The organism is Nesterenkonia sp. NBAIMH1 (assembly GCF_007922635.1).
In the GTDB taxonomy this organism is placed as follows: Bacteria; Actinomycetota; Actinomycetes; order Actinomycetales; family Micrococcaceae; genus Nesterenkonia; species Nesterenkonia pannonica.
In genome coordinates this window covers 1-57,671 of the sequence record NZ_CP042335.1, presented here as the reverse complement: position 1 = coordinate 57,671, position 57,671 = coordinate 1, and the positions used below count along the sequence as shown (strand labels likewise).

Genomic DNA, 57,671 nt, shown 5'->3' with positions numbered 1-57,671 from the left:
AATTGCCCGGGTGCGGGCCGAGCTGGCCTATCCGATCATGATCACCCCCTTCGCCCAGTTCGTAGGAACCCAGGCGGCTATGAATGTGGCCAGCGGTGAGCGGTACAAGATGGTCCCCAACGAGATCAAGAAGTACGCGCTGGGCTACTACGGCAAGCTGCTCACCGATATCGATCCCGAGATCCACCGGAAGATCGTGGAGAACGGCGCCTCGGACATTCCCCTCGAGCCTTCGGAGCCTCAGCCGATGCTCGATGCGATCGCTGGCCGCTTCCCGGAAGAGTCCACAGATCTGCATCTGCTGCGGGCGATGTTTGCGGGAAGCCAGGTCGACGACATGAAGGCCGCTGTGGCCGAGGGTCGCAGCGGCGAACAGGCTCCAATGCCGCTTCTGGACCTGGTGGAGACCCTGAACGAAAGCGCCAAACCCGGAGTGAATCGCCTCGCTGCCGGGGACTTGAAAATAACGATCCTCAAAGGAGAGAACCACGCATGACTCTGGAAAAGCCTGACATCAAAGAGCTGAAGGCGCTCGTGGAGTGGATGAACACCGCCTCTGACGTGCGCGAACTGTCCGTCAAGTACGGCGACGTCGAGCTCTTCGTCTCACGCAACGAGAACAGCGGCCATGGGTCTGCGCCCGATGCCCAGGCCGCGGCCCCATCAGCACCGGCGGCGAGCTCGACGGCCAACCAGGCCCCTCCCGCTGCCGCACCCACGGAGGATGCTGGGCCGGCCTCCGCCCCACCGGCACCGGCGTCGACCGAGCGAGGTGCGGACGAGGTGACGGTCACAGCACCCATGGTCGGCACGTTCTATGAGGCTCCGAGCCCAGGAGCTGAGCCGTTCGTGAAGGTCGGCGATCGAGTGTCCGCTGATTCGGTGCTGTGCATCCTTGAAGTCATGAAGCTGATGAACAACGTGGAAGCCGGGGTCGAGGGAGTCGTTTCGGAGATCCTCGTGGAGAACAACCAGGCGGTCGAGTTCGGTCAGCCCCTGGTGGTGATCACGCGTGACTCATAAGCAGCTCAGCAGCGTACTGATCGCAAATCGCGGGGAGATCGCCCTGCGCATCGTTCGGGCCTGTCAGGAGCTCGGCGTGACCAGCGTCGTTGCATACTCCGAAGCCGATCGGGACACGCTTGCCGTGAAGCTCGCGGACAAGGCCGTCTGCATCGGGCCCGCCAGCTCGGCGAAGAGCTATCAGGACCCCCGTGCCATCATCAGTGCGGCGCTGGCCTACAAAGTCGATGCCATCCACCCCGGATACGGCTTTCTGTCCGAGAAGCCGGATTTCGTCGAAATGTGCGAGGCCGAGGGTGTGGGCTTTGTGGGACCTGCCGCAAGCATCATCCGCAGCATGGGCGACAAGATCGAAGCCAAGAAGATTGCCCGCAGGGCAGGCGTCCCTGTTGTTCCGGGCTCCGACGGTGCCATCGATGACTATGATCAGGCCGTAGCGGTCGCCCGGGACGTCGGGTATCCGCTCCTGATCAAGGCGTCCGCCGGAGGCGGCGGACGAGGCATGCGCGTTGTCGAGTCTGCTGAGACGCTCGAGAGCGATCTCGCTCAGATCATGTCGGAGGCGGAGACTGCCTTCGGGGATCGTTCCGTCTATCTCGAGCGGTACCTCACTGATATCCGTCACATCGAGATTCAGGTGATGTCGGACGGTGATTCGACGGTTCATTTCGGCGAGCGTGACTGCACCGCGCAGCGGCGCAATCAGAAGCTGGTGGAGGAGGCCCCTTCCCCGGTCCTTGATCCGCAGCTGAGGGAGCAGCTGGCAGCGGCCTCGGTGGCCCTGTGCCGGGAGGTCGCCTACAGGAACGCGGGAACAGTTGAGTTCGTCTTCGACAACATAGAGCGCCAATTTTATTTCATCGAAATGAATACGCGGATCCAGGTCGAGCACCCCGTTTCGGAGATGGTCTCCGGCATCGATCTCATCAAGCTTCAGCTGGAGATCGCTGCAGGAAACCCGCTGCCGTTCGCCCAGGAGGACATCAGCATCCGAGGCCATGCCATCGAATGCCGCATCAATGCTGAGGATCCTGCTGAAGGCTTCAGGCCCAGCCCTGGACGGATTGAGACCTTCCGGGCGCCCGGCGGCTTCGGGGTTCGTCTGGATTCGCATGTGGAGAGCGGGTACACGATTCCCCCCTTCTACGATTCGATGATCGGGAAGCTGATCGTGTGGGGAAACGACCGCGACGAAGCGATATCTCGGGCGCTTCGGGCCCTGAACGAGATGCACGTCGAAGGCATTACGACCACCGCAGCTCTGCACGCTGCGATCCTCGACAGTGAGGTCTTCCGCAGCGGCAGGTTCAATACGGCATTTGTGGCTGACTTCCTCAGCAGCGAATAGAGAAAGCTCGCTGGGACGAATGCTCTGAGGCAACGACAAGCAGTTCGACGACGATGAAGGAGGAGCGCTCCAGATGACTGAGGCGTTTGTGTTCGACGGTGTGCGCACCCCCTTCGGCAAGATGGGCGGGGCCCTGTCGGGGGTGCGTCCGGATGACCTCGCGGAGCTGGTGATCAGCACTCTGGTCAGCCGCGCGCCCGGCATCAGCGCCGGAACGTCCGGAGAAGTCGTCGGCGAGGTGATCTTCGGCAACGCCAACGGCGCAGGCGAGGAGAACCGCAATGTCGCTCGCATGGCCTGGCTGTTGGCCGGGGGTTCGATGTCGGTTCCGGCCAGTACGGTGAATCGTCTGTGCGGCTCCTCCCTCGACGCAGCGATCCAAGCGGCCCGCCAGGTGAAGCTCGACGAGAGTGAGGCTGTGCTGGTGGGGGGTGTGGAGTCGATGTCTCGGGCGCCGTGGGTGCTGCCGAAGACGGAGAGGCCCTTCCCCATGAAGAACCTTGAGCTGACCAACACTTCCTTGGGCTGGCGTCTCATCAACTCTCGAATGCCTGCGGAGTGGACGGTCTCGTTGGGTGAGGCCACCGAGCAGCTTCGGGAGAAGTACGGGATCGTCCGAGAGGACATGGACGAGTTCGCAGCGGCGTCTCACCGGCTGGCAGCTCAGGCTTGGGAGGACGGGCACTATGACGAGCTCACCGTTCAGGTCCCTGGTGCTGACCTGACCCAGGACGAGACGATCCGCTCGGATACCACGCCGGAGGCGCTGGCCGGGCTGAAGACCGTCTTCCGCAAGGAGGACGGCACGGTGACGGCCGGAAACGCCTCTCCCATGAATGACGGCGCCTCGGCTGCGTGGATCGGATCGGAGGCCGGCGGTGAGAAGCTGGGCCTGAAGCCAAAGGCTCGCATCGCCGGCTGGGGCGCGGCTGCCAATGAGCCCCAGTACTTCGGCTATGCGCCTGTCGAGGCCTCGAACAGGGCTCTCGAGCATGCTGGCATCACCTGGGCGGACGTCGAGGCGGTAGACCTCAACGAGGCGTTCGCCGCGCAGTCGCTGGCCTGCATCAGGGCCTGGGACATCGACCCCACCATCGTCAACGCGTGGGGCGGCGCCATCGCTGTGGGCCACCCGCTGGGCGCTTCCGGCGTGCGCTGCCTGTCTACCCTGGCTGCCCGGATGCAGCACACCGGAGCGCGTTGGGGGGTAGCCACTCTCTGCATCGGTGTGGGGCAGGGATTGGCCATAGTCCTCGAGAACACCAACTGACAATTCGGGAGTGCGTGACACCTATGACAATGAGAATTGCTGCCTCACCGACTGAGGCTGTGGCTGGAGTCGGTGATGGGGCGACGGTGCTTTTGGGCGGGTTCGGCAATGCTGGGCAGGCTCATGAGCTGATTGATGCGCTGCTGGACTCTGGCGCTGAGGAGTTGACGGTGGTGAGCAACAATGCCGGTCAGGGTGATGCGGGGTTGGCGCTGCTGATCAAGGAGTCTCGGGTGGGGAAGATCATCTGTTCGTTTCCGCGGCAGTCGGATTCGTGGCATTTCGATGAGGCCTACCGGGCTGGTCGGATTGAGCTGGAGCTTGTTCCCCAGGGCAATCTGGCGGAGCGGCTGCGCGCAGCGGGTGCGGGCATCGGGGCCTTCTTCACCCCGAGCGGCTATGGGACCACGTTGGCGCAGGGCAAGGAGACGCGCCGGATCGACGGTGTGAACTACGTGCTGGAGCACCCGCTCCGGGGGGACCTGGCGCTGATCAAGGCTTTTGCGGCCGATGAGCGCGGAAACCTCACCTACCGCAAGACCGCCAGAAATTTCGGTCCTGTGATGGCCGCAGCTGCTGAGCATACGGTGGTCCAGGTGGAGAAGGTGCTTCCCGCCGGGTCGCTGAATCCTGAGAACGTCATTACTCCCGGTATCTATGTGGACACTGTGGTGGAGGTGCCCACCGCGTCCGGTGAGGCCGCGAGCAAGGAAGGAAGACTCCAAGGATGATCACCGCACGATATGACGAGAAGCTCTCACGGCAGCAGTTGGCTGAGTTGGTGGCGGCTGATATTCCGGCGGGTTCGTATGTGAATCTGGGGATCGGCCAGCCCACGACGGTGTCGGACTATCTGACGCCGGAGCAGGGGGTGACTCTGCATACTGAGAATGGGATGTTGGGGATGGGTCCGGCGGCGCAGGGGGATGAGGTCGATGGTGATCTGATCAATGCGGGAAAGATCCCGGTCACTGAGCTGCCCGGGACCAGCTATTTCCATCATGCTGATTCCTTCGCGATGATGCGTGGGGGGCATTTGGATGTGTGCGTGCTGGGTGCTTTTCAGGTCTCTGCTGGTGGGGATCTGGCCAATTGGTCCACCGGTGCTGCGGATGCGATTCCTGCGGTGGGCGGTGCGATGGATCTGGCGATAGGGGCTAAGGATGTGTTTGTGATGATGAGCCTCTTCGCCAAGGACGGCACGGCGAAGATTGTTCCGCAGCTGGGGTATCCGGCTACGGGGCTGGGGTGTGTGAGTCGGGTCTATACCGATCATGGGGTCTTCCACATCGAAGAGGCTGGGGTCAGGCTGCGCCAGGCCTACGGTCTCAGCGCCGAGGAGATCCAGCAGCGTCTGGACTTCGAGCTGCTCACCGACTGACCCCCTCCCCGAACAGACCCACATCCCGTCCGGAGTGCGGTCTGTCGTGCCGCGCCGTCGTCAGCCATCGGGGGTGGTGGGCATGTGGCTGGTGGACCCGCGCACCACGAGCTCGGGAGTGAAGCGTTCCTGCTGAATGGGGGCTGCGTTGTCGCCTATCCGATTCAGAAGAATCTTCAGAGCCACTTCAGCCATCTCGTCGATCGGCTGCCGGACCGTGGTGAGGTTCAGCGCTTTCCAAGCTGACATAGGGATATCGTCGTAGCCGGCGACCCATAGGTCCTCAGGGACTCTGAGGCCGTGCTCAAGCGCCGCATCGATCACGCCGAAGGCCACCACGTCTGTGGTGCAGAAGACCGCCTGCGGAGGGTCTTGTCTGAGGAGAGCCCTGCCGGCTTCCAAGCCTGCGTCGTGGGTGAATGGAGTTTCGGGCTGGTGGGCCTCCGTCAGTGGGAATCCAGCTTCGGCGAAGCGCTGCGTGAAGCCCTCGCGCCTCTCGCGGCCTGTGCTGGCCCACGATCCTCCGCCGACGACGGCCGCGTCGGTTCTGCCATGAGCAAGGAAGTAGTCGGCCACTGCCGCGCCTCCTGCAAGGTTGTCTCCGGTGACTCGGTCACTGGTGACGCCCTCGAGGCTGCGGTTCACCAGGACGACCGGCAGCCCCATCTCCAGGGCCGCTCGAAGCGACTGCGATTCCCGCGTGGCTGTGGTGAAGACAAGACCGTCGATGAGTTTGGACCGTATCGCCTCAATGGCTGCCTGTTCGCTGTTGTCGCCGTCTGAGACCCAGAAGCTGACTCGCAGTCCGGCCTGCGTGATCTCGCGGCTGAGTGCGTACATCATGACGGGATACCAGGGGTTGGTGAACTCGCCGGCAACCACCCCGATGGCTCCTGAGCGCTGCGTGCGCATCGCTCGTGCCTGGGCGTTGGGCACGTAGCCGAACGTCGCCATCGCCTCTTCGACGCGCCTTCTGCTCTCATCGCTGACACGCGTGGAGCCCTGCACGACTCGGGACACCGTGGCCTGAGAAACTCCCGCGACTTGCGCGATCTCCTTGCCGGTTAGCATCAACACCTTTCCTGCGCGCCTTACCCGCGCGTTCTGCATATACGTTCTCATATGCACGGGGCGCGCGCTGGCTGTGAGGAGGCATCCTTCTTCCACCGAGTCATGCATCAGCCAGTCGGGCACTCCGAGAGGCTCACATGCACGCGCCCAGCGACATCGGCCATGGCGGGGCTTCCTAGCCTGAGGCCATGGAGCGCATCAGTGATCTGCCGCGGGAGCCCGGTGATGGCATCGGGGTCGAGTATGACGACGAGCTGGACCGCCTCAGCACTCGGCGTGATCGGCTGCGGGCTGAGAGGGCAGAGGCCCATCAGGCCCCGGCACGTGTACGGCTTCGGCTGGGTGCGGTGCTGGTGGTGCTGTCGGGAATCCTCACGTGGTTCGCGGTCGCGTGGCTGTCCGCCCCGTCGGGGGCGGATGCCTCAGCCGAGGAGCTCCCTGACCCGCCTGAAGCCCAGCACCCCTCCGAGCATGAGGCTGACCGAGTCTCGGCGAACGAAGAGGCCCAGGACGATGTCGTCGTGCACGTCAGCGGGGCCGTGAAGAAGCCCCAGGTCGTGGAGCTTCCGCCCGGCGCCCGCGTGATGGACGCGGTGGACTCCGCCGGCGGCATGACCGAAGAGGCTGCTGCAGCCGGGGTCAATCTCGCAGCGGTGGCCGAGGACGGCAGCCACGTGTGGATCCCCACCGAGGCAGAGCTGGAGGAGGGCGGCGCCCCGCCTGCCGCGGCCGCGCCGGCGGTGACGGGAGACAGCGGCGGACCGATCAACCTCAACACCGCTGATGCGGCAACGCTTGAGGAGCTGACGGGCATCGGTCCGGCCCTGGCCGAACGGATCATCTCCCACCGCGAAAGCACCGGGGCGTTCGAGTCACTGGAGGATATCGGCCGCGTGAGCGGCATCGGGCCGGCGATTCTGGAGAATATCGCCGATGACGTCACCTGGTGACGCCGCGGCCGCGCCATCTTTGAAGGAGGGAAGAGCTGCGCGCGCGAGCTTGGACCTGCGCCTGCTGCCCGCAGCTGTCGTCGCATTCGCCGCCGCCTTGGCGGCGGTGCATCTCCCTGCCGCAGGGGCCTGGCAGCTGGCCGGGCTCGCTGCAGGGACGGGCGGAGCAGCGGCTGTCCTGGCGTTCAGCCTGGGGCAGGGCCGGGGCCGTGCCTTCGGCGTCCAATGGATGTTCTGCGCAGTGCTGGCGGCAGCGGTGTGCGCCCAGGCGGCTGCGATCATCGGAGTGCATGAGGAGTCCGGCTGGGATGCAGCGGTTCAGGATCGCGCGGAGATGGACGCGGTTCTGAGGATCACTGAAGACGTCAGGCCCCTTGCGGATCCGGGCTGGGGCGGTCAGCAGCGCATATTGGTGCGCGCAGTGGTGGACCGTGCTCAGCTGCCCGGTCAGGACGCCTTCACAGAGGTCAATGCCGAGACTGTGCTGATCAGTCAGGTTCCCTTCGGGGCTCATCCGAGTTGGATGTTCGAGGCCGGACAGAGATACGGCGGGACGGTGCGGACGGCGCCCACCGACGCCGGGGAGAGGGCCACAGCCCTGATCTTTCCCGAGTGGGATGGTCTGGACCGCCTGCCGGAGGATCGGTGGTCGCGCTTCACCGGGGTGTTCAATGACCTGCGTTCGGCGACGAAGGATGCCTCGGCTGGAACGGTGGGGGACGCCGCCGGGCTGCTGCCGGGCGTCATACTGGGAGATCGCACCGCGATGGACGAGGAGCTTGCGGAGGCGATGTACACCTCGGGGCTGTCGCATATGACGGTGGTGTCAGGGACGCACTGCTCGCTGATAGTGGGTGCGCTGCTGGGGCTGATTCGCCTGTGCCGGATGCCCAGGTGGTGCTCACCGGTGCTGATCGTGGTGGGCCTGGTCCTCTTTGTGCTGCTGGTGCAGCCTGCGCCGAGTGTGATCCGCGCAGCGGTCATGGGCAGCATCGGTGCGATGGCGGTCTTCGCCGGAAGGGGGAGGGCCTCGTCTGCGCTGCTGTGCTTGTGCGTGGTGGCGCTGCTGCTCTATGACCCGTACTTCAGCACGGAGCCTGCATTCCAGCTCAGCGTCACCGCCACAGCTGGGATTGTGCTGACGGGGCAGCCGATGAAGGAGATCTTCGAGCAGCGTATGCCGGTCATCCTCGCCGGGCCCTTGGCCCTGGCGGCGTCCTCGCAGCTCTTCGTGACCCCTGTGCTTCTGCCGATCGCAGCCGGGGTGAACACCTACAGCATCCCGGCCAACATTGCTGCTGGTCCGCTGCTGCCCTTTGTCACTGTTCCGGGGACGCTGGCAGCCGTGCTGTCCACGGCCGTGCCGTGGCTGAGTCATGCGCTGCTGTGGCTTGCGGGGTTCCCGGCCGCGGGCATTGCGGTGATCGGCCGCACTGCTGCGGGCCTGCCGCAGGCATTGGCCCCCTGGCCTGAAGGCCCGGTGGGCCTGGGTTTGGTGCTGGTGTACCTCTCCGGCTCCGTGGTGCTCTCGCGTCTGCTCATCGGCAGGAGAGCACCACGGAGGTGGGAGAAGGTGGCCCTGGCTGTGGTGGCCGGGGCAGTGGCTGCGGTGATCAGCCCTGGGTGACGGGGAGCTTCAGCTCGTCGCCGACGAAGATGAGGTTAGGGTCCTCGACCTGGTCGGTGTTGGCGCCCCACAGGTCGGTCCAGTCCACACCGAGCTCGTCGGCGATGTCGGCCAGTGTGTCGCCTGACTGAATGGTGTAGGTCTCGTCCGAGACCTCAACGTCAGTGTTCGGCTCAGCGGAGTATGCCGCGGAGTAGCCGTTGGACTGGGTCTCTGGCTCAGGCTGCGGCTCCGGCTGAGGCTGTGTCTCGGGCTGCGGCTCCGGCTCGGGCTGCGGCTGGGGCTCGGGCTGCGGCTCCTGCTGCTGAGGAGCGGACTGCTGCTCCTGCTGCTGGGGAGCCTGCTGCTGGCTCTGGCCGCCACCGTTGGAGGAGTCGCCGTTGTCGGAGGGAGCTGGGCTGCCGCCGCCGCCGCTGGGGGAGCCGGAGAGGCCGAGGCTGGCGGAGCATGCGGGCCACTGGCCCCATCCGGCCTGGGCCTGAAGCTCGGTGGCCACGGCGATCTGCTGCGCACGGCTGGCCTGGTGGGGGTACTCGGCGTACTGCTGGCCGCCCATGGAGTCCCAGGTCTGCTTCATGAACTGGAGGCCGCCGTAGAAGCCGTTGCCGGTGTTGATGGACCAGTTTCCGCCGGACTCGCACTCAGCGAGGCGGTCCCAGTCGCTCTGGGCGTTGGCCACGGGCGCCTGGGCCACGATTGCTCCGCCGGAGATGGCGGCTGCGGCAATGCCTCCGCCGATGACCCTCTTGAATGTGGAGTGCTGAGAAGTCTGCATAGTTGTTCTTTGTTTCCTTCAACGAGTGAACGGGATGGGAAGGCCTGGGTCACACCCAGGTCACGAGTTGTTCGGAGACCATTCAAATGTCTCAATTCGATTGCGTCAAACCACCCACGATGCGATAAAAGTGGACAAGAAGCCCGGAATCACGGGGATGGAGGGCTGTTATCAACCTGTTATCTTGTTTTATGTGAGAAAACTGTGAATCTCACAAGGGTGTGCCGCTGCGCTGCCATTCGTTCCACATGTGCTTAAGGTCCCAGGCCTCTTCGGCCTGCAGGGAGACTCCTCGGGCGCCGGTGCGGCGGATGCGTCCGCGGATGATCATCAGGCGGGTGCCGAACAGCAGGGGGCCGGCCGCTTCCTGCGCGTCCTCGAAGAACGTGGTGTCGGCACAGCCTGTGCCGTCGTCGAGGCTGATGAATACCGTTCGCTTCCCCGAGCGCATCGGCGGGGTCTGGGTGGCCACTCGGATTCCGGCGACGAGCACCTCTGTGTTGTTGCGGGTATGCCGCAGCTCTGCGGCGGCGGTGACGCCGAGCTCCTGCAGCATGGGCCGGTAGGTCTCGATGACGTGTTCGCTGATCTCTGAGGAGAGCTCCTGGAGCTCATCTGCGGTGCGTTCTCCGGCGGTGGGGTCGGGCACGGAGGCGTCCATGAGGGCCGCCTCCTCGAAGAGCTGGGGCTGGGAGGGGTCATGCGGGGCTGCGCTGCTTCTGCGGGGGGCGGCTGTCAGCTGCCGCACGTAGGTGATGATGCTGCCGCGGGTGCTGGTGTGGTCTTCGGCGCTGAGGCTGTCGAATGCGCCGAGCTTCGCCAGCCGCATCATCAGGGCTCGGGAGGGGCGAGCCTGCTGATAGACCTCGTAGATGGAGGTGAAGGGGCGGTGTTCGATGATGCGGGTGATCTCGGCGTCGCTGATGCCGCGGATGTCGCGGAGGCCGAGCCGGATGCCTTTCTCCTCGGCGGTGATCCGCTCGGTGCGGTATCCGGCGTCTGAGGCGTTGATGTCGATGCCCAGCAGGGGGATGAGCATGCGGCGAGCTTCGGCCATCAGAAGCCGACGGGGGTACATGCCGGGGTCGTGCTCGAAGATGGCGGTGAGGAACTCCACCGGATAGTGGGTCTTCAGCCAGGCGGACTGGTAGGTGGGCAGGGCGAATGCTGCGCCGTGAGCTTTGCAGAACCCGAAGCTGCCGAAGCTGCGCAGAGCCTTCCAGAGCCTGTCGATGTCGGCGTCGCTGAAGATGCGGTTGTTGTCCTCGTCGGTGTTCTGGGCGGTGCGCTCCCTGAACTCGCCTTCGATCTGCTCGGCGTCCTTCTCCATCCGGCGGCGCAGCTCGTCGGCCTCAGCCAGGGAGATGCGCATGGTGTCGGCGAGGATCCGCAGCACATGCTCGTGGTAGAGCACCACCCCGTAGGAGTCCTGCAGGAAGGGCGCGAAGCGCGGGTGGAGGTAGTCGATCCCGCGGAAGCCGTGCTTGCGCTCCACGAAGGGGGTGACCATGTCTGCCTTCATCGGACCCGGTCGGAACAGGGAGATGTCGGCGATGAGGTCCTCGTAGCGGTCCGGCTGCAGCTTGCCGATGAGCTCCCGCTGGCCGGGGGATTCGATCTGGAACATCCCCAGGGTGTGGGTGGTGCGGATCGCCGCGAAGGTGGCCTCATCGTCCTTGGGCAGTGAGTCCAGGTCGATGCGGCCCTCGGGGGAGATGTAGGGGGCATCTGGAGCCAGGCCGCCCTCCACGACGGCTGCCGGGCCGTTGATGCGTTGGATCTCGTCGACCGCGTAGGCAAGGGTCGACTGCATCCGTACCCCGAGGACGTCGAGCTTCAGCAGCCCCATGTCATCGATGTCGTCCTTGTCGAACTGGCTCATCGGCAGCCCGATGCCGGAGGGCTGGGTGGGTGTGGTGGAGAGCAGCCCCTCGTCGCCGAGGATCACTCCGCAGGAGTGCATGGAGATGTGTCGGGGCAGTCGGTCGAGGCGTTCGGTGAGGTCCACCAGCAGGTCCACCTGGGGTTCTGCGGAGACCAGCTCGGCGATGTCGCGCAGCTCAGGCTTGGAGTCCAGGACCTGCCGGAATTCGCGGGCGTTGAACCGCCAGAGGCTCTCGGCGATCTGGTCGATGCGATGCTCCTCCATGCCCAGGGCCAGGCCTGCGTCACGGGCCGCGCCGCGGGCGCGGTAGCGGTTCTGCATGGAGAGCAGGGTGACCCGATCGTGGCCGTAGCGTTCGAAGATCGCGTGGTAGACCTCGTGCCTGCGGGCGGATTCGATGTCGACGTCGATGTCCGGCAGGGTGCTGCGCTTGCTGCCCAGGAACCGTTCGAACAGCAGGTCATGCTCCACCGGGTCCACGTTGGAGATGCGCAGCAGGTAGGTCACCAGGCTTCCGGCGCCGGAGCCTCGGGCCTGGGCGCGCACCCCCATGTCGCGGATCATGTCGACCGTGTCTGCGACGGCCAGGAAGTAGGTGCTGAAGCCGAAGGCGCCGATGGTGCCCAGCTCCATGTCGAGGCGTTCGTTGAGGTCCGTGAGCTCCTGGCCGGCGGCGTGCGGGTAGCGTTCGGCGAGCGCGGATCGGCATCGGCGGGCCAGCACGTCGGCGGGGTCGTCCGCGATGCCGAGGATCTCCAGCTCGGGGACCTTGGGGTGGCGCCACCGCAGGTCGGTCTCGGGGTCCAGCTGGCATGTCTGGGCGAGGCGCTCGGTGGCGGAGAGCATGTCCACGGCCTGCTCTCGGCGCAGGCCGGCGTGCTCAGCCAGGGCGAAGGCAAGCTGGTGCATCGTCTCGGGCGGCTTCAGCCATGCCTGCCCGTTGGGCTGGGGGGCGAAGCTTCCCAGGGGCAGCAGGTGCGCGGCGGCGTCGAGCACGTCGCCGGTGAGGGCGTCGTCGGGCTGCAGGTAGCGCACCGCGTTGGTCAGCACTGCCGGGATTCCGCAGGTGTGGGCCAGGCTCAGCATGTCCGCGGCGTGCTGCATGCTTGCCGACTGGCCGGGCTGGGTGCTGTGGCAGACGACCTCTACGGCCACGCCTCCGGGCAGCAGGTCGCACCATTGGCTGAGCAGCTTCTGCGCGGCGGGCATGTCTGCGGCCAGGACGGCGTGGCCCACATCGGAGTGGGGTCCCAGCAGCACGGTGCCGGTGGGGCCTGAGTCGTCCTGCAGGAAGACCGCGGGTCGGCGCTTGTCGATGAATGCTTCACGGTGGGCGGAGCCGTGGCGGGCGGAGGTGCGGCGTCGGGCTCCGCGTTTGGGTGCGTGGGCGGAGGAGACCAGTCGGGCCAGTCCGGCCCAGCCGGCGCCGCCGTTGCGGCCGTGGGCCAGGATTGTCACTTCGGTGGGCGCAGCCTCTGCGGCGCCCTTGCGGGGCTTCTCGCGCACCTGGAGGCTGACTCCCACGATGGGGGCCAGGCCCGCTTCGATGCAGGCCCGGATGTGGCGGACGGACCCGTAGAGGCCGTCCCTGTCGGTGATGGCGGCTGCGGGGGCGCCATGGTCCGCCGCGGCCTGGACCAGCTCTTCGGGCCGGGCGGTGCCGTGGTGTGCGGAGAACACGCTGCAGGCGTGCAGGTGGGTGAAGCGCACGGTATCCGAAGGCACCTCCTGTTCGAACATACTTTCGAATAGAGTGTAAGTCCTGCGGGGAAGGTTCGAACAGGCGGGCCTGCGCCCTGCGCTTAGGGTGGTGTCCATGAGCGCCGCCCCCGCCTACGATCCGCGCACTGCGCGCAGCGTCCCGGAGACTCTCGACGCCTCCCAGCAGCTGGAGCGCTCGCCGGACTTCCGTGCGGATCTGGAGCGGATCCGGTTCTCCCCGTACTTCTCCCGTCTCTCGGCGGTCACTCAGGTGATTTCGCAGACGGGGGCGGGCATGGCCATCCACAATCGGCTCACCCACTCGCTGAAGGTGGCCGCAGTGGCCCGGGCGATCGCGGTGGGCCTGTCGGCGGAGGGCGGACGCGCCGGTGAGCTGCTGGAGTCGCTGGGGGGCTGCAACCCGGCGGTGGTCCAGGCCGCGGCCTGCGCCCATGATGTGGGGCACCCGCCCTTCGGCCATTTGGGGGAGTTGGCGCTGGACCGCCTGGCTCGCGGACATTTCGGCCTGGCTGAGGGCTTCGAGGGCAACGCCCAGTCCTTCCGAATCCTGACGCGACTGGATGAGTACGACCGTGACGGGGCGGGGCTGAACCTCACCGCGGCAGTGCGCTCGGCAGTGCTGAAGTACCCGTGGATACGTGCTGAGGGGTTCGGGCGTCCGGGCGGCCCGCAGACGCCGCAGGGCCTGTCCCCGGATCCCAACGGCGCTGGTGCCAGAAAGTTCGCCGTCTACACGCTGGATCTGCACAGCATGCGTCAGGCCCGGGCGGCCTACCCGGGCATCGGGGAGCTTCAGCAGACGGTGGAGTGCTCGGTGATGGACACCGCCGATGACATCGCCTACTCGCTGCATGACCTGGATGACTTCTACCGGGCCGGTCTGCTGAACCAGACGGCGATCTCGGCGGAGTTCAGTGCGTGGAAGGAAACGCGCGCGGAGCTCTCCGCGGCCTCGGAGGGTCAGCTGCGGCGCGTCTCGCACACCCCGGGACGGGGTCTGGAGCTGCTGTGGCGGCAGCTGCACCGCAAGGACCCGTGGATCGCCGACGGGGATGCCTTCCTCGCCGCGGTCGAAAGGGTCTCCGAAGATGTGGTGGAGGGGCTGCTGATGTCGCCCTTCGACGGCTCGCGGGAGGCGGAGCGGTCGCTGGCGACGTTCACCGCTGAGTGGATCACCCACCTGCAGAGCTCGGTGGAGCTGCACGCTGAGCCCAATGTCCGCTCAGGCCATGTGAACCTGAACCAGCAGGCCTGGCACGAGGTGGCGGTGCTGAAGTTCCTCCATCAGCGCTTCATCCTCGGGCGGGCTGACCTGACCGTCTACCAACGCGGCCAGGCCCGCCTGATCGAACGCCTGGTGCTGGGCTTCTCGGCATGGCTGGAGGATGAGGACGACGCCTCACGCGCTCCCCGCCGTCTGCTGGATCTGGTGGAGCTGGCTGCTCAGGACATGCTCACCCTGCGCCGGGAGTCCCCGGAGCTGCTCGACGCGGTCGATGAGCCCAGCCTGCTGCGCAAGGCCCAGGGCCGCGGCATCATCGACTATGTGGCCTCGCTGACGGACGCGCAGGCCACCTCGTTGGACGGCCTGCTGGCGGGCACCTCCGAACGCCTCTGGGACGCAGGGCAGGGCCTGTAGCTCACACTCTATGCAGAGACTGCGGGCTGCCGGCCAGGCGTCGCTTCAGAGCCCCCACTGCGGCCCGTCCTGCCCGGTTGGCGCCCACGGTGGACTGGGAGGGTCCGAAGCCGATCAGGTGGATGCGCGGATCGGCACGGACTTCGGTGCCGCGCACAGCGATTCCTCCCTGCTCGTTGGTCAGGTTCAGCGGTGCCAGGTGCTCCAGCGACGGCCGGAATCCGGTGGCCCACAGGATGGTGTCCACGGTGGTGAGCGTGCCGTCGGCCTCCCGCACACCGTGGGGCTCGATGCCGGTGAACATGGGTCGCCGGTCCAGGGCCCCGCGTGCGGCGGCCTCGCGGGCCTCGGCAGACCAGACCAGGCCGGTGTAGGAGACGATGCTCTGGGTCGGCAGGCCCGCCTCCGCAGCGGCGGTGACCCTCTCGATAGTCTCCCGGCCCTCCACCTCCGGGCGGAATCCCTCCTCCCGGAAGACGGGCTCGCGCCGGGTGTACCAGAACGTGGTGGCATGGCGGGAGATCTCCGTGAGCAGCTGCACAGCAGAGATCCCGCCGCCGACCACGGCGACTCGATGCCCGGCGTGCTCCTCGGCGGAGACATAGTCCCGGGTGTGCATCTGTCGGCCGGCGAAGCTCTCGGTGCCGGGATACTGGGGCAGCACCGGGTTGTTCCATGTCCCGGTGGCGTTGATCACCGCCCGGGTGACCCAGACACCGGCATCGGCGTGCACCCGCAGCCGGCCCTCAGCCGCCTCCTCGACGCGACTGACCCTCACCGGCCGCCGGATGGGCAGCTTCCGATCGTCCTCAAAGTCAGCGAAGTATCGAGGAACCGCACTGCGGCTGGGCTCAGCATCGTCCAAAGGCGGAGTGGGGAAGCCGGGAAGGCCGAAGATCCCATTGACGGTCCCCATGCGCAGCGACTCCCACCGGTGCTGCCACGCCCCGCCCGGGGCGTCCTCGGCATCCAGCACCACGAAATCCAGATCAGTGCGCTGCAGATGATGCCCCGCAGACAGCCCAGCCTGCCCCGCACCGATCACCACCACATCAACGTGCTCGATGCGGCCCGCACCGGAGGGCTCACCCACGCAGGATCTTCTCCATAGCCTTGCCCTTGGCCAGCTCATCAATCAGCTTGTCCAGCCGTCGGATCTCCCGCATCGTCTCCTCCGGAACCTCCTGGACCTTCACCCCGCACACCGAACCAGTGATCAGAGAGCGGTTCGGGTTCAGCTCAGGCGCCTGCCCGAGAAATGCTTCGAAGCTGGTCCCCGCCGCCAGCTGCTCGGCCAGCTGCTCAGGCGAATAGCCGGTGAGCCAGCAGATGATCTGATCCACCTCAGCCTGTGTCCGATTCTTGCGCTCGGCCTTGGTCACATAATGCGGGTAGACCTTGCCGAAGGGCATCTCATACACCGGGTGCTTCGTCATACTCATCAGGCTACCGAGCGCTTCCGCGAATGAGCTGAGAAAGAGCCCCGTCCAGCTCGCCCAGGGCCTCCAGATCATACGTCGAGGTCGAGGCCATGATCTCGGCGGCCCCCGTGCGCTCCGCCAGGGCCTCCAGCTGAGGCCCCACCGCGCTCGCCGGTCCGGCCACCGCCTGGCGGAGCCCCTCCTCGACGCGCTCAGCTGTCCTCCGGCTCCATGATTGGGCCCGAATGGTCTCTGGGGCCTCCAGCGGCCCGAACTCGCCCGTCTCTCGGGACCGGGCCATAGCCCAGATCTCCGGCAGCGCAAGCTCCTGAGCCTCTTCGGCGGTGTCTGCGACATAGATGTCCAGGGAGATGATCACCTCAGGCTTGGCAGCCTGCGCGCGTGGACGGAACGTCCGGCGGTAGTCGCGCAGCATGTCGGTGAGTTCTTCGGTGTGCAGAACGGGCCCTCCCACCACGACGGGCAGGCCCAGCTCCGCGGCGAGGCTGATGCCCTTCCCAGTGGCGAGCAGGAACATCGGCGGCGGCTCACCCACCGTGGGCTGGGCGGTGACCTCAGCGGTGCCCTGGAGGTACGCGCTGAGCTCACGCAGATCGTTCGTGAAATCCTCCGCCTCCCCGGACTCCTGACGCAGCGCACGCCGCACCGGGGGAGTGAACCCGAGGGATCATCCCAGGCCCAGGTCGATGCGCCCAGGATGGAGGCTCTCCAGCATGAGGAACTGCTCCGCGACGACGAGGGGCTGGTGGTGGGGAAGCATCACCCCGCCGGACCCCAGCCGAATGCGGGAGGTCTTGGACGCCGCAGCTGCGAGCACCACAGCCGGCGCCCCCGATGCCACCCCGGGCACCGCATGGTGCTCGGCAGCCCAGAGCCGGTGATAGCCGAGCGCCTCGGCCCGCACGGCCCGCTCCACGGTGTGGTGCAGGGCATCCGCGGGGGCACGGCCGAGCCGGGTCCGCGACCGGTCAAGAAGAGAAAGCCTCACGCGCACCGCAACCCGAACGGGCGCCCAGATGTTCCGAGGACGCCGCGCTCTGAGGGACCTCGGTGATCGGCCCGGGTGTGGGTATGGTTCGAGAGTGCTCATTGCAACGGACCTGGATGGGACGCTCGTCCCGAACGGCAGCGCGCGCATGGGCGGCTACACCGCCGAGGTGCTGCGCCGCGCCGACGCCGCCGGCATCCACGTCGTCTTCGTCACCGGCCGGCCGCTGCGCTGGATGAGCGAGATGTGGCCCCATGTCGGAGCGCACGGCAAGGCCGTGGTCTCCAACGGCGCGATCCTCTACGACGCCCACGAGCGCAGGACGCTGGCAGTCGACGGCATCGAGCCTGGGCTGGGGCTGGAGCTGGTCGAAGCTATCACCCAGGCGGCCCCTGAGACCGTCTTCGCCATCGAATGCGTCGACGGAATCCGGCTGGACCCCCACTTCGTGTACGAGCGCCCAAGCTCCACCCCTCCGACCCGGGGCGCCTTTTCCGAGATCTGGGACGCCCCGGCGGTGAAGCTGCTGGCACGCAACCCAGGTCTGGGCGATGAGAGATTCCGTGAGCTGGTGAAGGACGCAGTGGGGAACCGGGGAGTCCCGACCTGGTCAGGGCCCGGGCTGGTGGAGATCAGCGCCCATGGGATTACCAAGGCGAGCGCGCTCGCCGGGCTCTGTGCGGATCTTGCCGTGTCGCGCGGAGATGTGGTCGCGTTCGGGGACATGCCCAACGATCTCCCGATGCTGCGCTGGGCCGGGACCTCCTACGCGATGGCTGACGCGGACGCCTCAGTCCGAGCCGAAGCGGACCATGTGGCGCCGTCCTGCAGTGAGGAAGGCGTGGCGCAGGTGATCGAGTCGCTTCTGGGCGGCGGGGATGCGACCGCCTCACCGACGGTCCCTGACCACTGAACATCAATAAACCCCTAAGGCTTGATGTGGCGCCTTCAAGCGCCTAGCCTTTACCTATGTTTGTTGTGACGGCAGATCAGCACCGCAGCCGCAGCACTGGCGACCGAGTGCCGACGCTCCTCAAAGGGCTCACTCCCTGGTTCAGCAGCCACCAGGACGCCATCGCACTGCCCATGGAGCGAACCGTCGGCGACGAAGTGCAGATCCTCCTCACCCATGCAGAACCCGCCCTGGACCTCGCCCTGCACCTGATGCGCCGAGCCGACTGGGCCGTAGGCGTAGGCGCCGGACCCGTCGAGACGCCCCTGGGGCCCAGCGCTCGCCAGAGCAGCGGCCAGGCGTTCTTCCACGCCCGGGAGGCCGTGGAGCGGGCCAGGGGCCGGGGGGAGCCGGTGCCGCTGGTGATCATGGGGGAGCAGGCTGAGGCAGCGGGCGAGGCGACGGCTGTAGTGCAGCTGCTGGGGGCGATCCTGCGCCGCCGCTCAGCCGAGGGATGGGAGGTGGCTGATGGTCAGGCTGCCGGCAAGCGGCAGAACCAGATCGCCGAGGAGCTGGGCATCAGCCCCCAGGCTGTGGGTCAGCGCATGAGGGCAGCCCTCGTTCAGGAGGAGCAGAGGGTGAGGCCCGTGGCCGCCCGCCTCATGAGCGTCTGCGTCGGCGGGTCGTAGAGCATGTCATGCGCTTCGGCGAGGATGGAGGAGTGGACATTCTGATCTCTGTCTCCGTCACTTTGGTCGCTCTGGCCCTTTCCTCGGCCGCTGGCATTGCGGTGGTGGGCGGACTGCTGCGCTGGGTGGAGCCTGCAGGGTCAGGCCCTGGGGTGCTGCGCGGTGGCACATGGATCGGTGTGCTGGAGCGTCTGGCCATCACCGGGTCTGTGCTGGCGGGGCACCCGGAGGCCGTCGCGGTGGTGCTGGCCGTGAAGGGTCTGGGCCGCTACCCCGAGCTGCGCGCGGCCAGGGCAGAGCACCGGGCCAAGGCCACTGAACGGTTCATCATCGGCACGCTCGCCAGCTACATCTGGGCGGGGCTGCTGGGCGTGCTCGGCCTGTACGCCCTCGATCAGCTCTGACCAGTATCGGCCGGCGTTCAGGTGAGAGTGATGGGCTGTGCGCCGTTCACCGTCCAGACGAAGGAGCACCCGTGACACTGGTATCTGCCTATGTAGCTGAGTCCGCCGAATCACCCCTGACCCTGGGGACCATCGAGCGCAGAGAGCCCGGCCCGCACGATGTGCAGATCGACATCCACTGGTCCGGCATCTGCCACTCGGACATCCACACCGCCCGCGGCGAGTGGGGCCCAGCACCGTACCCACTTGCCGTCGGCCACGAGATCGCCGGTGTCGTCACAGCCGTGGGCGAAAAGGTGAGCCGTCACCAGGTCGGCGACCGTGTGGGCGTGGGCTGCATGGTCAACTCCTGCCGTGACTGCGAAGCCTGCCAGGCGGGGTTCGAGCAGCACTGCGCCAACGGAATGGTCGGCACCTACGGCGCTGAGGACCATGACGGCACCATCACCCAGGGCGGCTACTCGGGGAGCATCGTCGTCACGGAGGACTTCGTGCTGACCATTCCCGGGTCCCTGCCGTTCGAGGAGACTGCGCCCCTGCTGTGCGCCGGCATCACGACCTACTCCCCGCTGAAGCACTGGGGTGCCGGGCCGGGCAAGAAGGTGGCCGTGGTCGGTATGGGCGGCCTGGGCCATATGGCGGTGAAGATCGCCCACGCCATGGGCGCTGAGGTGACGGTGCTGTCGCAGACGCTGAGCAAGAAGGAGGACGGCCTGCGCCTGGGCGCCTCCGATTACCGGGCGACGAGCGACGAGTCCACCTTCACGGACCTCCGCAACCAGTTCGACCTGATCCTCAACACAGTCTCCGCCAGCGTGGACCTCAACGCGTTCCTGAGCATGCTCCGCTTCGACGGTGCCCTGGTCAATGTGGGTGTGCCCGATCAGCCCCTGAGCATCGACACCGGCACGCTCTTCACGAACCGCCGGGCGATGGCCGGCTCCATGATCGGCGGCATCGCTGAGACCCAGGAGATGCTGGACTTCTGCGCCGAGCACAGCATCACACCCGAAGTGGAGATCATCGATGCTTCGCAGGTCAACGAGGCCTGGGAGAACGTGCTGGCCTCAAAGGTCCGATACCGCTACGTCATCGACATTTCGACGCTTCCGGAACCAGCAGAGGTCTGAGGAGCGGCCCGGGGGTGCGGCAGCGTCATCGTTGACTACAGTGTTCCCGTGACTGCGAACAACACTTCTTCTGCGAGCAACACCTCTGACAAGACTCCCGGGGGCGACTGGTCCGGGCGGCTGGTATGGATCGACTGCGAGATGACGGGACTTGTCCCTGAGCGGGACGTCCTCCTCGAGGTCGCTGCGCTGGTCACCGACTCAGAGCTCAACATCCTGGGGGAGGGCGTCCAAGTAGTCATCAAGCCGGAGTCGGGCGCGCTGGATGCCATGGGTTCCTTCGTGCGGCGGATGCACACAGACTCGGGCCTGTTGGATGAGCTGGAGTCGGGAGTGAGTCTGGACGAGGCCGAGTCGAGGGTCCTGAAATACGTGAAGGACTGGGTGCCCGAGGCGAACGCGGCCCCATTGGCCGGCAACTCGGTTCACGCCGATAAGGCGTTCCTGCGCCTCGGCATGCCGCAGCTGATGGAGCATCTGCACTACCGGATCATTGATGTGTCCACTATCAAGGAACTGGGCAGCCGCTGGTATCCGGAGCAGTATGAGGGCCGCCCGGCGAAGACGGGCAACCACCGCGCGTTGGGTGACATTCAGGACTCCATTGATGAGCTGAAGTACTACCGGGAATCTATGTTCCGACAGGACTAGTCCGTCCGGGAAAGACCGCCGGATCCGCATCAGCGCGCCGATGTGCCGGATCGGCGTCCAAGTTGTATGATGTATTGGTTGCTTTCGGAGGGAACACCTTCAAAGAAGCATATGGTGGGTGTAGCTCAGCTGGTAGAGCATCGCGTTGTGGTCGCGAGGGTCGCGGGTTCAAGCCCCGTCACTCACCCCGAACGAACGAGGTTCGAACGTTCGTCCAAGGAAACGCCCTTGGATGAGGTTCGGGCCTCGTTCTCGTTGGGGCCGCTTCGCCGCGGCCGCGACAGGCATCAAGGTCCGTTTGGTGACCGCGCACTCCGGCATTGCGTGAACCGCGCTGGTCGCACGCAACTCCAGCTTCTTCGGCCGGGTCAATCTGTCGGCCCCGCTCCCGGTGAGCAGACGCCTCTTACCCTGCGGGACGGGACAGGTGCGGCGAGCCGGGATAGAGTGTGACTCAAATCACATTCATGGAGGGGTCATGTCCGAGTATCCAGTCCAGCCAACCGAGAAGCTCTCCCTGTGGCAGCGGTTCAAACGGTGGCCGCTCATTGCCCGGGTGGCAACACTGGGCTGCGGCGGGCTCGTGGTGCTCGTCGGGGGCCTCATAGCCCTCGGAACGATGATTCTGATCATTGACCCGGACGGTATGGAGGAGATCCGGGCGGAGCAGGAGCAGGAGCGCGAAGAGCAGGAAGCTCTTGATCGCGCCGCGCAGGAAGCGGAGGAGGAGGCTCAGCGGGAGGCGGCGGAGGCCGAAGCAGAGGAAGAGGCCCGGCAGCAGGCTGAAGACGAGGCAGAGGCAGAGCGTGAGGCAGAGGAGGAGGCCGAGCGCCAGGCTGAGGAAGAGGCGGAACTGGCGGCCGAGGAGGAAGCCGAGCGTGAAGCCGAGGTCCAGCGGGAGCGCGAGGAGCAGGAAGCTCTCGAAGCCGAGCAGCAGGCGGAGCAGGAAGCCGCAGATGCAGAGACCTCCGGGCAGAGGAACGCCAGAGGTTCAGCCGAGTCCTACCTCGCGTTCATGGGCTTCTCACGGTCAGGCCTGATCGAACAGCTCGAATTCGAGGGCTACAGCCGAGAAGATGCAGAGTATGCCGTCGATGCGGTGGACCCTGATTGGAACGAACAGGCTGTGCGGTCTGCCGAGTCCTACCTGGAATTCATGTCCTTCTCACAGCAGGGGCTGATCGATCAGCTCATCTTCGAAGGGTTCACCCCTGAGCAGGCTCAGTACGGCGCCGACGCAGCGTACTGATCAGCGCTCCCGGTCCATGCCGCGCCGTGATCCTGAACTACGCTGTCGGGCACGGGAAGGAGCCGTCCACTGTGCCTGAGGGAGATACCGTCTACCGCCACGCAGCCCAGCTGCGCGAAGCCCTAGCCGGACGCGTCCTCGAATCCACCGACTTCCGGGTGCCCCGCTACGCCACCGTCGACCTCAGTGGGCACACCGTCGACGAAGTGATCTCACGGGGAAAGCACCTCATCATCCGCGTCGGGGACACCACCATCCAGTCCCACCTGAAGATGGAAGGGCTCTGGCACACCTACACCAGCACCGGCCAGCAAGCCCCGCGGTGGCGGCGGCCCGCCCACACCGCCCGCTGCGTGCTCACCACCGCAGAGACCCAAGCCGTCGGCTTCTCCCTCGGCGAGCTCCGCGTCCTCACCCGCGAGCAGGAGGACGACCTGCTCTCCGGGCTCGGCCCCGACCTCCTCGGCCCCGACTGGAACCACGACGAAGCTCGCCGCCGCATGCTGGAAGAGCCCCAACGCAGCATCGGGGTTGCTCTCCTCGACCAGCGCAACCTCGCCGGCGTCGGCAACGTGTTCCGCAGCGAAATCTGCTTCCTCGCCCGGCTCAGCCCCCTCACACCCGTCGCCGAAGTCCCCGACCTCGACCGCATCATCGAGCTCTCCCACCGGCTGCTCACCGTCAACAAGCTCCGGCCCCGACGCGCCACCACCGGCGACGCCGTCTCCTCCATCAACTACTGGGTCTACGGACGCGCGAAGAAGACCTGCCTGCGCTGCGGCACACGGATCCAACGCTCCGAACTCGGCGAGGAGGAGCTCCGGGAGCGCGCCATCGAAGACCGCTCCATCTACGTCTGCTCGCACTGCCAACCCGCCTGGATCCCCGCCTGACAGAGTCAGCGTGCGTGAACACTCCACAGGCGGGACCTCGAACACAAGAGCTTCGGCTGGACCCCCGGTAGGATATGGACAATGACGAGCCCGACGTCCGAACGCGCCCCGTACGTGCTCTCGGGCACCCGGGGACCGCTCGTCGAAGGGCTCATCGGCTCCCTGCTCATCCTCCTCGGATCATTCGGGGTCGGCTGGCTCATCACCGCGTCGCCCATTGCACGCATGGACTGGGTCATCAGGCTGCGCACCGAATCCGACGGCGTCATCCTCTCCACGGTGATCCTCACTCTCGGATGCTGGATCATGTTCCGAGCCTGGCTCCGGCTCGGCAAAGCCCTGGGCGAAGCCACACTGCACCAGCAGCAGGACGACGTCGCCACGCAGAACCACCCCGCTGACGGCAGAAGCAAAGTCCAGTGGCCGCCGGGGGCCCTGAAGACCGTCAACATCGCAGTGGCCCTCTGGAGCCTGCCGCAGCTGATCGTCGTGCCGATCTTCTCCCGGGACGTCTTCGCCTACCTCAACCAAGGCCGCCTCGTCCTCGCCGGGCAGGATCCCTACGTCTCCGGGGTCTCAACCCTCGAGAACTGGTTCCACCTCGGCACCGACCCCCTCTGGGCAGAAGACGAAACCCCCTACGGCCCCCTCTTCCTCTGGATCGAAGCCGCCGTGATGCGCATCGCCGGGGACGCCCCAGACCTCGCGATCCTCCTCTTCCGACTCGCCTGCGTCGGCGGCGTCGTGCTCGTCATGATCTACCTGCCAAAGCTGGCCGTGCTGCACGGAGTCGACGGCGCGCGTGCCCAATGGATCGCGATGGCCAACCCTCTGCTGATCATCAGCTTCATCTCCAGCGCCCACAACGACGCCCTCATGATCGGCTTCGCCCTCGCCGGGGTCTGGTATGCCGCCCACGGCCGCGGAGTCCTGGCGACCTCACTGATCGTCCTGTCCATCGGCATGAAGCCCATCACCCTGGTGCTGCTGCCCTTCATCGGACTGCTATGGGCCGGACCGGGCTCCGACTGGGCCAGGAAGTTTCGCTGCTGGTTCGCCACCGCCGGCCTGGCCGGCGCCATGCTGTTCGCCATCGGCCTCGCCCAGGGGTACGGCTTCGGCTGGGTCGAAGTCATGGCCGGCACCGGCACCGGTGCGGTCTTCTGGTCCCCTGTCGGCATCGCCGACGGGCTGCTCTCCGGGGTGCTCAGCAACCTCGGCCTCACCCACTACTGGACCCTCGACACCCTCCAGCTCATCGGCCGCCTCACCAGCATCCTCGTCGTCCTGTGGCTGATGTTCCGCGGCCGCGACGACCGCATCACCCAACGCATGATGTGGGCCTTCACCGCCCTAGTGGTGTTCTCACCCATCATCCAGCCCTGGTACCTGCTCTGGCTGCTTCCCCTGTTCGCCATCACCGGGATCAGGTCGAACTGGCAGCTCAAATGGGTCGCCTTCACCGTCGCCTTCTTCCTCACCTTCGGCGCGGCCGATCAGCTCTCTATTCACCAATTCCTCGGCCTCGATCAGCAGATGGAGATGCTCTCCCTCGCCATCTCATACACCTGCCTGGTGGTGCTGGCACTGGTAGACCCCGGAACCCGGTGGCTCATCTGGACCGGATGGCGCCGGCCGCAGCCTGCCGCCGATCAGACCGGGGTCCACCCCGTCGTGGGGAAAGTCTCCGACGCGACACCCGACCACCCGCAGCCCCAGCCCGCTCGACACGAGCCGGAGTCCAGTGCCTGACGGACGGTTCTACCCGAAGACCGGACCCATCTCGACCATGGGCGCCCCCAAAGAGCCGCAGGGGTTCCGGATCACTCGCGGCGTCAACGCCCTGAGGCGATGGATGAGCGGATTCCTGCTCACCCGGTGGCTCATCGGCGGACCCGAGGGCCAGGCGTCCCACACCATGCGCCAAGGCCTCCTCGCTTCCCTGATGATCATGGTGGGCTCATGGGGGGCCGGCTGGATCCCGATGCACGCGGCCGTCGCCGTTCACCCGGCCGTCCTCCCGCTGCGCACCACCGACGAAGGAGCCATCACCTCCGCGATCCTGCTCGTCATCGGTGCGCTGCTGCTGATGCGCTCCTGGCTGCGGCTCGTCCAGCGCATCGACATCCGCGGCCCCCGGGCCGTGCCCGCCATGCGGAAGGCGCTGATCATGTGGAGCGCACCCATGCTCCTGTGCCTGCCGATCTTCTCCCGCGACGTCTACTCCTACATGGCCCAGGGACGCGTGCTCCACGCCGGGCTCAACCCCTACGAATCAGGGGTCTCCGAACTGCCCGGCTGGTACGCCGAAGGCGCCGACGGCCTCTGGGCCGAATCGCCGTCCCCCTACGGGCCGCTCTTCCTCATCATCGCCCAGACCGTCTGGTATGCCACAGATGGCAGCCCCGAACTGGGCATCCTGGCCTTCCGCGCCCTCTCCGTCCTCGGCGTCATCCTCATGGTCACCTACATCCCCAAGCTGGCCTCCGCCTTCGGCGCGCGCCCCGCATGGGCAATATGGCTCTGCCTGCTCAACCCCCTGAGCCTCATCGTCTTCATCCCCGCAGCCCACAACGACCCCCTCATGATCGGGCTGGTGCTCGCCAGCGCCTGGTACGCCCTCAGGCGCCGCCGCCTCGCCGCCGTCCTGCTGATCACCGCCGCCGTTGCGGTGAAGCCCATCGCCATGGTGCTGCTGCCGTTCATCGTCCTGCTCGCCCTGCCCGACACCCGCAGCTACCTCCTTCGCATCAGAGAATGGGCCTTCGGCGGCGGCCTCTCCGGGGCGCTGCTCATCGGCGGGGGACTGGCCCTCGGAGTGGGCCTGGGATGGTTCACCGCCGCCCTCTCCGCAGGATCCGCCGTGATGCAGGCGGCCCCCGTCGGGCTGACCGGCATCGGCATCGGCGAACTCGCAGCCCTCATGTCGGACCTCGACTCCGACGCAGTCGCCGTGACCGTCTACGACCTGGCCCGGCTGCTCTCCGCCCTGGTGCTCGCAGCCATCCTCCTGAAGCCCCGGCTGGGCAACCCGATGCTCTGGTCGGCCTATGGACTGACCGTGGTGGTGCTGGCCTCCTCCGTCATTCAGCCCTGGTACCTGCTCTGGCTGCTGCCCCTCTACGCGGTGGTCCACTCCTACCGCGGACGTGTGATGACCGGGATCATCCTGCTCATCACCGTGGTGGTGCTGCTGGCCATCGTGGGTCAGCTCTCCGTGCCCCAATGGATGGACCAATGGGCAGTCCGAGGGGCCGCCGGCGGCGTCGGCGCCCTCTACCTGGTCTACCTCGCGGTCTTCGACCCCTCCACCTCACGCATGTTCACCTTCCGCCACCGTTCCGAACGCTGGAATGCCGCCGACGGGTGGCTGAAGCTGAGAGAATTGTCGACGCCCGAGACCTCCTGGCGGGCGGCAGACATTCACCAGGGGACCTCTGAGCAGAAAGCCAGTACGTGAATCTGAGATCCAGACTGCTGTGGGGGCTGCTGGCCGCCGCAGCCGTGGGGGCAGCCCTGTCCCTGCTCGCCGTCCAATGGTGCCGCGTCAACGGATGGACCGACCCCGACCAGCACCTGGCCATGTGCTACTCCGACTTCGCCCTGCTCTACGGCGAGCGCGGCCTCGCCGACGGACTGTTCCCCTTCGTGGACGACGTGCCGGACGGTCAGGTGATGGAGTATCCGGTGCTGATCGCTGTGGTGGCCGGATTGATGGCCGCGGCCGTGGATCTCATCATGCCCGGAAGCGGGGCCACCGATGCCCGGACGCTGGCCTTCTATGACCTCAACCACCTGGCCGCCGTGGCCTGCTGGGTCGGGGTGGTGCTCATCACCGCCCTCTCGACGACCAGGTCGCGACGACGTGACGCCCTGATGGTGGCGCTGGCCCCGGGGATCATCCTTTCCCTGTCGATCAACTGGGACATGTGGGCGGTCTTCCTCGGCGGAGCCGGTCTGCTGCTCTGGGGTCGGGGACGTCCCGGCTGGGCTGGTGTGCTGCTGGGTCTGGGAGCGGCGATGAAGCTCTATCCTCTGTTCTTCCTCGGAGCGATCCTGGTGCTCGCCGTCCGCGCCGGGAGAATCCGTGACCTCGTCGTCGTGCTGATCACCGGCGTGGCCTCCTGGTTGGCGGTGAACCTGCCGTTCATGCTCACTCAGTTCGACCAGTGGGCGACCTTCTACCGGTTCTCCTCCGAGCGGGAGGTCAGCTTCTCGTCCATGTGGCTTGCCTTCACGTGGCTGCCCTTGGACGGGGAGGGCTTCAGCCTGCTGTCCAACGGCCTGTTCCTGATCTGCTGCCTGGCCATCGCATGGCTGGGTTGGGCGGCTCCGCGCCGGCCGCGCGCTGCCCAGCTGTGCTTCCTGATCGTGGCGAGCTTCATTCTTTTGGGCAAGGTCTACTCGCCGCAGTTCGTGATGTGGCTGATCCCACTGTTCGTGCTGGCGCTGCCCCGGGTGAGGGTCTTCATCATCTGGATGGCCGTCGAGGCGTTCCACTGGGCGGCGGTGTGGCTGATGAGCGCGAAGATCACCTCCGGCGGTGAGATCGGCGGCGGACACCACCTCATCGAGGTCGCCTACGGCACAGGCATCGCAGCGCACATGGCCGCAGTCATCTGGATCATGGTTCTCGTGGTCCGGGACATCCTCCGCCCCGACAGCGATGTGGTGCGTGCCGCCCACGGCGGTGAGGACCCGCTAGCGGGAACCGTCACCGGCCGCCAGGACGTCTTCACCCTCCCGGGCCGGGGCCAGCCGGCCCGGCTGAGGCTGCAGTGGTGAGGGTGAGGGCGCATGCTTGAAATGCTCACTGTGATCGGCCCGATGTTTCTGGTCATCGTGGCCGGCTTCGGCTCCGGGTTCATCCGCCGGTTCCGTCAGGCCGGGCCGCACCTCAACGCCTTCGTCTTCTTCTTCGCCCTGCCGACCTTCGTCTACACAGCGATGGTCACCGCCCCGCCGGTCGACGAGTATCCAGTGATGGCGATGGTCATCCCGCTGGTGGTGACCCCGGTGCTCTCTGTGCTCGTCTATGTGCTCGCCCGGTGGATGACTCGTTCCCGCGTCCCCGCTGGTGCGGCCCCGGACGCCATGGCCGCCCCCACCTCCCTGTCGGCCACCTTCGGCAACGTGGGGTATTTCGGCATCCCCATCAGCATCGGCGTGCTGGGCCCGGAGGCTGGGCTGGTCGCCGGGATCGTTCACACGCTGCACAACATTCTGTACATGAACGGCTACCCGCTGGTCCGCACCACCGCGAACACGCTGCGGGCCTCCGGGGGAAAGCTGGGCAGCATCGGCGAGCTGTGGGCCAAAGTGGTCTGGCCGATCCTCAAACGTGCCGTGCTGCTGAACCCTGTCATGCTCTTCATCGCTTTGGCGCTGCTGGTGGTGTTCACCCCCCTGCAGATGCCCACCCTCTTCGACGAGCCGGTCGCGCTGCTGGGTGAGACGGCCGTCCCGCTCGCGCTCTTCTGCGTGGGCCTGGCCCTGCACCCCGCCCTTGAGGGCGTGCGCAGCGGCGGCGTGCCGAAAACACCGATCGCTCTGGCTACCGTCGTCAAGCTCATCGCACTGCCGGCCGCCACATGGTTGGCGATCCTGCCGTTCTACGACTCCATCGGGCCGATCTGGGCCGGGGTGCTCATCATCATCGCGGCTACACCGTCCTCCACTACAGTGTTCCTCTTTTCCGAAGAGTATGACGGCGACGGCCGACTGGCTGCGGCGATCCTCGTCGCATCCACGGCCCTGAGCCTGATCACTCTGCCCCTGATCGCTGAGTTCATGCTGACCTAGGCCATGAGAAAGAGATAGCAGCGACGCTGGGCGTCGCCCGACACAATGGCCAAGTCTCTGGCCCCAGATTCAATAAACTGGCGTCGTGAATGAGCATGGGATTCCTCGTTATGGTCGACCGGGAGAGCATTGATCTATGTCCACATGGGAGGAGCAGACAACGGGATGAGCAGCACGCCAGACGTCAGGCCCGTGGGTGACCTTCCCCATTCGATGGGAAAAACGGCAACTCGCGAGCTGCAGCGTGCAGGAATAGATTCTCTGCAGAAGGCCAGTGCGTATACCGAAGGAGAACTGCTGGCCATTCATGGTGTGGGGCCCAAGGCCATCCGCATCATGAAAGAGACAATGGAGGAGAAGAGCCTCATCTTCCGCGAGGGCTAGGCCCCGGGCAGATGGCACGCACCCGCGCCTAGTCCGATCCTTCTGCCTCTGATCGCTGAACTGCAACTCGTGTAGTTTTCTTGGTGTTCACCTTGGCCCGATGGGATGGAGCGCATGTCTGAGCCGTCCGACCAGAAGAGCCCTCCGGCACCTGCCGGCAGCGTGCTGGAAGTCTTCCTGATCTTCCTGCGCCTGGGCCTCACCAGCTTCGGCGGACCCGTCGCTCACCTGGCCTACTTCCGTGAAGCCTTTGTGGAGCGGCGCAGATGGCTCACCGACAAGGCCTACACAGACCTCGTCGCCCTATGCCAGTTCCTCCCCGGGCCCGCCTCCTCCCAGGTAGGTATGGCCCTGGGCCTGCACCGGGCCGGCGCCGGAGGCATGCTCGCTGCCTGGGTCGCCTTCACCCTGCCCTCCGCGGCGCTGATGATCGCCTTCGCCTACGGGGTCACCGCAGCCGGGGACCTCGCCGAAGCCGGATGGGTGCAGGGGCTGAAAGCCGCAGCCGTCGCCGTCGTCGCCCACGCGGTGCTCGGCATGGCCAAAACCATGACGCCCGACGCCGCACGAGCCACCATCGCAGCCCTCGCCGCCGGCGCGGTCCTGCTCTTCCCGCACCCTCTGGTGCTGGTCGCCGCCATCGCAGCAGCCGGTCTCATCGGCCTGGTGTGGCTGCGCCCTGAGCCGCAGACCCGCACCGCTGAGGATGCCTTCGCCGTCAGCATTCCCCGATGGGCCTCCTGGACGGCCATAGGAGGATTCTTCCTGCTCCTGGCAGGCCTGCCTCTGCTGATCTGGGCAGGGGCCGCAGGCCCGGCAACCGTCGCGGACACCTTCTACCGGGCCGGCGCACTCGTCTTCGGCGGCGGGCACGTGGTGCTGCCCCTGCTGCAGGCCGAGACCGTTGAGACCGGGGTGGTGGATCCGGACGTCTTCCTCGCAGGCTATGGCGCCGCCCAAGCGATGCCCGGCCCGCTGTTCAGCTTCGCCGGCTTCCTCGGCGCCGCACCCGACGCCGGCGGCACCGACGGGCTGCTCGGCGGAGTCATTGCACTGGTGGCGATCTTCCTGCCCGGGGCCCTGCTCATCATCGGGTGCCTGCGCTATTGGGAGCGCCTGCGGTACAACAACACCGCTCAGCGTGCCCTGCTGGGCTTCAACGCCGGGGTCGTCGGCATCCTCGGCGCCGCACTCTATGATCCAGTCTTCACCGTCGGCGTCCTCGAGGTGGGAACCCCGGCGCTGATCATCGCCGTGCTGGCATTCGTCGCGCTGAACAGCTGGAAGGTTCCCGCATGGGCCGTCGTGCTCGCGGCCGGTCTGGCCGGATGGGTGCTTCTCTGACGGTGCGCGCGTTCCGGTCCGAAAGGCGGCACCTATACACTGCTGGGCATTGCCCGATGGACTGCACAGCTGAACGCATGGAAGGGTCGCGAAGATGCCGAGACCACAGCCGAAGACCGCCGGGCTGAGACTCAGCGCCGCCGCCGCGATGATCGCACTCGTGGGAGTCTCGTGCGGGGCGCCCGAGGAGGAGCCCGCCGAAGAGCCTGTCGAAGAGCCGGACAGCACCGACGAGGCCGACCCTGGCCAGGACCTTGACGAGGACGCGCCCGACGCGGAGACCGAGGAGACCCAGGAGGAGGACACCGGGGACGAGGAGCCGGAGGACGAGCCCGCCCTGAGCCAAGCAGGAGTCAGCGCCGGCCACCCGCTCGCCGTCGAGGTGGGGGAGCAGGTCCTCGCCGATGGCGGCAACGCCGTCGACGCCGCCATCGCGGTGGCTTTTGCCGTGGGCGCCGTGGAGCCGCCGGCCTCCGGGATCGGCGGGGGAGGGTCGGTGATCCTCGCAGGGCCCGACGGGGAGCCCGTCTTCTATGACTTCAGGGAGGTCGTGAACAACGACGGTGAAGTGCCCGACTCCTCCACCGGGATTCCCGGCTTCGTCGCCGGCATGGGACAGCTGCACGAGGACTACGGGACCCGAGAATGGGCCGAGCTGCTCGAACCCACACGGGATCTCGCTGAGGAGGGCTTCGAGGTCAGCGACTACCTCTCCGATCGCATCGGCGGCGGCATGGGCCCCGAATACCTCGCCGAGCTGGAGGCCTTCAGCCCTGGAGGATCACCCCTGGAAGCTGGAGACCAACTCGTGCAGCCAGACCTCGCCGAGACGATGCAGCAGCTGATGGACAGCGGCTGGGAGGACTACTACACCGGTGAGCTAGCAGAGTCCGTGGCCAGCCAGGTGGAGGGCATCGACGCCCAGTCGCTCGCCGACTACGAAGTCGTTCAGGGCGAGCCGGTCACCGGGTCGTTCGGCGAGTACGAGATCGCCTCCTCCGCCCCCTCGCTGCCGGGTGTGGCACTGATACAGATGCTGCAGATCGCGGAGAGCCGCGGCATCGATCAGATGGAGCCCGGCTCCGCCGAGTACATCGACACCCTCTCCGAGGCATGGGCCGTCGGGGAGGAGACCATGCAGACCGAACTCGGCGATCCCAACTTCGTCGACATCGATGCCAGCCGGTTCACGGACCCGGGCATGAACGCCCAGGCTGACCTCTCCGGCACTGGACCCGCGTCCGGCGACCCGGACAGCTCCGCGCCGAACACCACTCACCTCGTCGTGGTCGACGAGGACGGCCTCACCGTGTCAATGACGAACACCGTCACCGACTTCTGGGGCTCCGGTCAGGGCGTGGACGGCTACTTCATGAACAACGCGCTGCTGCGCTTCGACACCTTCGACTCGGAGCAGAATCAGCCTGAGTCCGGGCGTCGTTCTGCGACCTGGTCCAACCCCACCACAGTGCTCGATGAGGAAGGTCGTCCGATCATGCCCATCGGCACCCCCGGGGGCGCACAGATCCTGCCCGCGACCGCCCACGTCCTCATCCTGCGATACCTTCACGACTACAGCCCCCAAGAGGCAGTGGATGCTCTCCGGTTCCGGGGCGCCGAGCCTTCCCTCTACCTGGAGGAGGGCCACGACGAGGAGCTCTACGAGGAGCTGGCCCAGGAGGGCTGGGAGCCGGAGCAGTGGGACGCCGCCAGCTTCGGCTCTGTCCAGCTGCTGGAGATCGACTACGAGACGGGCGAGCTGACCGGCGCGGAGGACTCTCGGCGCGACGGCTCGTTCTCCATCCTGGAGTAGGCTGGAACGGCCGGCGCCCCGGATGGGCACGGCTCAACGCTGAACACCTCGGGGTGCCCGCGTCATCGGGCTGAGAGCACACCCGCAGAACCTGTGAGTTAGTACTCGCGAAGGGAAGGTCGCCATGAGCTCCTCTGCACCTGCAATTCCGAATGTCCTGTCCATCGCCGGCACGGACCCCACGGGCGGGGCAGGCATCCAAGCTGATCTGAAGAGCTTCTCAGCCTTCGGTGCCTACGGCATGTGTGTGGTGACGGCTCTGGTCGCCCAGAACACCCAAGGTGTGCGGGAGATCCACGCACCACCGGTGAGCTTCCTGCGCGCCCAGCTCGATGCGGTCTCCGATGACGTCCGCGTCGACGCGGTGAAGACAGGCATGCTCGGCACAGCCTCGATCATCGAGACCATCACCTCCTGGTGGGAGGACACCTACCCAGAGGGTGAGAGGCCCGCGCTGGTGGTGGACCCGGTCATGATCGCCACCAGCGGAGACCGGCTGCTGGAGAAGGACGCGGAGCGGGCCCTGATCAGCTTCCTGACTCATGCCGACCTGATCACCCCCAACGCCCCGGAGCTGGCACTGCTGGCCGGCGCCGACGAGGCAGAGACCACTGACCAGCTGGTGGAGCAGGCGGAAGCGGTCGCGGACACTCACGATGTGGTGGTCCTCGCCAAGGGAGGCCACCTGACGCAGAGCGCCATCGTCGACACGTTGGTGTTTCCCCTCGGCGCCCAGGGGCGACCCGCGTCCTACAGCCTCAGCTCGCCCAAGGTGGACACGAAGAACACCCACGGCACCGGATGCTCCGTGTCGGCAGCCTTCACGGCCCTGCGCGCCGAAGGACTCTCATGGCAGGACAGCCTTGACCGGGTCAAGCCCTGGGTCACTGCAGCTCTGCAGCAGGCTGACCAGCTCGACGTCGGCCGTGGAAGCGGACCGATCCACCACGGGGCGAAGTACTAGGAGTCGCCTCCTGAGGGGCAGGCCGAGCGCAGGCGCCGGGCGCGACTCTGATCGCCCAACCCATGCAGTGCGGCATGAAGGCCACTCGCACATGAATGGGGCACAATGACCTCACCTCTTACAGGAAGGGTCGTCCGATGGCAGCCTTCTCGCGTCGAAAACCGCCCCATGTGGTCACACTGTCCCGACCTGATCGAATGACGGTGGCAGACGTCATCGAGGCGCTCGATGACACCGTGAGCTTCGAGTATCGGGGAAACACCGAGCAGCTGTTCCGTGGTGCGGCCACGTCCCTCCGCCGAGGAGAGGTCCGCCGAAGGTTCTGGGTGGTTCGGGACCGTGACTGGACGCGACGCCGTCGGGACTTCTATCGGGGCTCTGCGTCGAGCGCCGAGGGAGATCTTGCCGCGGCGATCGAATGGGGAGCCGAAGGCGTCATCTGCGGCCCGGAGTACAAGGACTCACCACTGCTTGAAGGCATGAACGTGTTCTTCACCCCGAGCACGATCGACTTCACATGCCGACTCATTGAAGCGCAGCGACGGCTGATCCGGGGACGCCGGACTATTGCCGTGACCGGATCAGCGGGGAAGACCACGACGACGGCGATGATCGCCCATTGCCTGCAGGCTCTAGATCCTGAAAGCTCGATCCAGCACAACGACCGGAACCGGAATTTCCTGCACTGGGCGCTTGCCTACCAAACCCGCACGCACCGGTACGCGCACTCAGTGCCCGAAATATCCGGAGCGGCCCTCTCCCACGATTGGGACCACTATGCGATCTCACCGGATGTGGCGATCGTGACGTCCATCGCAGAAGCGCATCTTGCGGCCCACGGCGACCTCGCTGGGGTGGCCAGAGACAAGTCGAACATCTTCAAGAGCCCCCCACCTGACGGTGCAGCAGTCATCAACATTGACACCCCGTACTCAGAGGTTCTCGTCGCCACGGCGCAATCTGAGGGTGCCAAGCTGATCACCTACGGCGAAAGCCCCCACGCTGACCTGCGCCTCAAAGACTATGACCTGGCAACAGGCAGAGTGCGCGCCAGCATTGGCGGGTCAGAGGTTGAATACACGCTCTCCGCCAAGGGTAAGCACCTTGCGATGAACAGCCTGGCCACACTGGCCACGCTCAGAGATCTGGGCCTCGACTGGCAATCCGGCATGGCGTCATTGGAGTCGTTCGTACCGCCGGTCGGCAGAGGCCAAGAAGCGGCCGTTCCGCTGCCCGGCGGGGGAGAGTTCACGCTCCTTGATGGGTCCTACAACGCCAACCCGGCATCGATGCGGGCCGCTTTGGCGAGTCTGGGGGAATCGGCTCCGCAGAGCCGGCGAATAGCGGTCCTGGGTGACATACTCGAGCTGGGCACGCACTACGAGGAGGTCCACCAGTCCCTCGTCCCAGACATCCATGCCGCTCACCTCGACAGCCTGCATCTTGTCGGAGAGAACATGCACGCGATGCAGCGCGGCAACCCGCACCTCGCTTCCGACGTCCAGTGCTGGTCAACCGTCGAGGAGCTCATATCCCACCTCCCCTCAACCCTGCGGCCCGGAGACGTCGTCCTCATCAAAGGCTCGGGCGCGACCGGCCTGAAGGCTCTGGCCGCCCATTTCCTCACATCAGGCAGCTCATGAACGACAGCGCGGACTGCTAGTTCGCCGAGGGTCGCGGGGGAGTGCCCGGGTTCTCGAAGGTGCCGCGTGTGGGGCCAGGGGTCCTAGGACGTTCGTGGGGGTCGATGTCCTCCCAGTTCCACACCGGGCGGCCCTCATCGGAGAACCACTGGGCCGGGTCCGGCTCATCAGCCCGTGGTGCCTGCTGACGCAGGGCGGTGACCTTGTCCCGAATGTCTGCCATCTGGGCATCCAGCGCGGATGCCTTCTCGGCGGCGTCGCGCAGCTCGTCGAGGATCTCGGAGGGCACCTCACCCTCATAGGTGTAGTAGATCTTGTGCTCCAGCGAGGCCCAGAAGTCCATCGCGACGGTGCGGATCTGGACCTCCACGTAGACGAACTCCGTCCGGTTGGAGAGGAACACCGGCACCTGAAGGATCACGTGGAGAGACTGGTAGCCGTTGAGCTTGGGCCTGTTGATGTAGTCCTTGACCTCGACGACGCGCAGGTCAGGCTGCGAGCAGAGCATCTCCGCGACCCAGTACGCATCGGAGACGAAGCTGCAGGTGATGCGGATGCCGGCGATGTCTCGGATGCTGTGCCGGATGGACTCCAGGGTGGGCTCGCACCCGTACCGGTCGGTCTTCTCCAGGATCCGCTCCAGGGTCTTCAGCCGGTAGTTGACGTGCTCAATGGGGGAGTAGTCCCGGGTGTGCTCGAACTCTTCGCGCAGCACGTTGATCTTGGTCAGGACCTCGTCCATCCCGAACTTGTAGTGCAGCTGAAACTCTGTGAGCTGCCGGCGAATGTCGATCATCCGGTCCAGGTGACTGCCTGACCCTTTGGAGTCGGCGTTGGTGGTCAGCTGGTCCAGCAGCTTGCGGTACGGGTTTCCCGCACCGCCGAGGGCCTCATCGGGTGAGGTGAGTGCCTGAGTTGGCTCCATGGCCATGATTCTCTCCCGATTGGGGTGCGAATGTGAAGGCTGTCTGCGCTGAGCGGTCAGCCGCGGATGTGCGACACAGCCGCCGATGCCTCAGCTGACAGGCGGCGAATCCGGTCAAAATCCCCGCCGCTCAGGGCCTCCTGAGGGGTGATCCACGTGCCGCCCACGGCTCGCACCTGTTTCAGGCTCAGGTACTCCTCGAGGTTCTGCAGATTCACACCCCCTGTGGGCACGAAGGTGACGTCGCCGAATGGTCCGGCCAGCGCACGAAGGGCCGCCGCACCGCCGGAGGCTTCCGCCGGAAAGAACTTCACGGTGCGGATGCCGTGCTCCATGGCCGCCTGGATCTCGGTGGCCGTGACTGCTCCCGGAAGCACGGCAAGTCCGTGGTGCTGGGCGCGTTCGATCACTCGCGCCGATGTGCCGGGAGAGACCACGTACTTCGCGCCGGCCTCTGCGGCGGCGTCCACCTGCTTCTCGGTGATGACCGTGCCCGCACCGATGAGGGCCTCAGGGTGGGCCGCGGCGGCTTCGGCGATCGCCTCGGCCGCAGCAGGGGTGCGAAAGGTGATCTCCGCGGCGGACAGGCCGCCCTCGGCGAGCGCCTGCACCATCGGTGCGGCGTGGGCTGAATCCTCGACGGTCACAACGGGGATGACGCCTATGGCTGCGAGGCTGTCGAGGAGTGTGCTGCTGGAGGACATCGTTGGCCTTTTCTGTGTTGCACTTCACTTTTTCGCCGAAATGATCATACCATTGGAGGTGCTGTGCAGTGCCGCGAGTCTCGTGCCGCGGACGCGCAGCGCAGACCTTTCCGGCTCGGCAGACTCAAGGATGCGACTGCATGAAGATTCTCGCGCTCGAAGCGAGCACCACCTCAGCCAAGTCGATGCTCTTCGACACAGAGACCCAGGAGAGCGTGGTCGAGACCCGGCGCTTCGAGGTGGACGGCCCGGACACCTCGGTGCGCAACGCCGAGAGCATCTACTCCCAGCTGATGGCCTTAGGCCGTGAAGCTGCCGTGGGCCAAGAGGTCGGCCTCATCGCGCTCTCGGGGACCTGGCACGGCCTCACAGTGCGCGACGCGCAGCTCGCCGAGATCTCGCCGGTGCAGGAATGGTCCTACGCCGGGGCTCAGGACCTGTGCGCGGGGCTGAGGGAGGATGAGGAATTCACCGAGTGGTTCTACCGGCGCACCGGATGCATGGTCAACGCCATCTACCCCGCCTTCAAGCTGATGCTGCTCAGGCGCACCGGCGTCGACATCTCCGGGGGTCTGGCGCTGGATCAGAGCAGCTACACGTTCGCGCGCATGACGGGCTGGCGGGCCACCAGCGTCTCGCAGGCCTCTGGCACAGGCCTGCTGAATGCGGAGACGTGCGAGTGGGATCAGGAGATTCTGCGGCGGCTCGGCCTGGAGGATGTGAAGCTGCCCGAACTGGTCGGCGCCGAGGCCACCGCCCCGCTCAATGCCGAAGCAGCCGCACTGCTCGGGCTGGAGCCCGGGGCGGCTGTGCTGATCCCTGGTCCCGACGGCGGCATGAACCAAGTGGGCAACGCCGCCACCAGTCCGGGCGAGATGACCTTCTCCATGGGAACCTCCGGGGCGCTGCGCCTGGCCGCTGAGGCACCTGCCTTCTCACCACGGATGAGCACGTGGTCCTACCGCTCCCCGGTGGGATGGCTCTCAGGGGCAGCAGCCTCTGGGTGCACCAACTGTGTGGACTGGGCCAAGGATCGGCTGTTCGAACCGGGCACCACCTACGCAGACATCGAGCCGCAGCTCTCCGAGCAGCCGCGGGACCTGCCCCTGTTCATGCCGTTCCTCTTCGGCGAGCGATGCCCCGGCTGGCAGGATCAGCGCCGCGGAGGGTTCCTTGAGCTGCACCCCTCCCACACTCGGGCTGATCTCTACCAGGCGGTGCTGCACGGAGTGACGCTGTCGCTGTACCACTGCTATCGGGAGCTCACCGACCTCAACGGCACCCCCGACCGCATCATCCTCTCCGGGGGAGTGCTCTCCTCACCGTTCTGGACGCAGCTGGTCGCTGATGTCTTCGGCACCCCCATGGAGCTCTCTGAGCTTCAGCACAGCTCCGTCGTGGGTGCGGTGAGGATGGGGCTGCGGGCATCAGGCATGGATGAGGATCAGCCTGCCTTCCGAGAGAACAATCGGGAGGTCGTGAGGCCGCGGCCAGAGTTCGCCGACTACTATGCGGCTGAGTTCGAGCGCTACCTCGAAGGCTACAGCCGCACCCACCCGTCGAAGGAGCCCATCCTGTGAAGCTGCTGATCACCCCTACCTCCCTCTCCCGACAGCCGGATCACCCGGCTCTGGATGTCCTGCGAGAAGCAGGGGCTGAGCTTGCGTTCAACCCTCACGGGCGCCCCATGACCCCGGAGGAGCTGGCGGTCGCTCTGCAGGGCGTGAAGGGGGTCATCGCAGGGTTGGACGAGTTCTCCGCAGAGACGCTGTCCTCGGCTCCGGAGCTGCGGGTGATCGCCCGCTACGGGGTGGGCTACGACAGGATCGACCTCTCTGCCGCCCAGCAGGCAGGGATTCGGGTGACCAACGCCCCGGGCGCCAACGGGCATTCGGTGGCGGAGCTCGCCTTGGGCCTCATGCTCTCGACAGCACGACAGATTCCTCAGACGTCGGCGGCCGTTGCGGCCGGGGAATGGCCGCGATTCCAGGGCATTGAGCTGGCCGGCCGGACCCTCGGGGTCCTGGGCATGGGCTTCATCGGACGATCGCTGGCGTCGATGGCAGCCGGAATCGGCATGGAGGTCCGCGGCTTCGATCCGGGGCTGACGGATGAGCAGATGGTCAGCCTGGGCGTGACCCCGGCGGGGCAGGAGGAGATCTTTTCCCAGTGCCATGTCATCAGCCTGCACATCCCTCTGAACCAGCACACACGCGGCCTGGTGTCTGCGGAGAGGATCGCTGTTATGCCGCGGGGCGGGATCATCATCAACACCGCCCGGGGCGGACTCCTCGATGAGCAGGCAGCGGTCGAGGCTCTGGACTCCGGGCAGCTGCACGGCATCGGGCTGGATGCGTACGAGAGCGAGCCGCCCACTGGTTCTCCGCTGATCGGCCACTCCAAGGTGGTGGCCACCCCGCACTCGGGGGCGCACAGTGAGGAATCAGTGGCGCGCACCGCCTCCGCAGCGGTGGAGAGCCTCCTGGCGGTGCTGCGCGGCGAGGAGCCTGCAGGCGCCATCGTCTGACGCTCCGCCGGCGCCCGGCGCACCCCCAGGGGCCGACGCCCGGCTCAGCCCAGGGTGCGCACTTCGTTCAGGATCGATTCGCAGTAGGCCCGCACGAACTTCTCGGCGGCCTCGGTGTCGCCCCTGACGATCGCGTTGGCGGCCTCGACGTGGTTGTGCAGTGATTCCTCCACGGGCTGCGCGGGGGTGAGCCCCGCGTTGTGGCGGCCGCTGAGCATCTCAGCCACGGGTTCCCTCAGTGCCGTGAGCATCAGGTTTCCGCATGCCTCTAAGAGGAGGTTGTGGAAGGCGATGTCCGCGGCGAGGTACTCCTCAGTGTCTCCTTTGCCTGCGTTCCCCAGGGTCTGCAGCACCTGGGCCAGTCGGCCCATCTCGGCGCGCGTCTCCTCTGTGGCGCGCAGGGCCGTCAGGCGGGCTGCTGCAGGCTCCACCGCCAGCCTCAGCTCGGTCAGCGCCACCAGCTGCTGGGGTCGGGCAGGGGAGTCCAGTCGCCAGGAGATGAGCGTCGAGTCCAGAGCGCTCCAGCGCGACATCGAGGTGACGGTCACGCCCACGCGACGCTTGGACTCGACCATGCTTTTGGACTCCAGCACGCGGACAGCCTCCCGGATCACGGTGCGGGACACCCGGTACTCCGCCTCGAGGCCTGCCAGGGTCAGCACAGTTCCCGGTGGGATCTCGCCGCCGGCGATGCGTCGTCCGAGGTCATCGAGCACGGAATCGTGTGAGGGCTGCAAGGGCTCTGCTTTCTGCTCGGGGGTCAGGGGACACGCTGACCGACTCCACACTATGGCGTCAGGATCACACGCGCTGACCACAGATGTGCCTAATGATTGCAAAAGGTATGACGTTTGTGGCAGGCTTCTGCCGTTCGGTCGTGTGACGGTTGCCACAGAAGTGCCTGCCGCTCATCACGAGATCCTGCAGATTCAACGGAGATTCTCATGGACGATTGGTCCCAGACAATGGGCACCGCGCCGCTGCTTGCCATCGCAGTGGGTGCCATCGCGCTCATTCTTCTTCTCATCATCAAGTTCAAGGTCCACGCCTTCATCACCCTGATCATCGTCTCGGCGCTCACCGCCGTGGTTGCCGGGGTGCCGATGGGTGCCGTGTTCGACGTCATGACCGACGGGTTCGGCTCCACACTTGCCGGGGTCGCCCTGCTGGTCGCCTTGGGCGCGATGCTGGGGCGGCTCATTGAGCATTCCGGCGGCGCCAAGGCACTCGCCGACGCCCTGATCTCAAGGTTCGGCGAGAAGCGTGCCCCGATGGCGCTGGGCATCGCCTCGCTGCTGCTGGGCTTCCCGATGTTCTTCGACGCCGGCCTGGTCATGATGCTTCCCATCGTGTTCGCCGTGGCGCGCCGCATCTCGGAGAAGTCCGTCCTGGTCTTCGGCATCCCCACTGCGGCCGCCTTCTCGGTCATGCACGTGTTCCTGCCGCCCCACCCTGGCCCTGTGACGGCGTCGAGCCCGGAGTTCTACGACGCCAACATCGGGCTGGTGCTGCTCATCGGTCTGATCATCGCCTACCCGCTGTGGCACGTGGCCGGCTACATGTGGGGCCGCTACGTCGGCGACCGCATCTTCATCCCCACCCCCACCATCTTCGGTGAGCGCGACGACGACCAGCCCTCCAACCCTCCCCGGGTCGGCACTGTCATCGGCCTGCTGCTGACCCCCATGGTCCTGATCCTGTTCAACACGGGACTGAACACCCTGGCCACCGAAGGTGTGGTCGACGGGGAGGACCTGTGGGTCGAAACCCTGAGCTTCTTCGGCAACTCCGGTATCGCCCTGCTGATCACCGTGCTCCTCGCCAGCTTCTTCCTCGGCTACCGCCGCGGAGAGAACGGCACCGCTATTGAGAAGCTGCTCGACTCCGCCCTGGGCCCCATCTGTTCGGTCATTCTGATCACCGGCGCCGGCGGCATGTTCGGCGGAGTCCTCCGGGCCTCCGGCATCGGCGAAGCCATCGCGGAGACCCTCTCCGGCACCGGCATGCCGGTGATCCTGGCGGCCTACCTCATCGCTGTCGCCATCCGTCTGGCTCAGGGCTCGGCAACCGTCGCCCTGGTCACCGCCGCAGGCCTGGCTGCCCCCGCCGTGATCGCAGGCGACTTCAGCGAGCTGCAGGTGGCCTGCATCGTGCTCGCCACCGCCGCCGGCTCGGTCTTCGCCGGGCACGTCAATGACTCCGGCTTCTGGCTGGTCGGCCGACTCATGGGTATGGACGTCAAGACCACCCTGAAGGTCTGGACCGTCCAGCAGGGCCTGCAGTCCCTCATCGGCTTCGGCATGGTCTCGGTGGTCTACGCGGGAGTCTCGCTGCTGTGACCGGATCACGAGTGAACCAGCTGTTCGACGTCACCGGCCGGCTCGTGCTGGTCACCGGCTCCTCCCGAGGTCTGGGCCGAGCGCTGGCCCTCACCCTCGCCGAGGCCGGTGCCCGGGTCATCCTCCACGGACGCAGCGCTGAGGCTCTGGCAGAGACCTCCCAGCTCATCGAGGAGAGCGGCCAGCGGTCGGCGGGCACAGTCCGCTTCGACGTCACCGACAAAGACGCCGTGAAGCAGGGGATCGCTGAGCTGATCCAGAACCACGGAGTCCCGGACATCGTGGTCAACAATGCGGGGCTGCAGCGACGGGCCCCGATCCACGAGTTCGACCCGGACGACTGGGACGCGGTGCTGGCCTCCAATCTCTCCAGCGCCTTCTACGTGTCCCGATTCGTCACGCCGGCCATGGTGGAGCGCGGCTCCGGCAAGATCATCAACATCGCCTCAGTCCAGTCGCACCTGGCTCGCCAGACCATCGCTCCCTACTCGGCGAGCAAGGGCGGCGTGGCGCAGCTGACCAAGGGGATGGCCGCCGATCTGGCCCGGCACAACATCCAGGTCAACGCTCTCTCGCCCGGGTACTTCGCGACCGAGATGAATCGGGACCTGGTGGAGAACGAGACCTTCGACTCCTGGCTGCGGGCTCGCACCCCAGCGGGACGATGGGGCAGCTTCGATGAGCTGGCCGGCGCCCTGCTGTTCCTCTCATCGGATGCGTCGAGCTTCGTCTCGGGGCAGAACATCTTCGTCGACGGCGGCATGACAGCCGTGGTCTGATCCTCGGCACCCAGAAAGGACGCCCCATGCGTGCGCTGTATATCGATGCGGCTGAGAAGGCCGCCGTCAGAACCGTGGAGGCTCCACAGCCGAAGACGGGTGAGGTGCTGATCAATGTGGAGTATGTGGGGATCTGCGGGTCGGATCTGCACTACTTCTATGAGGGAGCCAACGGGGAGTTCACCGTCCGCGAGCCGCTGATCCCTGGACACGAGCTCAGCGGGCGCGTGGCCGAGGACCCGTCCGGCAGGTTCGAGGCGGGCCAGCCCGTCACGGTCCACCCGGCGAGGTTCGGCCAGCAGCAGGCCGAGTACCCCGACAGTCCGCATCTGTGGCCTGGAGGCTCATACCTGGGCAGCGCCTCGACCTGGCCGCACACCCAGGGCGCGGCATCGGAACAGCTGCTGGTGGCCGCCGACATGGTGGTGCCGCTGCCGGATGCGCTCTCGGTGCGCCGGGCTGCGCTGGCAGAGCCGCTGGCGGTAGCGCTCCACGGCGCGGGCCGTGCGGGAGATCTCACCGGCAGGAAGGTGTTCGTCTCCGGCGCAGGGCCGATCGGCCTGCTGGCGCTGGTGGCGGCCCGTGCCCGAGGAGCCGCCGTGGTGCATGTCGGCGACGTGCTCGAGGGGCCCTTGGACCGGGCTCGAGCCATGGGGGCTGATGAGGTCATCAATGTGGCAGAGCAGGCCGTGCCGGTCAGTGCCTACGACGTCGTCCTGGAGTGCTCAGGGGCGGCACCTGCGATCTCCACGGCCTTGGCGGCCGCCAGGCCTGCAGGCACTGTGGTGCAGGTGGGAATGGTGCCCGGCCAGGCGCGCCCGGTGAGCCTGGCGCCCTATATCTCCAAGGAGCTGACGCTTCTGGGCACGTTCCGCTTCAAGGACGAAATCCACGAGGCCGTGCGGATCCTCGCCGACGACGATGCAGCAGATGCGCTCCTGACGCATGAATTCGGCCTCGACGAGGCCGAGGCGGCCTTTGCGGCGGCCCGCGACGCTCAGAGCAGCGGAAAGGTGCTTCTGCGCCTGTAGTTCCAGCCTGCGAAAATGGGGTCCCTGCCACATCATGTGGCGGGGACCCTTGCCGTTCGCACCACATGTTGTGGCGACACGCCCGGCCTGGGTTGGGGATCAGAAGAGTGCACACCTGTGGAGGACAGGTGCAGGAGAGCCATGGATCCGCGGTATTGCGCTGAAAGGCCCTCCACAGGTCCTGTGCAGTTCGGTGTGGGGAACTACATCGATGTGAGTACATCATCTAGTGGTTGGTGACGGGGCCAAACCCAAGATGTAGTATTGAGCAAGTCCGCAGGGAACAGGGCGAAGAGCCGCCTGGTCACCGCGGATCCGGTTTTATTCCGCACCACGTTTTATCCCGCAGCAAATGGATCGAGGAGTCTTCCCCATGAGCGTCACCGTCTACACCAAGCCGGCATGCGTCCAGTGCAACGCCACCTACCGCGCTCTCGACAAGAACGGCGTGGCCTACAAGACCGTCGACATCTCCCAGGACGCTGAGGCTCTCGAGCGGGTTCGCGCTCTGGGCTACATGCAGGCCCCCGTCGTCATCACCGACGCCGACCACTGGTCCGGCTTTCGCCCCGACAAGATCAGCGAGCTGGCTGCCGAAGCGCAGGCAGTCGCAGCCTGACGATCCAGCAGGAGTTCCTGTGCTCACCTCAGCCACGCTGATCTACTTCTCGTCGGTGTCGAACAACACGCACCGGTTCGTGGAGAAGCTGGGCCTGCCTGAGGGCGAGACGGCGCGGCTGCCGCTGCGCACCACCGAGGAGACTCTGCAGGCCACTGAGCCGTTCGTCCTGGTCACTCCCAGCTATGGGGCAGACGGCGGCAAGGGCTCAGTGCCCAAGCAGGTCATCACGTTCCTCAATGTGGAGTCCAACCGGCGGCTGCTGCGCGGCGTCATCGGGTCCGGCAACACGAATTTTCAGGAGAGCTACTGCGTTGCAGGCGACATCATCGCCGCCAAATGCAGCGTGCCGCACCTGTACCGCTTTGAACTCATGGGCACTGAGAGGGACGTCTCGACAGTGCTGAAGGGATTGGAAGAATTTTGGAAACAGCAGTCAAGCCTCTCAGCCGCGTAGCCGAACCGGCACTCGCCAAGAGCGTCCCCCCGCAGTGGGAGGGCCTGAGCTACCACGAGCTCAACGCCATGCTGAACCTCTACGGCCCGGACGGCAAGATCCAGTTCGAGGCCGATCAGCTGGCTGCGCGCAAGTACTTCCTGGACAACGTGAACACCAACACGGTGTTCTTCCACGACCTCGATGAGAAGCTCAACTACCTCGTAGAGAACGACTACTACGAGCCTGAGACTCTCGAGCAGTACTCCCGCGAGTTCGTGCGACGCCTGTGGGATGAGGCCTACGCCTACAAGTTCCGCTTCCCCACCTTCCTGGGCGCCTTCAAGTTCTACACGTCGTACGCGCTGAAGACCTTCGACGGCAACCGCTTCCTGGAGCGGCTCGAAGACCGCGTGTGCATGGTCGCGCTGCACCTGGGCCAGGGTGACGAGCATCTGGCCACCCGCATCATGCAGGAGATCATCTCCGGACGATTCCAGCCGGCGACTCCCACGTTCCTGAACTCGGGCAAGAAGCAGCGCGGCGAGCTGGTCTCCTGCTTCCTGCTGCGCATCGAAGACAACATGGAGTCCATCGCCCGCGGCATCAACTCCGCCCTGCAGCTCTCCAAGCGCGGCGGGGGAGTGGCGCTGTCGCTGACCAACGTGCGTGAGCACGGCGCCCCCATCAAGCAGATCCAGAACCAGTCCTCGGGCGTCATCCCGGTGATGAAGCTGCTGGAGGACTCGTTCTCCTACGCGAACCAGCTCGGAGCCCGCCAGGGCGCCGGTGCCGTGTACCTCAGCGCCCACCACCCGGACATCCACCGGTTCCTCGACACCAAGCGGGAGAACGCGGACGAGAAGATCCGGATCAAGACCCTCAGCCTCGGCGTCGTGGTCCCGGACATCACGTTCGAGCTCGCCAAGCGCAATGAGGACATGTACCTCTTCAGCCCGTACGACGTGGAGCGCGTCTACGGCACCCCGTTCAGCGAGATTTCGGTGACGGAGAAGTACTACGAGATGGTCGACGACGGCCGGATCCGCAAGACCAAGATCAACGCTCGCGAGTTCTTCCAGACCCTCGCTGAGATCCAGTTCGAGTCCGGCTACCCGTACATCATGTTCGAGGACACGGTGAACCGGGCCAACCCGATCGACGGCCGGATCTCGATGTCGAACCTGTGCTCCGAGATCCTGCAGGTCTCTGAGCCTTCGGTCTACGAGGCTGACCTGGGGTACGCGCAGATCGGCAAGGACATCTCCTGCAACCTGGGCTCGCTGAACATCGCCAAGACGATGGACTCGGTGGACTTCGGCCAGACCATCGAGACGGCCATCCGCTCCCTGACTGCGGTCTCGGACATGTCTTACATCGATTCGGTCCCTTCGATCGCTGAGGGCAACCGGCGCAGCCACGCCATCGGCCTGGGTCAGATGAACCTGCACGGCTACCTGGCGCGCGAGCGGGTCCACTACGGCTCAGAAGAGGGCTTGGACTTCACCAACATCTACTTCTACACGGTGCTGTACCACTGCCTGCGGGCGTCGAACCTGCTGGCGAAGGAGACGGGCCGGGCCTTCGACGGCTTCGAGCGCTCCCAGTACGCCTCGGGCGAGTTCTTCGACAAGTACACCGATGAGTCGTGGGAGCCGAAGACGGAGAAGGTGCGTCAGCTGTTCGGCCACGTGACCCTGCCGACTCAGGCGGACTGGCGTGAGCTGAAGGCTGAGGTGCAGAAGCACGGCATCTATAACCAGAACCTGCAGGCTGTGCCGCCGACGGGCTCGATCAGCTACATCAACAACTCGACCTCGTCGATCCACCCGGTGGCGTCGCCGATCGAGATCCGCAAAGAGGGCAAGCTGGGCCGCGTGTACTACCCGGCGCCGTATCTCACCAACGAGAACCTGGAGTACTACCAGGACGCGTACGAGATCGGCTACGAGAAGATCATCGACACCTACGCTGCAGCCACCCAGCATGTTGACCAGGGGTTGAGCCTGACACTGTTCTTCAAGGACACGGCGAGCACCCGTGACATCAACAAGGCGCAGATCTACGCGTGGAAGAAGGGCATCAAGACCCTCTACTACATCCGTCTGCGGCAGCTGGCCCTCGAGGGCACAGAGGTCGAAGGCTGCGTCTCCTGCATGCTGTAGCCCTCCCTGCGCGCTGAGCGCGGAGAGCATTGGTTTTCGAGAACATACACAGGCCCCGCCGTCGGCGCCGGCCGTGAGAGATCATCACACGAGCTGAAGGAACTATGACGACATCAGCAGAGGCGCAGACCGTTTCGGGTCTGCTGGACCACGTCGACGCGATCAACTGGAATCGTCTGCAGGACGAGAAGGACGGCGAGGTCTGGAATCGCCTGGTCAATAACTTCTGGCTGCCTGAGAAGGTGCCGGTGTCCAACGATGTGCAGTCCTGGGCGACTCTCACGGAGGAGGAGAAGACCCTCACCATGCGGGTCTTCACCGGCCTGACCCTGCTGGACACCATCCAGGGCACTGTCGGCGCGGTGGCGCTGATCCCGGATTCGCTGACCCAGCATGAGGAGGCGGTGCTCACCAACATCGCCTTCATGGAGTCAGTCCACGCGAAGTCCTACTCGCAGATCTTCTCCACCCTGTGCTCCACCAAGGAGATCGACGAGGCATTCCGTTGGTCCCGGGAGAACGAGAACCTGCAGCGCAAAGCTCAGATCGTCATGGACTACTACCACGGCAACGATGGGCTCAAGAAGCGGGTGGCCTCGACCATCCTGGAATCCTTCCTCTTCTACTCCGGCTTCTACCTGCCGATGCACTGGTCCTCGCGGGCCAAGCTGACGAACACCGCGGACATCATCCGGCTGATCATCCGTGATGAGGCCGTCCACGGCTACTACATCGGCTACAAGTACCAGCGGGCGCTGGAGCAGGAAAGCCCGGAGCGTCAGGAGGAGCTGAAGGCCTACACCTACGACCTCCTCATGGAGCTCTACGAGAACGAGATTCAGTACACCGCGGACCTCTATGACGGTGTGGGCATGACGGAGGACGTGAAGAAGTTCCTCCACTACAACGCCAACAAGGCACTGATGAACCTCGGCTACGAGGCCATGTTCCCGCCCGAGCTCACGGAGGTGAACCCCGCGATCCTCTCGGCCCTGAGCCCCAACGCCGACGAGAACCACGACTTCTTCTCCGGCTCCGGCTCCAGCTACGTCATCGGCAAGGCCGTCGAGACCGAGGACGACGACTGGGACTTCTGAGATTGATGTCCTGAGTTGTCGCCGTAAGGCCTGATAAGGGGGCCCGGATCCGCAGTTTTCTGCAGGTCCGGGCTCTTCTGTGACCAAAGCCAAACCGTCAGGCTCTAGGTCGCAGCAACTCAGCCATGGTTGAAGCCCCCTAGACTTACCCTAGGACGCCTGCGCCCCCGGCCGTCTACCCATGGAACGAAACCTAGGGCGCTTCGATGAGAGGTCAAAGACGATCGTAGAGCTAGAAGAAACCCGAAAGTACTTGCTCGAGCAGGGCATCAAGGCTGGACTCACCACCACCCTGCTGGCCAACCGGGCCATGGAAAAGGGCGTCCCCATATTTGCGGACCACAGGAACCGGCTCATTATGAAAGCGGGCAATCGCCGTGTCCGGTTCGAAGGCGCACACTCCAACCTCAACGACCGTCTTGCCCGGCGCTGCACACGCTACAAAGACGTGACCACCCGCCTTCTGCTCAACGAAGGTGTGCGCGCACCGGAGAACGTCGCGTTCGGACGTGACCAGCTCCACGAGGCCTGGAGCTGGGCGTCGCATCAGACACCCGTAGTGGTTAAGCCGCACAACGGGAGAATGGGCGCCTCCGTGCACATCGGCATCAATGACTTCTCCGAGTTCGAAAAGGCGTTCCACGACGTGGCAGAGCAGTCTGAGTACGTCCTGGTCGAGCGATTCGTCGACGGTGTGGAGCACCGCGTCCTCCTCATCTCCGGAAAGGTTGCGGCCGCCGCCAGGCGAGTTCCCGCCAACGTCATCGGCGACGGCACCTCCACCGTGACGGAACTGGTCGATGAGAAGAACCGGCTCAGGACCGAGTCGCAGAACCCCGTCCACTACCAGATCCTTGTGGACGACATCGTCGTCAAGGAACTGGCGAAGCAGCAGCTGGCACTGGATTCGGTCCCGGAAGACGGCCAGCAGGTGTGGCTGCGGCCGAACTCGAACGTACATAGCGGCGGAGACGGAGTCGACGCGACCGACGAACTGACCGAAGAGGAGATCGCCCTGGCCGAATCCGTGGCCCAAGCAATCCCAGGACTGCGCGTGGCAGGAATCGACATGCTTCTTCCCCGCAACGGCAACGGCGAGAAGCCCTACGTGCTCGAGGTCAACAGCAACGCCATGATCACCGGCCACCACTATCCATGGGTGGGCCAGAGCAGAGACGTCGCCAGCATGCTGATCGACTCCATGTTTGCCGATGCATCGGCGGGTGAGAAAGCACCCCTGCGAGAAGCCGACCCCGCCATCGTGCAGCCGGCCCCCGACAACGCATCGCAGCTGCGCAAGAAGGCCCGTGCACTTCGGCGCCGACTGCAGGGGCAGAAGTCTGCTAAGCCCGAATAGCGTGCCTCACCCGATGCATCGCCTCAGACGCCTTCATCCAGCAGCGCCCTCAGCTGTTCCAGATCCTGCCTGACCGCGGCGGCGTCCCGCTCGAACTCCTCATCAGTGAGGTCCCGTTGGCGGAGCGTGAAGACGACCTCAGAACCCTGGGGGTGAGTGACAACCCGCAGAGGATTGTGCACCACCTGTCCGGAGGGCAGCCGTACGTCATGATCCAGGACGCCGAATGCATTCTGGGGCGCAAACGTGATGGACACCTCGCCCATCGGGGAGTGAGTCACCAGAGCGGAGCCTTCTCTGCGGACATCGCTCTGGGCCAGTCCGGCCGCCCACCGCGGCAAATTGTCCGGATCAGCAGCGAACGCATAGACCTCACCAGCATCGCGTTCGAGCACCACACTGATGTGGAGGCTCCTCATCGTGCCAGCACGTTTTCCAGGCGGGAGTAGGTGATCTCCATTCCGTCAGTCATACCCGTTCCCAAAACCATATCGCGCTGTTCGGCACTGGCGTATGTGATCACCAGTGACAGCAGCGTCCCACCCCCGACGGGGATGAAGGTCTGCACATTGCGAGCAGGAGGACCTTCGATTCCCTCCATGCTCTCCAGGGATACTTCCCGCCGCGGCGGCACACTCTCGAGGAGCTCACCCCCGATCGCGAAGGTGCGGCCCTCCACGCCCGGGCTGGGCTCGAACACGTACCGGTAGTGCTCGCCGCCGTCCACGGCTGGAGTGCACTCGGAAATGGACCAGCCCTCAGGCCCATACATCCATCGGCGTATCAGCTCTGAATCGTGGTGGGCGTGCCACACCTGCTGGAGAGTGCCGCGGAGCACCCTGGTGATCCGAACCCGATCGTCCCCTATCAGGGTCCATTCGAGTGCCCTTCCGGGGGCGAAGGTCACCAGGTCCGAGACGACCTGGTCTATCTGAGCCATAGCAGCCTTTGTGCCCTCGACGACTCCCATAGAGACCAACTTCCCCATGGCCTCCGAAGAGGGGAAAGTGGCGCTGCTGGTGAGCCGTGAGCCGTCCGGCGTCTCGTCGAATGCGAAGAGCACCCGAACCGACGGCATATCGGACGAGGGCTCGCCATCCTCGGCAGTCCAGCCGTCCTGCACCTCGAAAGAATGTCCTTCTTCCACGGCGAGGAATTCCCAGAAGCAGAACGAGCGCGTGCCGTCCGGACCCGTCATGAAGTACTCGCTGCGCCCGCCGGGAAAGAGATCATGCCGGGTAAAGGTTGCCGGGTATCCCGGCGGTCCCCAGAATCTCTCGATCTGGCGAGGGTCGGCGTATGCATCCCACAGTCGACGCACCGGAACGGGAAAGTCAGCGACGACGTTCATCGTCAGGCGCTCAGAGTCTGTGGTGACGGAGATGACGGGCATGGTGCTGGCTTTCACGGTCGGGGAGCGGGACCGTCTTCGGCAACAGCGCATATAGCCGGCTGATGCGCATGTGTCAGAGGCGTTCGTACGCGTCCAATGTGGTCTGTGCCCTGCGGATTGCGCCGGAGTTATTTCAGATTAGGCCGCTCAAACACCTTGGTCAATAAGGTCTATATCGGTTCGGTGACGGCCATCATTGCGCATATGCGGCTATATTCATCGAGTCGGATGCAACTTTTCCGCCGCTGCGGGCGACTCATGGGCAGCACCCCCGTGGTGGTCTCCACAGAACGAGCCACGAGAAGAGGACCGATGATTCTTAAGAACCAGTCCGTCACGATCAGCGCCGCCGCACTCGCAGCACTTTTGGCCCTGGCGGCCTGCGGCTCTGAGGAGCAGGCCTCCTTCGAAGATGCAGATCCCACCGGCAGTCCCGAACCCGCGGAGGAAACAGGTCAGACCGAGCCGGACGCTGCCGAGGGCCAGGACTCAGAGGAGAGCATCGAACCTACTGATCCGGAGACCTCTGGGGCCGAGGGAGTTGCGGCATCGGCGACGTTCTTCCCGCACTATGGTGGGCGCCTCTCAGGCGATGTGACGTTGGAGGCCGTCATCGGGCCAGTGGTGCGCGACGGTGATCTGGCGGCCCTCCCCATGGACTTCGACTACCAGGAGGGCGAAGACACGCTGAGCACCATGAACATCCTCCACGGCCTCGCCGGAGTGGCCGACGGCAGCCGAGCCGGCGGCCAGGTGCGACTGATCGACCCCGAAGCGATGACTGCGGCCGAGCTGGCAAGGTCGGAGCAGGGCGAAGGCAGCATCGCGGCCGCGTCCGGTTCCTCTGGTGACCGCGCTGCAGGAAGTGCTGAACCTGGCGACACGCTGAACTGGTACGGCATCTTCGCCGCACCCGAGAGCGATACGGTCAGCGTTCTCCTGCCGCACTTCGGCCTGGTGTCCGGCGTCCCCGTCGTAGAGGGCGATCTGAACGAGGCCAACTCCACCGACGAGAGCCTCGACCCCACGGATGTGACCGGTCAGAGCCACGAGCTGGTGAGCTGGCGCGACACCCCCGAGTACACCGTCGAGGTCGAAGGGGATGAGACGACCGTCAGCCTGCCCTCCGACGTGCTCTTCGACGTCGACTCCTCGGAGCTGACCTCCGACGCGGAGGAGGCGCTCGAGACCGCGGCGGAAGAGATGGCCGGCACCGAGGGCGGAGAGCTGCGGATCGTCGGGCATACCGACGACGTGCTGGACGAGGAGTACAACCAGGCGCTGTCAGAGGAGCGAGCCGAGGCTGTGCATGATCAGCTGGAGGAGATCGCCGATCTCGAGGCGTTCGATGACGTGTCCGTCACGGGGGAGTCCTTCCGTGAACCCATCGCGGACAACAACTCTGAGGAGGGCCGTGCCATGAACCGGCGGGTGGAGCTGCATTTCACCACGGTGACCGAGCCTGCCGAGCGGGCGGTGGAGGGAGAGCTTCCTGAACCGGAAGGACCCGTCGGAACTGCTGACGAGAGCATCACCGTCAACGCAGGTGACAGCGGGCCCCACGCCGACGAGGAGGTCATTCTCAGCGTGGACTCGCTGGAGCGGCATGATGGCCTGATTGTGGCGGGCATCCGGGCCGAGGCGACCGAGGAGGGTGCGAACCTGAACTGGCCCTTCGCCCTTGGGGCCGGAGGAGCGCACCGGGCTGGCGTCAGCCAAGTCGCTTCGGTGGACCTGCCGTACTTGGTAGCAGGGGACCACTGGGTCGAACCGCTGCGGTACTTCGTCACCGACGTGGAGGTCGACGAAGAGGATCCCGAAGAGTCCGACGTCTCCGGCCGGGACTATCACCGGCTCACCGACGTGCTCTTCGGCTCGTACCGGGACTATGACGAAGGTGACTCGGCAGTCGCCTACCTGGTCTACCCGGATGTTGAAGGCGAGGAGCTGACCCTGGAGTCACCGGGCGAGCACGAAGGCACCGACTGGTTCCTTCGCCAGGTCGGGGTCAACCCCTGGCGCTTCGAAGACGTCCCGGTCACAGAATCCGACCTGCCGGAGTGACGAAGAGCCCGATGCCTTTCACCAGACAAGGCTCTTAAGAGCCGCATCGACTTTCTGGCGCTCTGCCTCGTCCAGTCCACGGATGGGCAGGGGCAGGCAGCTCTGTGGTGCCAGGTTGAGCTGTTCGGCGATGGCGGCGGCGACTCGGAGGCTGCCGCGTTTCCTGAAAAGCTCCCACAGCGGGGTAAGCCCTTCGGATTCTTCCTGAGCTCGGTCGGTCTGCCCTTGCTGCACAGCGCGAGTGATGCGCAGAGCAGGCTCTGGAAGGATGCCCGCGATCACGGAGTACCAGATATCGGCCCCGGCGATCAGGCCAGTGGCCGCAGTCGGATCCCCAGAGACCCCAACAGTCACATCATCTGGTAAGACGGCCCGCACGTCACGTATCCGCTGCCGCGCCCCATCAATGTCGTGGGGGACCGGTGGGATCTTGATGGAGGCGATGCCGGCCAGTTCGGCGATGCGTCCGTAGAGTTCAGTGCTGAAGCTGAAGTGGGTGGTGCCAGGGTTGTCGTAGACGACCACGGGCACTGAAGCCTCCCGAGTGACAGCGCGAAAGAGGCAGAAGACCTCATCGTCGGTCAGCGTCTGATAGCTGACCGGAGCCAGCAGCAAAGCCTGCGCCCCCGCCTGCTGTGCCGCCTCGGCGTGGGCAAGCACATGGGACGTCCGAAGCGCGCCGATCCCCGCGAAGACCGGGGTCTCACCGGCTTGTTCCACCGCAAGCTCCACCACACGGGCGCGTTCGGCAGCAGTGAGGTAGGCATAGGAGCCGGTGGAGCCCAGAGCCGTGATCGAATCCGCCCCGGCAACGACCAGGCGTTGGATCAGGCCAATGAATGCAGCCTCATCCACGGCGTCATTATTCAGTGGGGTGAGGGGGAATGCGCTGAGGCCGGTAAACATGGTGCGTCTCCTTCGTCGATACCTGGAGCTTCTCAGACGGAATGGGCGTGACATGGGCAGTCAGCGGCGACCTCCACGTTGCGCGGCAGTCCCCTCACCAGGGCTGCTGCAGGTTCCAACGCCATGAGCGTGCCGAAGACTGCGGCGGTCATACGACGCGGGGCGGTCCTAGGTATGGATACTAGCGTCTCGCGGCACAGCTGAAGGCCTGATGAAGGCCCCTCCCGCCCGACCCCTGCGGGTGAGACAATTCACCTATGACCAAGCTCGCGGACTTCACCGCCACCACATTGCAGGGCGAGGAACGAGCTCTCGCCGACTTCGACGGTGATGTGGTGCTGGTGGTCAACACCGCCTCCAAGTGCGGCCTCGCGCCTCAGTTCGAAGGCCTGCAGAAGCTCTACGACACCTACCAGGAGCGTGGGCTGACCATTCTCGGCTTCCCCTCCAACGATTTCGCCCAGGAGTCCGGGGACAGCGGTGAGATCGGGGAGTTCTGCCAGGTCAACTACGGGGTCAGCTTCCCGATGTTCGACAAGGTGCACGTCAACGGCAAGCACACGCACCCTCTTTACCAATGGCTCAAGGACGAGCGCTCTGGTCTCCTCGGCGGAACCATCAAATGGAACTTCACCAAGTTCCTGATCAATCGCGATGGGGAAGTCGTCCAGCGGTTCTCGCCTCAGACCAAACCTGAAGACCTCGCCGAGCCCATCGAAGCGGCCCTCTAGGTGTACTCGGCCGTTAGGTTGTTGACAGTCGGCTGGTCGGTGGAAGACCGTCGAGTGCGGTGTGGCGGCGTTGATTGTTGTAGACCTCGAGCCAGGGGGCAAGAGCGGCGGCGCGTTCAGCGTTGTTGAGGAAGACCTGCCGGTAGGCCCACTCAGTTTGCAGGGTGCGGTTGAACCGTTCGACTTTGCCGTTCTGCCAAGGGCAGTGAGGTTTGATGAACTTGTGTCTGGCATCAAGGACACTGATCGCTGCCGCCACCTCTGCTGAGTGCCGGTAGGAGAAGTGGTTATCGGTGATGACTCGCTGGATCCGGGTGATGCCATGGCCTGCGAAGTAGTCGGCTGCACGAAGGATGAATCCCGCGCAGGTGGCGCCCTTCTCGTCAGCCAGGATCTCGGAGTAGGCCAGCCGGGAGTGGTCATCGACCATCGAATGCACGTAGTCGTAGCCGATCCGGGCTCGCTTCTTCGCCGCTGATGAGCCCATCTGGCGGCCATGGGCTTTCCATCCTCCGCCGTCGGGGATCTTGCCGATCTTCTTGACATCGACATGGACCAGTTCCCCGGGCCGGTCGCGTTCGTAGCGGACCGTGGTGGTCTTCGAGGACCGGATCACTTCCCCGGTCAGCGGGTCGCAGTCGCGCAGATAGGGCATCGCGTGCCGGCGCAGAACCCGTGAGACCGTTCGGGCTGGGACGCCCAGCTCGGGGCCGATCCAGTCCTGGCCACGGCGTTGCTGGATGCGCATGGCCACGATGACTTCCTCAGTCTGGGCCGGGGTCTGTCGTGGACGGTGGCGCGGCCGAGAGGAGCGATCGTGGAGACCGGGCCAGCCTTCTTCGCGGAAGCGGTTGATCCACCGGTGGGCGCACTGACGGGAGACACCTTGGGCCTTGGCTGCGTGAGCGACTGCCCAGCCTTGTTCACAGACACGCTCAACAAGCAGTTGCCGACCACGGGCATTGAGTCGGGCGTTACGGTGGGACACGGGAGACCTCCGGACGGTAGACGACTTAGACATCGCCCACCGCACCCGGAGGTCTCCTCTACGTCAATGACCCGACCGGAGTGTCACCAACCTCGTGGCCGAATACATCTAGGCCTCAGTCTCGACCAGCAAGCCACTGGACCAGCAGCGCCGTGATGCCCACAGCGAAGCTCATCATCAGAAACGCGTCGGCGTAACCGGCAACGCCGATGAGCCAGCCCAGGCCCAAGGCTCCGGCTCCGAGCCCGCCGTCGTAAGCCATGTTCCAGAGGGTGCTCGCAGTGCCAGAACGTGAGGGCCCAAGGCGGTGCACGATCAGCACGAACGAGTCATTCTGACCAGCGCCGAAGCCGAGACCCACCAGGCCCGCCCCGACAAGAAGGACCCAGGGAGCATCCCGGAGCGCTTCCGAGGTGAGCGCAAGACCCCCGGCCACCAGCAGCGCGGATATGAGGAGAAGACTTCCCGGCGGGATCCGTCCACCCAGCACGCCCGCAGCAAGCCGACCCGCGATCAATGCGACCGAAGCCACCAGCAGTGCCAGAGAGACCTGCCCGGCAGCGGGACCAGCAACAGGCAGAAACGTTGACGCCGCACCGAAGGCTGCCGCCGTGAGCAAAAACAGTCCCATGGGAGAGGCAATGCGTCGAAGATCGCGAAACGACACCTGAGCAAACCTGCCACGGGCCTGACTCGGAAGCAGAACGGAGATGGCTGCAGCAGCTATGCACCCCACTCCTGCGAGACAGAACACGACTCCGAAGCCGAACCTCTCAGCCGCCCAGACACCGCCGGCCAACGCGGCCACATTGGGGAGCGCCGCCGCAGTGCCGTACAGCGACGCCGAAGCCGAGAGGCGGCCGGCCCGAGCAAGGTCAGCCGCTAATGCAGCACCCGCGATGACCACCAAAGCAAAACCGGCTCCGCGCACCACGGTCAGAGCCAAGACAGTCCACATCTCTGTCGACAGCACGTAGAGCGGGGCGGGAGCCCCTAGGAGAAGCGCTCCAAAGATCATCATCCCGCGCAAGCGGAAGAGCCTGAAGATCAACGGCGCCGCACATTGGGCGCTCACCGTGGCCGCCATCATCACCGCCGTCGTGCTTCCCACCGCAAGCCCTCCGGCACCCCCCGAGGAAGCCCACATCGGGACCACCGGCAACAGCGCAGCGTAGTTCAGAAACGCGAGAAACGTGACGATGAGCAGCACCGGCATTCCCCCGGTGGGTGCATCGGCACCTGACGCTGCGTCGTTGTGGGGAGGCCCCGAGCTGTTCATGGTTCAAGAGTCAGACCTGAGGCGGTATCGTGTCTAACGATGAATCATGATCCTATCCATCGAAAACGCCGATAAGGAGACCTGTGGATACGCGACTCCTGCGCAGCTTCCTTGCGGTCGCGCACCTGAACAGCTTCACCGAAGCGGCTCTGGAACTGAGGCTGACCCAGTCCACAGTGACCAGTCATCTCCAAAAGCTGGAGAGCCAGCTGGGAACCAGGCTGCTGGACCGTCTGCCCGCAGGAGTCCAGGTCACAGACGCCGGGGCGCGACTCATCCCCCGCGCCGAGGATGTCCTGAACGCCGAGAGCAACCTCAAAGCCCTCGCGGGTCATGACAAGGGGACTATTGCTGGCACTGTACGGATCGTGGCTCCGGAATCGCTGTGCACCTACCGTCTTCCCGGTGTCGTGCTCGCCCTGCGGGAGTCAGCACCAGAGATCGACATCTGGCTGGCTCCGGCTGGAATCGACCAGGCCGTCGACGAGGTCCGGCGCGGAAGCGCGGATCTCGCTCTGACACTGGAGCCGAGCCTGCGCCACTCGGAGCTGAAAGCCGAACGGCTCGGCCGGGAGCCCCTGGTACTGGTCGGCAGCCCCGACGACGATTCTCACGGTGACTCGCTGACGTGGCCCGAGCTTGCCGCCCGAGATGCCCTTCTGATCGAGGAAGGCTGCGGATACAGCGACAGCATCGCTGCCAGCCTCCGGCAGCAAGGCGGCACGGCCGGACGGCGCTCCCACTTCGGCAGCATCGAGGCCATCAAGAGGTGTGCGGCCGTCGGGCTGGGCTGGGCCGCGCTGCCGAAGATCGCAGCCGCCGAACAGATCAGCAGCGGGACCCTCCCGGTGCTCGATGGCCCGCCCCTGCCGGACTGCGACGTGCACGCGCTGTTCCACCCGCGCCGAGACCTCACTCCGGCGACTGAAGCCGTCCGCCAGAAGCTGCGGGATGCCTGGAGCGACGCTTCCGCCTAGTTGTAGTCCCGCAGCCACGAAGGTTCGAGCGGTCACGCTCCCGTGACGACCATACGCATTAGCGAACGTGTAGATTAGCTAATTGGTGACTACCAGTGCGCACGGCCGGAAGGTGTCGAAACGATGAGCAGAAGTATTCTCGCGCCCAGCATCCACGGGAGAGTCGAAGCGCGTCGCGATCCCATCGACGTGCCGTCAGACCGGTGGAGCTCACAAGCCGCACGGGGGCCACGGTCTTCCGGCAGTCGGATCCCAGAGCCCTACCTCTTCGGCAGCGCCATTTTCCGTGTCGCCGAAGCCACGCGATGGGAGCCCCACAGCCACGAGGACCACGAGATGCTGTGGCCTCTCACCGGATCACTCGAGGTGGAGGCC

Annotated in this window: 51 protein-coding genes, 1 tRNA gene, 1 pseudogene and 1 riboswitch (1 of these 54 running past the window's edge); of the genes and pseudogenes, 39 read left to right on the top strand and 14 right to left on the bottom strand. The window is 65.7% G+C overall.

Features of this window, described 5'->3' with window-relative positions; genetic code table 11:
* The 6 genes from FS388_RS00270 to FS388_RS00245 all read left to right on the top strand — a co-directional run.
* Positions 1-496 carry the 3' portion of a pyruvate carboxylase subunit B gene (locus FS388_RS00270; RefSeq protein WP_371708422.1) on the top strand. 1,076 nt of this gene lie to the left of the window's left edge, so 496 of the gene's 1,572 nt are visible here — the last part of the coding sequence; its start codon lies off the left edge, out of view; its stop codon occupies positions 494-496.
* Positions 493-1,023: an acetyl-CoA carboxylase biotin carboxyl carrier protein gene (accB, locus tag FS388_RS00265; protein WP_146338495.1), complete on the top strand. Its 531-nt coding sequence runs from the start codon at positions 493-495 to the stop codon at positions 1,021-1,023. The genes FS388_RS00270 and accB overlap by 4 nt, the downstream gene beginning before the upstream one ends.
* Positions 1,013-2,371: an acetyl-CoA carboxylase biotin carboxylase subunit gene (accC, locus tag FS388_RS00260; RefSeq protein ID WP_146338492.1), complete on the top strand. Its 1,359-nt coding sequence runs from the start codon at positions 1,013-1,015 to the stop codon at positions 2,369-2,371. Before accB ends, accC begins: the two co-directional genes overlap by 11 nt.
* A 73-nt stretch (positions 2,372-2,444) precedes the next feature.
* On the top strand, positions 2,445-3,641 hold the full coding sequence (locus tag FS388_RS00255) for a thiolase family protein (protein WP_146338489.1): 1,197 nt from the start codon (positions 2,445-2,447) through the stop codon (positions 3,639-3,641).
* A 23-nt stretch (positions 3,642-3,664) separates the two neighbouring features.
* Complete coding sequence (locus tag FS388_RS00250) at positions 3,665-4,372, top strand: 3-oxoacid CoA-transferase subunit A (protein WP_146341793.1); 708 nt, start codon at positions 3,665-3,667, stop codon at positions 4,370-4,372.
* Positions 4,369-5,022: a 3-oxoacid CoA-transferase subunit B gene (locus FS388_RS00245; protein WP_146338486.1), complete on the top strand. Its 654-nt coding sequence runs from the start codon at positions 4,369-4,371 to the stop codon at positions 5,020-5,022. The genes FS388_RS00250 and FS388_RS00245 overlap by 4 nt, the downstream gene beginning before the upstream one ends.
* A gap of 60 nt (positions 5,023-5,082) precedes the next feature.
* Here the strand turns inward: FS388_RS00245 and FS388_RS00240 are convergent, their stop codons facing one another.
* A complete protein-coding gene (locus FS388_RS00240; RefSeq protein ID WP_246836327.1) occupies positions 5,083-6,093 on the bottom strand; it encodes a LacI family DNA-binding transcriptional regulator in 1,011 nt (336 codons plus the stop codon).
* A gap of 188 nt (positions 6,094-6,281) precedes the next feature.
* Between FS388_RS00240 and FS388_RS00235 the strand changes: the two genes are divergently transcribed.
* Positions 6,282-7,043, top strand: coding sequence for a helix-hairpin-helix domain-containing protein (locus tag FS388_RS00235; protein ID WP_146338480.1), 762 nt, complete (start codon positions 6,282-6,284; stop codon positions 7,041-7,043).
* Positions 7,027-8,670 carry a ComEC/Rec2 family competence protein gene (locus FS388_RS00230; protein WP_146338477.1) on the top strand — a complete coding sequence of 548 codons (1,644 nt, stop codon included), beginning with the start codon at positions 7,027-7,029 and terminating at the stop codon, positions 8,668-8,670. The genes FS388_RS00235 and FS388_RS00230 overlap by 17 nt, the downstream gene beginning before the upstream one ends.
* Here the strand turns inward: FS388_RS00230 and FS388_RS13375 are convergent.
* Positions 8,657-9,445 carry a transglycosylase family protein gene (locus tag FS388_RS13375; RefSeq protein ID WP_146338474.1) on the bottom strand — a complete coding sequence of 263 codons (789 nt, stop codon included), beginning with the start codon at positions 9,443-9,445 and terminating at the stop codon, positions 8,657-8,659. The genes FS388_RS00230 and FS388_RS13375 overlap by 14 nt on opposite strands.
* A 211-nt stretch (positions 9,446-9,656) precedes the next feature.
* Positions 9,657-13,070 (bottom strand): DNA polymerase III subunit alpha, encoded by a 3,414-nt coding sequence (locus tag FS388_RS00220; RefSeq protein ID WP_246836232.1) that lies wholly within the window; start codon positions 13,068-13,070, stop codon positions 9,657-9,659.
* Between the two features lie 76 nt (positions 13,071-13,146).
* Between FS388_RS00220 and FS388_RS00215 the strand changes: the two genes are divergently transcribed.
* Positions 13,147-14,691 (top strand): deoxyguanosinetriphosphate triphosphohydrolase family protein, encoded by a 1,545-nt coding sequence (locus FS388_RS00215; RefSeq protein ID WP_146338471.1) that lies wholly within the window; start codon positions 13,147-13,149, stop codon positions 14,689-14,691.
* Position 14,692: 1 nt separating this feature from the next.
* On the opposite strand, the gene FS388_RS00210 is transcribed toward FS388_RS00215, so the two are convergent.
* The 3 genes and pseudogenes from FS388_RS00210 to FS388_RS00200 all read right to left on the bottom strand — a co-directional run bounded on the left by FS388_RS00210 (position 14,693) and on the right by FS388_RS00200 (position 17,121).
* A complete protein-coding gene (locus FS388_RS00210; RefSeq protein ID WP_246836231.1) occupies positions 14,693-15,784 on the bottom strand; it encodes an NAD(P)/FAD-dependent oxidoreductase in 1,092 nt (363 codons plus the stop codon).
* Positions 15,777-16,127 (bottom strand): DUF2200 domain-containing protein, encoded by a 351-nt coding sequence (locus tag FS388_RS00205; RefSeq protein ID WP_146338465.1) that lies wholly within the window; start codon positions 16,125-16,127, stop codon positions 15,777-15,779. Before FS388_RS00205 ends, FS388_RS00210 begins: the two co-directional genes overlap by 8 nt.
* 10 nt (positions 16,128-16,137) lie before the next feature.
* Positions 16,138-17,121, bottom strand: a pseudogene (locus FS388_RS00200) (MsnO8 family LLM class oxidoreductase).
* 94 nt (positions 17,122-17,215) lie between these two features.
* Between FS388_RS00200 and FS388_RS00195 the strand changes: the two are divergent.
* From FS388_RS00195 to murF, 17 genes are all read left to right on the top strand, one after another.
* Positions 17,216-18,034: an HAD family hydrolase gene (locus FS388_RS00195; protein ID WP_210410206.1), complete on the top strand. Its 819-nt coding sequence runs from the start codon at positions 17,216-17,218 to the stop codon at positions 18,032-18,034.
* A gap of 56 nt (positions 18,035-18,090) precedes the next feature.
* Complete coding sequence (locus tag FS388_RS00190; RefSeq protein WP_146338458.1) at positions 18,091-18,702, top strand: hypothetical protein; 612 nt, start codon at positions 18,091-18,093, stop codon at positions 18,700-18,702.
* Between the two features lie 32 nt (positions 18,703-18,734).
* Positions 18,735-19,106: a hypothetical protein gene (locus FS388_RS00185; RefSeq protein ID WP_246836230.1), complete on the top strand. Its 372-nt coding sequence runs from the start codon at positions 18,735-18,737 to the stop codon at positions 19,104-19,106.
* A gap of 71 nt (positions 19,107-19,177) precedes the next feature.
* Complete coding sequence (locus FS388_RS00180; RefSeq protein WP_146338453.1) at positions 19,178-20,236, top strand: NAD(P)-dependent alcohol dehydrogenase; 1,059 nt, start codon at positions 19,178-19,180, stop codon at positions 20,234-20,236.
* Positions 20,237-20,356: 120 nt separating this feature from the next.
* A complete protein-coding gene (gene orn / locus FS388_RS00175) occupies positions 20,357-20,887 on the top strand; it encodes an oligoribonuclease (RefSeq protein WP_256369565.1) in 531 nt (176 codons plus the stop codon).
* A 114-nt stretch (positions 20,888-21,001) separates the two neighbouring features.
* A tRNA-His gene (locus tag FS388_RS00170) sits at positions 21,002-21,074 on the top strand.
* A 291-nt stretch (positions 21,075-21,365) separates the two neighbouring features.
* On the top strand, positions 21,366-22,136 hold the full coding sequence (locus FS388_RS13095; protein WP_246836229.1) for an Ltp family lipoprotein: 771 nt from the start codon (positions 21,366-21,368) through the stop codon (positions 22,134-22,136).
* Positions 22,137-22,207: 71 nt separating this feature from the next.
* On the top strand, positions 22,208-23,029 hold the full coding sequence (locus tag FS388_RS00160) for a DNA-formamidopyrimidine glycosylase family protein (protein WP_146338450.1): 822 nt from the start codon (positions 22,208-22,210) through the stop codon (positions 23,027-23,029).
* Positions 23,030-23,110: 81 nt separating this feature from the next.
* Positions 23,111-24,781 (top strand): polyprenol phosphomannose-dependent alpha 1,6 mannosyltransferase MptB, encoded by a 1,671-nt coding sequence (gene mptB, locus FS388_RS00155; RefSeq protein WP_168198536.1) that lies wholly within the window; start codon positions 23,111-23,113, stop codon positions 24,779-24,781.
* Positions 24,774-26,489 (top strand): polyprenol phosphomannose-dependent alpha 1,6 mannosyltransferase MptB, encoded by a 1,716-nt coding sequence (gene mptB, locus FS388_RS00150; protein ID WP_146338447.1) that lies wholly within the window; start codon positions 24,774-24,776, stop codon positions 26,487-26,489. Before mptB (FS388_RS00155) ends, mptB (FS388_RS00150) begins: the two co-directional genes overlap by 8 nt.
* On the top strand, positions 26,486-27,814 hold the full coding sequence (locus tag FS388_RS00145; protein WP_146338444.1) for a glycosyltransferase family 87 protein: 1,329 nt from the start codon (positions 26,486-26,488) through the stop codon (positions 27,812-27,814). The genes mptB (FS388_RS00150) and FS388_RS00145 overlap by 4 nt, the downstream gene beginning before the upstream one ends.
* A gap of 12 nt (positions 27,815-27,826) precedes the next feature.
* On the top strand, positions 27,827-28,831 hold the full coding sequence (locus FS388_RS00140) for an AEC family transporter (RefSeq protein ID WP_146338441.1): 1,005 nt from the start codon (positions 27,827-27,829) through the stop codon (positions 28,829-28,831).
* 165 nt (positions 28,832-28,996) lie between these two features.
* Positions 28,997-29,215: a hypothetical protein gene (locus FS388_RS00135; RefSeq protein WP_146338438.1), complete on the top strand. Its 219-nt coding sequence runs from the start codon at positions 28,997-28,999 to the stop codon at positions 29,213-29,215.
* 114 nt (positions 29,216-29,329) lie between these two features.
* Positions 29,330-30,559 (top strand): chromate efflux transporter, encoded by a 1,230-nt coding sequence (gene chrA, locus FS388_RS00130; protein WP_146338435.1) that lies wholly within the window; start codon positions 29,330-29,332, stop codon positions 30,557-30,559.
* A 94-nt stretch (positions 30,560-30,653) separates the two neighbouring features.
* On the top strand, positions 30,654-32,372 hold the full coding sequence (locus FS388_RS00125) for a gamma-glutamyltransferase family protein (RefSeq protein WP_146338433.1): 1,719 nt from the start codon (positions 30,654-30,656) through the stop codon (positions 32,370-32,372).
* 39 nt (positions 32,373-32,411) lie between these two features.
* A riboswitch (TPP riboswitch) is annotated at positions 32,412-32,505 on the top strand.
* Positions 32,497-33,336 carry a bifunctional hydroxymethylpyrimidine kinase/phosphomethylpyrimidine kinase gene (thiD, locus tag FS388_RS00120; protein WP_146338429.1) on the top strand — a complete coding sequence of 280 codons (840 nt, stop codon included), beginning with the start codon at positions 32,497-32,499 and terminating at the stop codon, positions 33,334-33,336. Its footprint overlaps the riboswitch before it by 9 nt.
* 197 nt (positions 33,337-33,533) lie before the next feature.
* A complete protein-coding gene (gene murF / locus FS388_RS00115; RefSeq protein ID WP_168198535.1) occupies positions 33,534-34,979 on the top strand; it encodes a UDP-N-acetylmuramoyl-tripeptide--D-alanyl-D-alanine ligase in 1,446 nt (481 codons plus the stop codon).
* A gap of 16 nt (positions 34,980-34,995) precedes the next feature.
* Here the strand turns inward: murF and FS388_RS00110 are convergent, their stop codons facing one another.
* Both FS388_RS00110 and eda read right to left on the bottom strand, forming a co-directional pair.
* Positions 34,996-35,904, bottom strand: a complete 909-nt coding sequence (locus FS388_RS00110) for a GTP pyrophosphokinase family protein (RefSeq protein WP_210410204.1) — start codon at positions 35,902-35,904, stop codon at positions 34,996-34,998.
* Between the two features lie 56 nt (positions 35,905-35,960).
* The gene (eda, locus tag FS388_RS00105) at positions 35,961-36,608 is read right to left on the bottom strand and encodes a bifunctional 4-hydroxy-2-oxoglutarate aldolase/2-dehydro-3-deoxy-phosphogluconate aldolase (protein WP_146338425.1); all 648 of its coding nucleotides are present in this window, start codon (positions 36,606-36,608) and stop codon (positions 35,961-35,963) included.
* A gap of 140 nt (positions 36,609-36,748) precedes the next feature.
* Between eda and FS388_RS00100 the strand changes: the two genes are divergently transcribed.
* Together FS388_RS00100 and FS388_RS00095 are read left to right on the top strand one after the other, a co-directional pair.
* Positions 36,749-38,188, top strand: coding sequence for a gluconokinase (locus tag FS388_RS00100; protein ID WP_146338422.1), 1,440 nt, complete (start codon positions 36,749-36,751; stop codon positions 38,186-38,188).
* Positions 38,185-39,135: a phosphoglycerate dehydrogenase gene (locus FS388_RS00095; RefSeq protein ID WP_146338418.1), complete on the top strand. Its 951-nt coding sequence runs from the start codon at positions 38,185-38,187 to the stop codon at positions 39,133-39,135. Before FS388_RS00100 ends, FS388_RS00095 begins: the two co-directional genes overlap by 4 nt.
* Positions 39,136-39,179: 44 nt before the next feature.
* On the opposite strand, the gene FS388_RS00090 is transcribed toward FS388_RS00095, so the two are convergent.
* Positions 39,180-39,872 (bottom strand): FadR/GntR family transcriptional regulator, encoded by a 693-nt coding sequence (locus tag FS388_RS00090; RefSeq protein ID WP_146338415.1) that lies wholly within the window; start codon positions 39,870-39,872, stop codon positions 39,180-39,182.
* Positions 39,873-40,079: 207 nt separating this feature from the next.
* Here FS388_RS00090 and FS388_RS00085 point away from each other — a divergent pair, with 207 nt between their 5' ends.
* The 8 genes from FS388_RS00085 (at position 40,080) to FS388_RS00050 (ending at position 48,958) form a co-directional block, all read left to right on the top strand.
* Positions 40,080-41,474 carry a GntP family permease gene (locus FS388_RS00085; protein ID WP_146338412.1) on the top strand — a complete coding sequence of 465 codons (1,395 nt, stop codon included), beginning with the start codon at positions 40,080-40,082 and terminating at the stop codon, positions 41,472-41,474.
* Positions 41,475-41,485: 11 nt separating this feature from the next.
* Complete coding sequence (locus FS388_RS00080; protein WP_146341788.1) at positions 41,486-42,253, top strand: glucose 1-dehydrogenase; 768 nt, start codon at positions 41,486-41,488, stop codon at positions 42,251-42,253.
* A 26-nt stretch (positions 42,254-42,279) separates the two neighbouring features.
* Complete coding sequence (locus FS388_RS00075; protein ID WP_146338409.1) at positions 42,280-43,284, top strand: zinc-binding dehydrogenase; 1,005 nt, start codon at positions 42,280-42,282, stop codon at positions 43,282-43,284.
* A gap of 373 nt (positions 43,285-43,657) precedes the next feature.
* Positions 43,658-43,903, top strand: a complete 246-nt coding sequence (gene nrdH / locus FS388_RS00070) for a glutaredoxin-like protein NrdH (RefSeq protein WP_146338406.1) — start codon at positions 43,658-43,660, stop codon at positions 43,901-43,903.
* Positions 43,904-43,922: 19 nt separating this feature from the next.
* On the top strand, positions 43,923-44,360 hold the full coding sequence (gene nrdI, locus FS388_RS00065) for a class Ib ribonucleoside-diphosphate reductase assembly flavoprotein NrdI (protein ID WP_246836228.1): 438 nt from the start codon (positions 43,923-43,925) through the stop codon (positions 44,358-44,360).
* Positions 44,327-46,504, top strand: coding sequence for a class 1b ribonucleoside-diphosphate reductase subunit alpha (gene nrdE / locus FS388_RS00060; protein ID WP_146338400.1), 2,178 nt, complete (start codon positions 44,327-44,329; stop codon positions 46,502-46,504). Before nrdI ends, nrdE begins: the two co-directional genes overlap by 34 nt.
* 104 nt (positions 46,505-46,608) lie before the next feature.
* Positions 46,609-47,601, top strand: coding sequence for a class 1b ribonucleoside-diphosphate reductase subunit beta (gene nrdF, locus FS388_RS00055; RefSeq protein WP_146338397.1), 993 nt, complete (start codon positions 46,609-46,611; stop codon positions 47,599-47,601).
* Positions 47,602-47,854: 253 nt separating this feature from the next.
* Positions 47,855-48,958, top strand: coding sequence for an ATP-grasp domain-containing protein (locus FS388_RS00050; RefSeq protein ID WP_168198534.1), 1,104 nt, complete (start codon positions 47,855-47,857; stop codon positions 48,956-48,958).
* Positions 48,959-48,981: 23 nt separating this feature from the next.
* On the opposite strand, the gene FS388_RS00045 is transcribed toward FS388_RS00050, so the two are convergent.
* Together FS388_RS00045 and FS388_RS00040 are read right to left on the bottom strand one after the other, a co-directional pair.
* Positions 48,982-49,377 (bottom strand): SRPBCC family protein, encoded by a 396-nt coding sequence (locus FS388_RS00045; RefSeq protein WP_146338391.1) that lies wholly within the window; start codon positions 49,375-49,377, stop codon positions 48,982-48,984.
* Positions 49,374-50,366, bottom strand: coding sequence for an SRPBCC family protein (locus FS388_RS00040; RefSeq protein ID WP_246836227.1), 993 nt, complete (start codon positions 50,364-50,366; stop codon positions 49,374-49,376). Before FS388_RS00040 ends, FS388_RS00045 begins: the two co-directional genes overlap by 4 nt.
* A gap of 297 nt (positions 50,367-50,663) precedes the next feature.
* On the opposite strand from FS388_RS00040, the gene FS388_RS00035 reads away from it, so the two are divergent.
* Entirely contained in the window at positions 50,664-52,415 is a 1,752-nt protein-coding gene (locus FS388_RS00035) for an OmpA family protein (protein ID WP_168198533.1), read from the top strand.
* 18 nt (positions 52,416-52,433) lie between these two features.
* Here the strand turns inward: FS388_RS00035 and FS388_RS00030 are convergent, their stop codons facing one another.
* Positions 52,434-53,321, bottom strand: coding sequence for a dihydrodipicolinate synthase family protein (locus FS388_RS00030; RefSeq protein ID WP_146338385.1), 888 nt, complete (start codon positions 53,319-53,321; stop codon positions 52,434-52,436).
* Between the two features lie 257 nt (positions 53,322-53,578).
* Between FS388_RS00030 and FS388_RS00025 the strand changes: the two genes are divergently transcribed.
* A complete protein-coding gene (locus FS388_RS00025) occupies positions 53,579-54,052 on the top strand; it encodes a glutathione peroxidase (RefSeq protein WP_146338382.1) in 474 nt (157 codons plus the stop codon).
* A gap of 13 nt (positions 54,053-54,065) precedes the next feature.
* Here FS388_RS00025 and FS388_RS00020 read toward each other — a convergent pair whose 3' ends face one another.
* Together FS388_RS00020 and FS388_RS00015 are read right to left on the bottom strand one after the other, a co-directional pair.
* Positions 54,066-55,040: an IS481 family transposase gene (locus FS388_RS00020; protein WP_146338379.1), complete on the bottom strand. Its 975-nt coding sequence runs from the start codon at positions 55,038-55,040 to the stop codon at positions 54,066-54,068.
* Between the two features lie 115 nt (positions 55,041-55,155).
* Positions 55,156-56,256, bottom strand: coding sequence for an MFS transporter (locus FS388_RS00015; protein WP_146338376.1), 1,101 nt, complete (start codon positions 56,254-56,256; stop codon positions 55,156-55,158).
* Positions 56,257-56,402: 146 nt separating this feature from the next.
* Here FS388_RS00015 and FS388_RS00010 point away from each other — a divergent pair, with 146 nt between their 5' ends.
* Positions 56,403-57,296 (top strand): LysR family transcriptional regulator, encoded by an 894-nt coding sequence (locus FS388_RS00010; RefSeq protein WP_146338372.1) that lies wholly within the window; start codon positions 56,403-56,405, stop codon positions 57,294-57,296.
* The last annotated feature ends 375 nt before the right edge of the window (positions 57,297-57,671 follow it).

Coding starts and splice junctions, on each gene's coding strand:
- FS388_RS00135 (WP_146338438.1), top strand. CDS start 28,997: ATGAGCAGCACGCCAGACGTCAGGCCCGTGGGTGACCTTCCCCATTCG.
- FS388_RS00140 (WP_146338441.1), top strand. CDS start 27,827: ATGCTTGAAATGCTCACTGTGATCGGCCCGATGTTTCTGGTCATCGTG.
- FS388_RS00250 (WP_146341793.1), top strand. CDS start 3,665: ATGACAATGAGAATTGCTGCCTCACCGACTGAGGCTGTGGCTGGAGTC.
- FS388_RS00030 (WP_146338385.1), bottom strand. CDS start 53,321: ATGTTTACCGGCCTCAGCGCATTCCCCCTCACCCCACTGAATAATGAC.
- FS388_RS13095 (WP_246836229.1), top strand. CDS start 21,366: ATGTCCGAGTATCCAGTCCAGCCAACCGAGAAGCTCTCCCTGTGGCAG.
- FS388_RS00235 (WP_146338480.1), top strand. CDS start 6,282: ATGGAGCGCATCAGTGATCTGCCGCGGGAGCCCGGTGATGGCATCGGG.
- thiD (WP_146338429.1), top strand. CDS start 32,497: ATGAGCTCCTCTGCACCTGCAATTCCGAATGTCCTGTCCATCGCCGGC.
- FS388_RS00125 (WP_146338433.1), top strand. CDS start 30,654: ATGCCGAGACCACAGCCGAAGACCGCCGGGCTGAGACTCAGCGCCGCC.
- nrdH (WP_146338406.1), top strand. CDS start 43,658: ATGAGCGTCACCGTCTACACCAAGCCGGCATGCGTCCAGTGCAACGCC.
- mptB (WP_168198536.1), top strand. CDS start 23,111: ATGACGAGCCCGACGTCCGAACGCGCCCCGTACGTGCTCTCGGGCACC.
- accB (WP_146338495.1), top strand. CDS start 493: ATGACTCTGGAAAAGCCTGACATCAAAGAGCTGAAGGCGCTCGTGGAG.
- FS388_RS00255 (WP_146338489.1), top strand. CDS start 2,445: ATGACTGAGGCGTTTGTGTTCGACGGTGTGCGCACCCCCTTCGGCAAG.
- chrA (WP_146338435.1), top strand. CDS start 29,330: ATGTCTGAGCCGTCCGACCAGAAGAGCCCTCCGGCACCTGCCGGCAGC.
- nrdF (WP_146338397.1), top strand. CDS start 46,609: ATGACGACATCAGCAGAGGCGCAGACCGTTTCGGGTCTGCTGGACCAC.
- FS388_RS13375 (WP_146338474.1), bottom strand. CDS start 9,445: ATGCAGACTTCTCAGCACTCCACATTCAAGAGGGTCATCGGCGGAGGC.
- FS388_RS00220 (WP_246836232.1), bottom strand. CDS start 13,070: ATGTTCGAACAGGAGGTGCCTTCGGATACCGTGCGCTTCACCCACCTG.
- FS388_RS00240 (WP_246836327.1), bottom strand. CDS start 6,093: ATGCTAACCGGCAAGGAGATCGCGCAAGTCGCGGGAGTTTCTCAGGCC.
- FS388_RS00230 (WP_146338477.1), top strand. CDS start 7,027: ATGACGTCACCTGGTGACGCCGCGGCCGCGCCATCTTTGAAGGAGGGA.
- FS388_RS00075 (WP_146338409.1), top strand. CDS start 42,280: ATGCGTGCGCTGTATATCGATGCGGCTGAGAAGGCCGCCGTCAGAACC.
- FS388_RS00205 (WP_146338465.1), bottom strand. CDS start 16,127: ATGACGAAGCACCCGGTGTATGAGATGCCCTTCGGCAAGGTCTACCCG.
- FS388_RS00085 (WP_146338412.1), top strand. CDS start 40,080: ATGGACGATTGGTCCCAGACAATGGGCACCGCGCCGCTGCTTGCCATC.
- FS388_RS00035 (WP_168198533.1), top strand. CDS start 50,664: ATGATTCTTAAGAACCAGTCCGTCACGATCAGCGCCGCCGCACTCGCA.
- FS388_RS00100 (WP_146338422.1), top strand. CDS start 36,749: ATGAAGATTCTCGCGCTCGAAGCGAGCACCACCTCAGCCAAGTCGATG.
- FS388_RS00110 (WP_210410204.1), bottom strand. CDS start 35,904: ATGGAGCCAACTCAGGCACTCACCTCACCCGATGAGGCCCTCGGCGGT.
- murF (WP_168198535.1), top strand. CDS start 33,534: ATGACGGTGGCAGACGTCATCGAGGCGCTCGATGACACCGTGAGCTTC.
- FS388_RS00025 (WP_146338382.1), top strand. CDS start 53,579: ATGACCAAGCTCGCGGACTTCACCGCCACCACATTGCAGGGCGAGGAA.
- FS388_RS00245 (WP_146338486.1), top strand. CDS start 4,369: ATGATCACCGCACGATATGACGAGAAGCTCTCACGGCAGCAGTTGGCT.
- eda (WP_146338425.1), bottom strand. CDS start 36,608: ATGTCCTCCAGCAGCACACTCCTCGACAGCCTCGCAGCCATAGGCGTC.
- FS388_RS00015 (WP_146338376.1), bottom strand. CDS start 56,256: ATGCCGGTGCTGCTCATCGTCACGTTTCTCGCGTTTCTGAACTACGCT.
- FS388_RS00190 (WP_146338458.1), top strand. CDS start 18,091: ATGTTTGTTGTGACGGCAGATCAGCACCGCAGCCGCAGCACTGGCGAC.
- FS388_RS00215 (WP_146338471.1), top strand. CDS start 13,147: ATGAGCGCCGCCCCCGCCTACGATCCGCGCACTGCGCGCAGCGTCCCG.
- FS388_RS00045 (WP_146338391.1), bottom strand. CDS start 49,377: ATGAGGAGCCTCCACATCAGTGTGGTGCTCGAACGCGATGCTGGTGAG.